Raw genomic sequence first — 57,671 nt, 5'->3', positions numbered from 1 at the left:
AACCTAAAAACAAGATTTTATGGGATAATTATTATAAAACCGGAAAGGCCAATCCTCAAAGTTTATTATATGTTTTAATGCAAAATAAATCGTTACGCTGGGCGTATTACCTTTGTATTTTAGCTGTAATTTTATTTATTTATTTTGAAGGGAAACGGAAGCAACGAGCTATTCCGGTAGTTACTCCTCCAAAAAACCAGTCGTATTTATACACACAAACAATTGCTGAATTATATTTAGAAAACAAAGAAGTTAAAAGCTTAACTGAAAAGAAAATTAAACATTTTCTGGAATACATTCAGCAACAATATAAATTGACTATAGACCAAAACAACAATCAATTTTATACGATTTTAGCAGAAAAATCTGGTAACAAAGTTGAAACAGTAAAAAAGCTATTTCAGCAATTAGAAAATGCTAAAAAAAATGCAGCTGCTTCAAAAGTTTTTATGAATTTAAATACTGCTATTCACCAATTTAAAAATAATCCTGATGGAAAATAATAACGAACCTATAACACCTAACGAAGATTTAAATTTTGATGCAAGAATACCGCTACAAGATTTAAAAAATGCTGTTGATAATCTAAAATCTCAATTATCACAAGTAATTGTTGGGCAAACCGATTTTGTAGAATTACTAATTGTTGGGCTTCTTTCTAACGGACATGTTTTAATAGAAGGTGTGCCCGGTGTTGCTAAAACTGTAACCGCTAAACTATTTGCCAAATGTTTGCAAACAGAATTTAGCCGTATTCAATTTACTCCCGATTTAATGCCAAGTGATGTGTTAGGAACATCGGTATTAAATATGAAAAATTCAGATTTCGAATTTAAAGCCGGTCCTATTTTTTCTAATATCGTTTTGATCGATGAAATTAACCGTGCTCCTGCTAAAACACAAGCTGCTCTATTTGAGGTAATGGAAGAACGCCAAATAACCATCGATGGAAAAACCTATCAATTAGAAGATCCGTTTATGGTACTTGCTACTCAAAACCCAATTGAACAAGAAGGAACCTATGCATTACCAGAAGCGCAATTAGACCGTTTTTTATTTAAAATTGAAGTAGATTATCCAAAACTAGAAGAAGAAATCGAGATTTTAAAAGGCCACAATAATCGAAAAGGTAATTCTCCAGAAACAGGAATTAATCCAATCCTTACTCCTAAACAACTTCAGGAAATACGTACACAAATTTACGATATTAGAATTGAAGAAAAACTTTTGGGATATATTGCAGAATTGGTTTACAAGACCAGATCGCATGCGCATTTATATTTAGGTGCTTCACCTAGAGCTTCTATTGCTATAATGAATTCTTCCAAAGCTTTTGCTGCAATAGAAGGAAGAGATTTTGTTATTCCAGAAGACATCAAAAAATCGCTAAAACCAGTTTTAGGACACCGAATTATTGTAAGTCCTGAACGAGAAATGGAGGGAATGAAGACCAGCGATGTAATTGAAATGATTAGCCAAACAGTAGAAATTCCTAGATAGTGCTTCAATTTATTAAATCTTTATATTTTGGCTTTCGCTTTTTTTATAGCCTAATCGGAGTAATATTGTTATTCTTACTTTCGTATTGGTTACCCTGGTTATATAGTATAACTTGGGTTTTCGTAATGCTATTTATTATTACTGTTTTAATAGATATTGCCTTATTATATAAGAAAAACGGAATAGAAGCAACACGAATTTTACCGGAAAAATTTAGTAATTCAGATCCGAATGATGTAACTATTCAATATCATAATAAATATCCATTTAAAACTTATATTGAAGTTATAGATGAATTACCTGTTCAATTTCAAAAGCGAGATTTTAAATATTCCAGTAAAATTTTGGCTAATGAAAAAGCAATATTCAAGTATCAAGTAACACCATTAGAACGAGGAGAATATAAATTTGGTTATGTAAACATATATTCTCAATCTGTTTTAAAACTTGCTAAAATAAAAAAGGTTTTTAATAACGAACAACTGGTAAAAGTATATCCGTCTTTTATACAAATGAAATCTTTAGACTTCTTGGCAATAGATAATCGAATTTCTGAAATAGGTATCAAAAAAATTCGGCGTATTGGGCATACCATGGAGTTTGAACAAATAAAAGATTATGTTATCGGGGATGATGTTCGAACTGTAAATTGGAAAGCTACAGCTAAACACCGTCAATTAATGGTTAATCAATTTCAAGATGAAAAAGCACAACCTATTTATTCGATTATCGATACAGGCCGTGTTATGAAGATGCCTTTTAGAGGCTTAACTTTATTAGATTATGCTATAAATAGTTGCCTTGCTTTTTCTAATATTAGTTTGCGGAAAAAGGATAAAACAGGAATGCTTACATTTTCAGCAAAAACTGAAAATATTGTAAAAGGATCTTCTAAATTAAGTCAGCTTCGTCGAATTATGGAAGTGCTATATAATATTAAAACCGATTTTTTAGAATCTGATTTTGGTAACTTATACGCAAACTTAAACCGTACGATTACACACCGAAGTTTATTAATGCTATATACTAATTTTGAACATCAATCAGCATTAAAACGCCAACTCTCTTATTTAAAAGCAATTAATAAAAAACACGTATTAGTAGTTATATTTTTTGAAAATACTGAAGTTGAAAAATTAACAACAACAGAACCCGAAAATATTACGCAAAGCGCCCACCAAACTATTGCAGAAGATTTTATTCAGAATAAAATAATAATGGCTAAAGAATTGCAACGTAACGGAATACAAACAATATTAACTAAGCCTGAAGAATTAAGTATAAATGCAATTAATAAGTATTTAGAAATTAAAGCTCGAGGATTAATTTGATCTCTACACAATTTTTCACTAGTAAATTAACCAACAAACGATATATAATAATTATTGCAGTATAAATAAAACTAATATATTTGTACAAATCCTTTGTTTATTATGACGATCACGCAATTGCACTATGTCTTGGCTGTAGCTGAAAATAAAAACTTTACAAAAGCTGCACAAAAAGTATTTGTTACCCAGCCTACTCTTAGTATGCAAATACAAAAATTAGAAGAAGAACTGGATATTCAGATATTCGATCGTAGTAAAAAGCCGATTGAGCTAACAGAAACTGGACAAAAAATTGTCCATCAGGCACGTAACATTGTTAATGAAAGCGATCGAATTCAAGATATTGTAGATCAGCAAAAAGGATATATTGGTGGAGCATTTCGCTTAGGAATTATCCCTACTATTATGCCTACGCTACTACCTATGTTTATTAATACTTTTATAAAGAAATATCCAAAAGTAAAATTACATATAGAAGAATTACATACTAATGCCATTTTAGAGCGTTTAAAAGAAGGACATTTAGATGCCGCAATTGCAGCTACTCCATTAAGTATTGAAGGAATTAAAGAAAGTCCTTTATATTATGAACCTTTTGTCGGGTACATTCCACCTAGCCACCGTCTTTATAAGCAAAGTAAAGTAGCGCCTACTGATTTAGATATTGATGATATATTATTACTACAAGATGGCCACTGCTTTAAAGAAGGTATTATTAATTTATGTAAAGCTTCTAAAAATTATAACGATGAACGCTTTCAACTAAAAAGCGGTAGTTTTGAAACTTTAATTAAATTAGCTAATGAAGGATTAGGAATGACGCTTCTTCCCTATTTACACACATTAGAATTAGGTAGTAAAGAAAAAGAGTGTTTACGAATGTTTACCGATCCTAAACCGGCTAGAGAAGTTAGTTTAATATATAGCAAAAGTGAATTAAAAATGCAGATTATTGATGCGCTAAAAGATGTTATCTCTTCAGTTATTAAAGGAGCTATCACTTTTCAAAATGTAGAAATTATAAGTCCTAAACAGACTATACAAAAACAAGAATTACAATATTAAATAGCATAGAAAAAGGAGAAACAAATTTGTTTCTCCTTTTTTAATTTTAAATTCCTGCAATCGCTTCTTTTATAGAATCATTCCCTTCAGAAATTTCAATTACCTCTTTAATTGATTTTTTATTTCGCAAACTTTCTAAAATCACCTCAGCAACATCAGCTCGTGCAATTTCTTTTTGTAAATTCTCCGGAGATTTTGTTAGCGTAATCAATCCTTTACCATTATCATCAGTAAGTGATACAGGCCGAATAATAGTATAATCTAAATTACTTCTTTTCAATTCCAAATCTGCAAAATGCTTAGCCACATAATAGGGCTTTAATCCGGTAGCTTTCCATTTAGAACGATCGTCTGCATATGCAGCGCTAACCATAACATATCGTTTAATGGCATTTTTTTGTGCTGCTAACATGGTTTTTACGGCACCATCTAAATCTATTTCCAAAGTTTTATCATCCCCTGTTTTACCACCAGAACCAGCTGTAAAAACAATCGTATCAAAACCCTTCAACTTTTCGGCAATTTCTTCAACACTAGCTTCTAAATCACCTACAATACTTTTTACACCTAATTCATTAAAATAACCTTTTTGCTCTTCTTTTCGAATAAAAGCTGTTACATCAAAATCAACTGCTCTTTGCATTTTCTGAGTAACTAATTTCCCTATTTTACCGTGTGCCCCAATTACTAATACTTCCATTTTTCTTTTTTATGTATTATACTGAAAATGCTTTCTAACAATCAATATTTCGTGATAAATCTTCGTTAAAATTAAACTGTATTCAAAACACATTTTATTCTTTTACTAAATACATTAGTATATTAGTATATAAGATTTTTTTATCGAAATTTATTATTGGAAAAAGAATTGAAAAATTAACACTTCTATATAAATCAAATCCTGACTAAATACATAATTTTGTCTAAAATTAGACATATTAATTTTTTTTGTCGAATATGAAATCCAAAGAAGACTTTGTAAGAAAACAAATTATTGATGCTTCTAAAGCAGTATTTAAAAAATATGGTTTTAAAAAAGCAACTATGGATCATATCGCCAAAGCCTCCGGTAAAGGCAGGAGCACTTTGTACTATTACTTTAAAAATAAGAATGAAGTTTTTGAAGCTTTTGTTAAAAATGAATATGAAAGCATCATTATTGAAACCGGAAAAGTGGTTTCTAGAAATCTTCTTATTGAAAAAAATCTATCTAGTTACCGAAAGATTAAATTAGAACACTACATCAAACTTTCAAATACGTATACTTACTTATTAACCGACTTAAAAGAAAATACAACTTTCTTGTTTGAATTATTGCATGAAATTCGTACAGAAGAAATTTCAATTATTGAAAACTGCCTTAGTTGGGCTATCGAAAAGAAAGAAATTACTCCGGTTCCTAAAACCGATTTAAATTTTTTAGCATTAGCTATTGTGACTGCAACCGATAGTCTAGAAAAAGAAATTTTCTTATATCAACGCTATTCAAATGATATGTTCGATCGTTTAGATTGGATTAATCAACTTATTATAAAAGGACTTCAACACTAATACTTTTTAAACTTTAAACTATGCGCACTATTCGTCTCACTTTGCTAACTTTTAGCATTTTTCTGGCCATAAGCTGTGGTGAAGAGAAAAAATCAACTCCTATTAAGCCCATTGAGGTAAAAACCATGACGGTTGGCAACCAAAATTCGGCTCAACAAAATCAGGATATTGGTTTTACCGGTAAAATTATAGCTAACAAAAAAATAAATGTAAGCTTTCAAATTGGCGGAACTATTGAATATTTAAAAGCTGATATGGGCGATTTTGTTCAAAAAGGTGAATTATTAGCCGAAGTTGATGCAACAGCTTATAAAGAACAATACCAAGCAAAAAAAGCTCAAGCTGAATTAGCCAAAGAAAACTACGACCGTATTAATGAAGTGTACAAAAAAGGTAGTATTGCTGAAATTAAAATGATTGAAGCTCGCTCTAAATACCAACAGGCCAAAGCTGCAGCAAATGCAGTATATCAAAACGTAAAACATAGCAAACTATACGCACCTACCAGCGGATATATTGGCGCTAAAATTATGGAAGCCGGAGATTTAGCAAGTCCGGGGCATCCTGTTTTTCAGTTATTAGATATAAACAAAGTAAAAGCAGCTGTTCCTATTCCAGACGAAGAAGTTAATCAGCTAAAAAGTGGCGATAGCGCTAAAGTAAAAATCAACGCGTTAAACAATAAAATAGTTAACGGACAAGTTTCTGAAATTTCTATTCAGTCTACCCAACGAAATCCGGTTTACATAGCACAAATTACTATAGATAATCCAGATCGAAAAATAAAACCCGGCATGTCTTGTGCTGCCATACTAGATTTTAATAAAAATAGAACTTCAAAAAATACTTCAATTGTATTACCGGTTGAAGTGGTTTCGGTTACTGAAAAGGGAGAAAATTTTGTGTACATCGTAAAAGATGGCAAAGCAAAACGAAAAACAGTTACTACCGGAAAACTGTACAATAATGGAATTGCAATCACTTCAGGATTAAAAAATTCAGATGAAGTAATTACTTCCGGCTATCATAAATTAACCGACAACACTCCTATCAAACTAGCTGAATAAGCTAAAAAAGTTCGTGTAGATTATGAAAAAAGATAACAGCTCTATTATAGAATGGGCTATGAAAAACAAATCGTTTCCGCTTGCCGTTGCCGCACTTTTGGTAACTATCGGGCTTATTGGTTTGTTTAAAATGCCACGTAACGAATTTCCAGATTTTACCATTCGCCAAGGTTTGCTAATTGGATATTATCCCGGTGCAAATTCAGAAGAAGTAGAACAGGAACTAACTACTAAAGTAGAAGAATACCTCTTTAGCTTTAACGAAGTTGATAAAACCAAAACCTATTCCTATTCCCAAGACGGGAAAATGTATATGTATGTAGAAGTTGCCAACCGAGTAGATGAAGATGCTACGGAGCAATTTTGGAATAAACTAAAAAACGGCTTGCTGGTTTTTCAGCAACAGCAACTTCCCAAAGGCGTTCGCGGAATTATAGTGAATAGCGAATTTGGAAATACCGCAGCAATGATTTTAGCCGTTCAATCTAATAACCGACCTTATAAAGATTTAAAACGGCACGTAGAAGATATTGAAGACAATCTTCGCCAACTAGAAAATGTTGCAAAAATAAGTCACGATGGTGGTTTAACCGAGCAGATTGCCGTTTATGCTGATCAGAATAAATTAGCAACCTACGGGATTAGTCCGGGAATGCTCATGCAAAGTTTACAAGATCAAGGTTCGATAAATCCTGGAGGGACTTTAGAAGGATCTAAATTTGATCGGCCTATTCACATAGATACGTTTATTAAAAATGAAACCGATGTGGCTAATCAAATTGTACGTACCGGAGACGATGGTAGTATTATTCGGGTAAAAGATGTAGCTGAGGTAAAACGAGAATACGAAGATCCTGATGCTTTCACTACCTCCAATGGAACCAAAGCCATGATTATTACTTTAGAAATGGCTAAAGGAAATAATATTGTTCAATTCGGAAAAGAAATTGAAGAGCGCTTAACTAGCATAGAACAACAATTACCAAAAGATATTGAAATTCATAAAATAGCCGATCAGCCCGATGTAGTCCATAGCGCTATTGGGCATTTTATGAAAGAATTTGGTTTTGCCTTAGTTGGGGTAATTCTGGTGGCACTGTTCTTATTGCCGTTTCGGGTAGCATCGGTAGCTGCTGCAACTATACCGATTACTATTTCAGCAACTTTAGCAGTGATGTATATGTTAGGAATGGAATTAAATACCGTAACCCTAGCTGCGCTTATCATTGTGCTGGGAATTGTGGTAGATGATCCGATTGTAATTATCGATAATCACGTAGAAAAATTAGACGAAGGCGAATCGATTTGGAAGGCAGCCTACCACAGTGCGTTACAATTATTTCCTTCAGTGTTTACGGCTACATTAGCCATTACCGCTACCTTTTTACCGCTTATATTTTTCTTAAGTGGTACGGCAAAAGATTTTTTAAGTACGTTCCCCTTCACCATTATGATTGCGCTATTCTTATCGTTAGCTATTTCGGTATTAATTGTGCCCTTTTTCAATACTATTTTTATTAAAAAGGGACTACGCGACGATAAAAAAGAGAAGAAAAAGGATAAAAAATCGATGTTAGATCGGTTACAAAACTTTTTTAATACAACCATACAAAAAGCAATGAAGCATGCTAAAATCACTTTAGCTATAGGTATTGCTTCTGTGGTTCTTGGGTTTATATTATTCTCTACCTTAACTCAAGAATTATTTCCAGTTATTGAAAGAAACCAGTTTGCAGTTGAAGTTTATTTAGCCAAAGGAAGCAATCTAGACGAAACTGCCAAAGTGGTTAAAAAGTTTGAAAAAGAAGTATTGAAAGATGATGAACGTGTACTAAATTATACCAGTTTTATTGGAGAAAGTTCACCACGTTTCCATATGGTTTATGCGCCTAACTTGCCGGCTAAAAATTATGCTCAGATTTTAATCACCACAGCTTCCGAAGATGCTACAGAAGAAGTTTTAAAAGATTATGATAAGCATTATGCCGATATGTTTCCGAATGCGTATTTACGAATGAAACAGCTTAATATGGTGAATAAACCGGCACCAATAGAAGTTCGTCTTTTTGGAAATAACATTGCGCAATTGCGAAGCTACGGAGATAGTATTATCAATTTAGCCCGAGAAACTCCGCAAACCATCTGGTCTAGAACTAATTTTGGTGAAAAACAGGCCACAATTAATATCAACATTAAAAAAGATGAAGCTGCACAAGTTGGCTTAAGCAAAGAGAATATTGCTAATACAGTTGCAATGTATATGGAAGGTTTAAATGCTACCAAGGTATATGATGAAGATTATGCCATTCAGGTAAAAATCAAAGCCGAAAATAACAAAACTCAAACCGTAGCCGATTTAAGAGAGCTTTCGGTACTCTCTGCTAAGACCCAAAGTATGGTTCCACTTCGCCAAGTGGCTAACGTAGAACCAGGTTGGGAAGAAGAGCAAATTACGCATCGTAACGGAATGCGTTGTTTAACCGTTCGAGTAGATATTACCAAAGGAGCTGTAGCCAATGTGGTATTAGAAAAACTACGTCCAAAAATCAAGAGACTGAATATTCCCGATACCATTCGAGTAGATTATGGTGGTGAATACGAGATGCAACAGGAAAATCTGGTGCCTATGGGAGTTTCATTATCTATAAGTGTACTTGTGATTTTCTTAATTTTAATCTGGCATTTTAAATCGATTAAACATGCTACACTGAGTTTTATTACCATGCCACTAAGTATCTTAGGAGCCGCTTTAGGTTTAATGCTCATGCAATATCCATTTGGGTTTACCTCTTTCCTCGGAATTTTAGCTCTGTGCGGTATTGTAGTAAGAAACGGTATTATTTTAATTGATTTTGCTGATGAACTTCGTTATGAAGAAAATTATAGCGTTAAAGAAGCATCAATAATGGCAGCACAACGTAGAATGCGCCCTATCTTTTTAACCTCTTCAGCAGCAGCGGTAGGTGTTATTCCTATGATTATTAGTAGATCTACCCTCTGGGGACCTTTAGGAACTGTTATAGCCTTCGGACTTATGATTTCTATGGTTCTTACGCTATATGTATTACCGGTTTTATATTGGATGTTCTTCAAAAACGAAGATGAAAACAAAACCGAAAAAGCTTAATATTCAAATTGAAAAGAAATGAAAACTAATTTTTCAAACTACATAAAAAAGCTTGGTATTTTTTTAATACTAACTGTAGCGATTACAGCAAACGCACAAGAAAATTATATCACGCTAGAAAAAGCAAAAAAAGCAGCTTTACAATATAGCCACGATATTAAAAATGGAAATTTACGTATTGAAAAAGCCAATGCACAAAAACAAGAGGCACTTGCCAATTATTTCCCTACGCTTGAAGCTTTAGGAGGAACGGTTTATGCATTTGATAACTTTATAGATCCTATTGCTTTATTAGGAATTCCAGAAATTGATAATGTGTATTTAGCTTCTGCAACTGCCTCTGAAGTTGTTTTTGCAGGTGGAAAAGTAAGAAATGCCAACAAGTTGGCACGAGTGCAAGTAAGTGCCAATCAGATTCGGGCTGAGCAATCTATAGATTCAGTTATTTTAACTACAGAAAAAAAGTACTGGCAATTGGTGCAATTACAAGAACAACAAAAAGTAGTAAATGCGGCGAAATTATATTTGTCAGAATTGCTGGTACAACAAGAGGATTTATTAGAAGCCGGTTTAATTGCTAAAAATCAATTACTACAAGTGAAAGTAAATCGAAGTAAAATTTTACTAACAGAAAGCAAATTAGCCAATATGAGAAAATTAGCTTTGCTTGATTTAGCGCTTTACACTGGTCTAGATTATGATACTACCAGCTTTGCTATAGATACAATGCATCAGATAATTCCACCAGAACTGAAGTATCAACATACAATAAATGTTGCTGAAAATAAAAATTACCAGTTACTTGACGAGCAAATTCAAGCCTCTAAATTACAAACCAAAATGGCACAAGCCAATCAACTTCCACAAATTTCTGTAGGAGTAAATGCCAGCAAGTACGGAACTTTCAATGTAGGTTTAGATTCCGATATTCAGCCTTTAGCTTTTGGACTCGTACGAATTCCAATTTCAGCTTGGTGGGGAAAAGAAAAGCAACAGGTAAAGCAGCGAAAAATTGAAGAAAAAATTGCTATAAATCAATTAAAAAAAGGGCAAGATCAAATTACCGTAGGAATTACAAAAAGCTGGTACGATTTATTAGATGCCTACAAACAAATTGATTATGCTAAAGATAATTTGGCTTATGCCGAAGAAAATTTAGACGTACAGCGTGATAATTATAATAGCGGTTTAAATAATTTATCGGACTTGTTAGATGCGCAACGTTTACAGCAAGAAGCCCAAACAGAATTGGTAACTGCTTTTGCCAATTATGAAGTAAAAGAAACCGTGTATTTATATAGAAATAATAAATTAAACGCACCATCTCCAGAAGAATTATCTGAAGTGAAACATGAATAAGCTTAACCATAAGTTGATATAGATTACAATAGAAGGTGTTATACTCGCAACAAAATTTTCGACATGAAAAATTGGGGTATTATCTTCTATTGTTTATTTATAACCTGTTCCGTATCAGCTCAAAAAAAAACAGCTAAAGTAGCCTTTATTGCTGATATACATCTACTCGATATTTTTGCCGATTATGATGATTTTGAAGGAATTCCTCTTAATAATTTTCAGCAATCGGCTAAAATTAGAAGTATGAATGCTCAATTACATTCGACACGATTATTCAATGAAAATTACTTTGTGCTACAAGCGGTTTTAAAAGATATTGTAAAACGAAATATTAAACTTGTAGCCTTACCCGGCGATTATACCGACGATGGCCAACCTCTAAATTTAGAAGGATTAGCCAGCATCCTAAATTATTATCATAATAAATACGATATACAATTTTTTATTACTACAGGGAATCATGATCCTGTTCAGCCATTTTCTACGGCAAGCGGAAAAAGAAATTTTCTAAAAAAGAATGGCCAAGAAATTGCTATTTATTCTGATAGTAGTTCGGTTCCTAATTCATTTAAAAAAGAAAACAACTTCAGCATAGAACCGAAATTAGCTAATGCTGGATATGAAAAAATAATGTCGATATTAACCAACTTCGGTTTTGATCCACAAGAAAGTAATAGTTATTGGGCCACACCATTTTCAGAATACCGAGTAGACAATTATAGCTATAAAAAGGCAAAAAAAGCAGCTAAAATTGAGAATCGACTTTATAAAATTGATGACCATTTATCGATTCCTGATGCTAGTTATGTAGTAGAACCTACTCCGGGTTTATGGCTATTAGCAATCGATGGAAATGCTTATATCCCTGAAGGAAACGGAAAATACTCTGGCACTTCGAAAGGTTATAATACGAGTTTCTATCATAAAAAATACTTATTTAGTTGGATAAAAAAGATAGCTCGTTCAGCAAAAAAAAATCATAAAAATTTAATTGCTTTTAGCCATTATCCCGCTATCGATTTTAATGATGATGCTAGCCCTATTTTAGAAAAACTGTTAGGCACTGGAAAATGGCAACTGGAAAGAGTTCCAAAAGAAGAAATAGCCAAAAAACTTGCTGAATCAGGGATCAAAATTCATGTAGCCGGCCATATGCATATTAACGATACCGGAAAACGACAATACGGGGACAAATTTATAATAAACATTCAAACACCGTCTTTAGCGGCTTACGTACCTGGCTATAAAATTTTGGAAGTAACCGACTCTAACGTTACCGTAAATACCATTTCTATTGACAATGTTGCTGATTTTAATACACTTTTCCCTGCTTACGAAATAGAATTAAATTATCGCAAACAAAATGGACTACCAAACTGGGATGCAAGTATTTTAAAAAGTAAAAGTTATCGAAAATTCACCGAATTTCACTTACAACAATTAGTTGAATTACGCTTCTTGCCTAATGATTGGCCAGTTGATTTTTTACATTTCTTTCAGGAGCTAACTGGTGAAGAAATTTTATTATTAACCGCTTATAAAGGCTCAGAAATAGCAAATGAATTTTTAGCAAATTCAATATTACGGAAAAAAGTTATCAAAAAATTGCCAAATTCAATTAATTGGAAAGAATTTAGAAAATGGACTGGAAAAGATATGATAATAGATTTCTACAAACTTAGAAATGCCGATAAATTAGCATTAACTGATATTGATAGGAAACGAGTTAAAAATTATAAATTAATTTTTAATTATAAAAACACTTCTATAAAAACAACTACTGAGAATAGACAAAAAATAGCGCTATTTCTTAAAATATTTGATCATTTTCTACATGGTTTGCCTGACCGTAATTTTAAAATTGATTTACAAAATGGGCATATTCAAAATATCAAAAAATAACACATATTATTAATTATAGGCTTATACTGTTTACTTTTGATAAAAAACGAATCTTAATTTTATAATTTTATTAATATATTTAAATTTTTAAACGGTTCTATCTTTTTTATTTTTGAAAAAAAATGAAGATTTATGGACTTGCAAAAATTTAAATTGAAGCATGTATTATTTATCACCACTTTTCTTTTAGGATTTACTCTAAATGCCCAAGAAGAAAAAATACTAAACATTGGAGATATAGTTAAAATTAAGGCACCTCAAAACAGAAATTACCAAGGTTTAAATGTACCCAAGCGCCATTTTTTAGTAAAACAAGGAGAGCGTCCTAATTATAAAAAAATTAATGGGGTTTCAGCAAAAGTAGTAGCCAGTATTAAAAAAAATGGACAGCAAATAGTTACACTTGAGCGAGTAGATAACAAAAAATTTTTTATCCATAGGCGACTGTTAACTGCCAATTTTCGAAAAGCTTTGCAATTTAATGAATTGGAAGTAATTGAGTAATTATTTTCGTATAATAGCTTAAATATTTACAAAAATAGGGCTATACAATTATAGCCCTATTTTTAAATATACATACCTTATTTTTTAAAGGTTTTGCTTTAAACATGTATATTTATAGAACCAAACATATAGTTTTCATGACAATAAGCCTAAAAGAATTACTAGAAAAAACTTCTTCATATCATTACGAAATCTATTTAGCCAGTATATCTATAGATTGCGTTATCTTCAGTTTTGATACTAACTCACTAAAAGTACTCTTAGTTAGATTAAAAGGTTCTAAAGAGTGGGCTTTACCAGGTGGATATTTAAAAAAAGAAGAAGATTTGAATGAAGGTGCTGAACGAGTATTAAAAGAACGAACTAGTGTAAGTAATGTTTACCTGCATCAGTTTGAAACTTTTGGTGAAAAGAACAGATCGCAACACTTTTTTGAAGGATATCCAGATGATTTATGGCAAAAACAACGCTATATTTCCATTAGCTATTATGCTTTAACTAACTATGCTAAAGTAATTCCTAAAATTGATGATATTTCCGATGCTTGTAAATGGATATCTATAGATGAACTCCCAGCACTTATGATGGACCATTCTAAAATTTTGGAGAAAGCACTTAAAGCACTTCGGCGAGGCTTAAACTATCGCCCTATTGGGCTTAAGCTATTGCCAGAAAAATTTACCATGCCAGAGCTTCAAAAATTATATGAAATTATACTTGATAAGAAATTAAACCGTGGAAATTTTTATCGAAAAATGATTAAATATGGTATTCTAACAAAACTAAAAGAAACTAGAAAAGGAGGTGCACATAAAGCTCCCAATTTATACACTTTTGATAAAGAAGCCTATACTGATGCTTTAGAAAATGGTTTTAAAGAAGCTTGGTAAAATTTATTTGGTAATATTCGATAATTTTTCATAATTTTTATATCTAGAAGTTAGTTTAATTAAGCCTATTTTTAAAATGAAAAAAAGTAATATAACATGTATTATTGATGATGATCCAATTTTTGTTTTTACCGCAAAAAAAATAATGGAACTGGCAGACTTTTCTGATAGTTTTTTAGTGTTTAAAAATGGAAAAGAAGCAATAAATCATTTTACGGCATTACTAACTACAGAAAATACATTACCAGATGTAATTCTATTAGATATAAATATGCCCGTGATGAATGGCTGGGAATTTTTAGATGAATTTACAAAGATTGAAAGTCTAAAATCAGTTGTAATTTACGTTGTAAGTTCTTCTATAGACCCAGAAGATAAAGAAAGAGCAAAATCCTATGAAGAAGTAAGTAATTATGTAGTAAAACCTATTACTATTGATAGTTTAAAAACAATAATAGAAAATCATAAATAAAATTATTTTTCTATTAAAGTATATAAAATAAAAAAACCTCCTTTAAAAGGAGGTTTTTAAGTATTAAATATCAGGACTTCTTATTTTCCTTCCATTTTATCTTTAAGAGCTTGTAAATCTGCATTTACGTCACCAATAGTAGTTTTCTCATTACTATTAGCAGCTTTTTTAGCAGCTTGTTTTACTATTTTTTGCTCTTCTTCACGGTGAATAGCAGCATGAGAAGCTACCACTCGTTTAAATTCTTTGTTGAATTCAATGATTTGGAATTCTGCAGTTTCACCTTTCTTAAGTTTACTTCCGTCTTCTTTTTCAAGGTGTCTTGATGGAACAAATGCAGTAATATCATCATTAAAATCGATAGTCGCTCCTTTGTCTACGATTTCAGAAATTGCAGCAGTATGTTTAGTACCTACAGCAAATTCAGTTTCGTATTGATCCCAAGGGTTAGATTCGATTTGTTTGTGTCCTAAACTTAGTTTACGACCTTCAACATCTAATTCTAATACAACAACTTCTAATTTATCTCCAACATTACAGAATTCTGATGGATGTTTGATTTTCTTAGTCCAAGAAAGATCCGAGATATAGATAAGTCCGTCAATTCCTTCTTCTAACTCTACGAATACACCAAAGTTAGTAAAGTTACGAACTACACCAGTATGCTTAGATCCTACAGGATATTTAGAAGTAATATCTGTCCATGGGTCTGGAGTTAATTGCTTAATTCCAAGAGACATTTTACGATCGTCACGATCTAAAGTTAAAATTTGTGCTTCAACTTCATCTCCTACGCTTACAAAATCTTGAGCTGAACGTAAGTGTGTACTCCAAGACATTTCAGAAACGTGAATTAATCCTTCAACACCTTCTGCAACTTCGATAAATGCACCGTAATCTGCGATTACAACTACTTTACCTTTTACTTTATCACCAACTTTAAGATTTTCATCTAAAGCTTCCCAAGGATGTTTCTGTAATTGTTTAAGACCTAATTGGATTCTAGTCTTAGCCTCATCAAAGTCTAAGATTACAACGTTCAATTTCTGATCTAATTCAACAATCTCGTTTGGATGGTTAATTCGAGACCAGCTAAGATCGGTAATATGGATAAGTCCATCTACACCTCCAAGGTCAACAAACACACCGTAAGAAGTAATATTCTTAACAGTACCTTCTAATACTTGACCTTTTTCTAACTGACCAATAATTTCTTTTTTCTGCTCTTCGATATCTGCTTCGATAAGCGCTTTGTGTGATACCACAACGTTTTTGAATTCATGGTTAATTTTAACCACTTTGAATTCCATTGTTTTACCTACGTAAGCATCGTAATCTCTAATAGGCTTCACATCGATTTGAGAACCTGGTAAGAAAGCTTCAATACCAAATACATCTACGATCATACCACCTTTAGTACGACATTTAATGAAACCATTAACGATAAGACTTTCGTCGTGTGCTTTATTCACACGATCCCATGCCATAATAACTCGAGCCTTACGGTGAGAAAGTACTAACTGACCAGTAGCATCTTCTCTAACGTCGATTAATACTTCAACTTCATCACCAACTTTAAGATCTGGATTGTAACGGAACTCGTTAAGAGAAATTACACCTTCACTTTTTGCGTTGATGTCGATAATTGCATCACGGTCAGTAATATTGATTACTTTTCCTTTTACAACTTCATCATCAAGCGTGTCTACGAAGTTTTCTTCAACTAATTTTTCAAATTCTTCTAGCTTTTCATCATCGATAGGATCAATTCCTTCTTCGTAGTTGTGCCAGTTAAATTCTTTAAGGAATTTCTCAGGATTAGCCTGTTGCTCAGTTACCTCTGGTTGAGAAGCTGTAGCCATTCCTGCTACTTCCTTAACTTCTTGTTCTTTTTTTTCTTCAGCCATATTGGATGCTGATTAATATTTGTATTCTGTGTTCTCCGGAAAATTTAACGCAAAACAAAACACAGAAGCTGTTTACATTTTGATTTTCAAGCCTTTTTGATTTTCCGATTTTCTGCCAAAAAGGTGTGCAAAAATACAATTATTTTTGATATTTTCAAACTCCTTTATTTCAAATTTTTAGGCTAGCGATTTTTTGAATACTAAATGAAAAATCAGAATTAAAATAGTATAAAATACACCTAAGCTTGCTACCCCTTGCCAATGGAATATTTGCCAGGCATAAGCTCCGGTTGTGGTACCAATAGCCCCACCTATAAAATAGCCGACCATATAAATGGTATTAATTCGGTTACGAGCGTCCGGATTTTTAGAAAAAATAATATTTTGATTACTAATATGTAATGACTGAAGTGCCATATCTACCAAAATAACTCCGATCACTAAACCGATTATTGAGTGTCCTGAAAACTCAAAAACACACCAAGCAACTAACATTACTAGAGTAGCTATAGTAATCAGTTTATTTTTATTCATTTTATCGCTTAGTTTTCCCACATAACTAGCTGCCAAAGCACCTCCAATACCTAGAACTCCAAAAGTTCCGGCTACTCCACTTCCGTAATTAAAATTATCTTCCATTAAAAATACGAGTGTAGTCCAGAAAGCACTAAAACCGGCAAAACCCAAACCGCCACGAACTGCTGCCAAGCGTACAGAAGGTTCTGATTTAAAATATCCCCATAACGATTGCATTAATGCTTTATAACTTCCTTTAAAATCAGGCTGTAATTCGGGTAATTTCAATTTTAATAATACCCAGAAAATAAGCATAATTCCTGCTGCGATAAAATACATGCTCCGCCAACCAAAATATTCGCCTATAAAACCACTTATAAAACGGCTTCCTAATATCCCTATTAGCAGACCACTCATTACAACACCAATCGCACGTCCTCGTTTTTCAGGTTTAGCTAATTGTGCAGCCATAGGTACAAACACCTGTGGTACCACACAGCTAAAACCTACAAAGAAACCAGAAATAATGAGTACTAATAAATTTGGAGCTAACGCCATAATTAGTAAACTGGCAATAATGAATACAAAATCGATCATCACCATTTTTTTTCGCGGATATTTATCGCCTAGTGGAATAATAAATAATAAGCCAAAAGCATAGCCTAATTGTGTTAGTAACGGAAGATTACTTACTGCCGATTCAGAAACGCCAAAATCCGTAGCTATTAAATTTAAAAGTGGCTGATTGTAATAATTATTAGCAACTACAAGACCTGCTCCTGCAGACATTAAATATAAAACAGACTTACTTATACCTTCTCCTGAGTTTTTTACCATAAATTATTTTACAGCAGTTTTTTCAGATATTAAAGCCATTATTTTATCGAATTGGTCTTCTCTAGTTAAGTTTGTATTATCTATTTCTATAGCATCATCTGCTTTTACTAATGGTGAAGTTTCTCGGGTAGAATCTAAATGGTCTCTATCTTCTACATTTTTTAGTACTTCTTCATAAGTAACTTCGTTGCCTTTTTCTTTTAATTCAGTATACCTTCTTTCTGCTCTTTTTTCAGCAGAAGCAGTCATAAATAATTTTAGTTCAGCATTCGGAAAAACAACTGTTCCAATATCACGCCCATCCATAACTACTTCCCCATTCTCTCCCATTTTTTGCTGCTGTGCCACTAACATTTCTCTCACTTTAGGAATAGCGGCTACTTTACTAACATTATTAGACACATCCATTAAACGGATTTCTTTCTCTACATTTTCATTATTTAGGTGAATAACTCCATATCCCAAATCTTCATCGAATTTGAAATTTACATTAATAAATGGAAGGTGGCGTAGTAAAGCTTCTTCAGATAATCTATCGTCTGTTACCATTACTTTGCGCATTGCATATAAGGTTACTGCCCGATACATTGCTCCGGTATCTACATAAATATATCCTAATTGCTTAGCTATTTGCTTAGCAACAGTACTCTTACCAGTAGATGAATATCCGTCTATAGCTATCGTAATTTTTTTGCTCATAAAGTTGAAGTTTTCACAAAAATAAAGATTAGATATGGTCAAAATACAAAAAGCCCCGAATTTCTTCGAGGCTTTTCTTAGGATTAAGAATCTTTATAATTCTTTATGATTTTTAACTTTTTCATCGGTTATCGCAATATCGATTACCTCACTCATATCAGAAACATAATGAAATGTAAGACCTTTTAAATACTCTTCTTTAATTTCATTTATATCGCGTTCATTTTCTTTACAAAGTATCAATTCTTTAATTCTAGCTCGTTTAGCTGCTAAAATCTTTTCTTTAATTCCACCTACAGGAAGTACTTTTCCTCTTAGAGTAATCTCTCCTGTCATAGCAATATTCTTCTTCACTTTTTTCTGAGTGAATAAAGAAACTAAAGACGTAAGCATTGTAATACCAGCACTTGGTCCATCTTTTGGTGTTGCCCCTTCCGGTACGTGAATATGAACATTATATTTTTCGAAAATTCCAGAATCAACTCCTAAACTATCAGCATTGGCTTTCATATACTCCATCGCGATAGTAGCCGACTCTTTCATTACTTTACCTAGGTTTCCGGTAATGTTTAAATTACCTTTTCCTTTTGATAAAATAGATTCTATAAATAGAATATCTCCACCTACTTGCGTCCAAGCTAAACCAGTTACTACTCCGGCTATTTCATTATTCTCATATTTATCTCTCTCTAAACGTGGGCTTCCGAGAATTTCGATGATATCATCGTTAGAAACTTTCTTATTATACTCTTCTTCCAAAGCAATACTTTTGGCTCCGTAACGAACTACTTTAGCAATTTGTTTTTCTAAAGCCCGAACACCAGATTCTCTAGTATAGCCTTCAACAATTTTCTCTAACTGAGATTTGCCAATTTTTAAATCACCTTTAGTTAAACCATGCTCTTTTAATTGCTTAGGAAGTAAATGGCGTTTTGCTATTTCTACTTTTTCCTCTATAGTATAACCATTAACATTAATCACCTCCATACGATCACGTAAAGCAGGCTGAATAGTGTTTAGATTATTACAAGTTGCAATAAACATTACTTTAGAAAGATCGAAACCTAACTCTAAAAAGTTATCATGAAATTCGCTATTTTGCTCAGGATCCAACACTTCTAATAATGCAGAAGAAGGATCTCCGGCATTACCCATGCTTAATTTATCAATCTCATCTAAAACAAATACCGGATTACTGGTTCCTGCTTTTTTTAAACTTTGAATGATTCTACCCGGCATAGCCCCGATATAGGTTTTACGGTGTCCACGAATTTCTGCTTCATCACGCAATCCTCCTAACGATATCCGAACATATTCTCTACCTAAAGCTTCTGCTACTGATTTTCCTAAACTTGTTTTACCAACTCCCGGAGGTCCGTATAAACAAAGTATTGGAGACTTCATGTCATTCCGAAGTTTTAAAACAGCAAGATATTCTATAATTCGTCGTTTTACATCGTCTAAACCATAGTGATCGCGATCTAGAACTTTTTTGGCACGTTTTAAATCAAATTTGTCTTTACTGAATTCATTCCATGGTAAATCAAGAAATAAGTCTAAGTAATTACGCTGAATAGAATATTCGGCTACTTGCGGATTCATCCGCTGCATTTTAGACAACTCTTTTTCAAAATGGTTCTGAACATCTTCTCCCCATTTTTTATCTTTAGCCCGCAATCTTAGTTCATCAATCTCATCTTCATGAGAAACGCCTCCTAACTCTTCCTGAATAGTTTTCATTTGCTGATGCAGAAAATACTCACGCTGTTGTTGGCTCATATCGCGCTGTACTTTAGACTGAATGTCGTTTTTTAAAGCCATTTTTTGGCTTTCCACATTCATATACTTTAACGTATCTAAAGCACGCTCTTTTAAATCGTTATTTGCCAATAAAGTTTGCTTCTCTGAAACTGAGAGGTTCATGTTGGAAGACACAAAATTGACTAAAAATGAAGAACTCTCTATATTTTTAATAGCAAAAGAAGCTTCTGAAGGAATGTTAGGGCTTCCTTTAATAATTTGTAAGGCTAATTCTTTAATACCTTCAACTATTGCGGCAAATTCTTCATTATCTCTTTGAGGTTTTTCTTCAGAAATCCCTTCAATTCTGGCACGTAAATACGGCTCTTCTTGAGTTATTTCTGAAATTTCAAAACGCTTTTTCCCTTGAATAATTACCGTGGTATTACCATCAGGCATTTTCAATACTCTAAGAATACGAGCTACAACTCCTATTTTGTTGATATCATTTGGACCCGGATTTTCTACTGTCTCATCTTTTTGAGCAACTACACCAATTATTTTATCTCCGCTATTCGCTTCATTAATCAATTTAATAGAGGCATCTCTACCGGCTGTAATTGGAATTACAACTCCTGGGAATAATACCGTATTACGCAAAGGCAAAATTGGTAAACTATCCGGCAATTCTTCTTTATTTATTTCTTCTTCATCCTCAGGCGTCATTAACGGTATCAACTCCGCATCTTCATTTAAACTTTCTAATGACAAACTGTCAATATCCGTGAATTTTGTTTTGGCCATAGTATTTTTTAAAAGTCAAACTGTCATTACAGTTTGTGATTTTCTATTTGTTTTGGAACACAAAAGCCTATAAACCTTATTTTATAGGCTTTTAAAATTGTCTCCGAATAAAGCATTCAATTCCTATGCCAGCCTAATTTTCAATAAAAAATTATCAAACTGTAACATTTTAAAACTCTAGCTATCTTTATAACAGTAATAAGATATTTTTTTGCAACCAACCATCAACAACATAAACGATCTTATAGAAGGCTGTCGTAAAGGAAACCAGCGTGCTCAGCGCGAAATTTATAACCGGTATTATAAAGCAATGTATAATACTGCAGTTAGAATTGTTAACCATAGTGCTGAGGCGGAAGATATTATGCAGGAATCTTTTTTACGAGCTTTCGAAAAAATAGATCAATACAAAGCTGAAGCTACTTTTGGAGCTTGGTTAAAGCGAATTGTCGTTAATAATAGTATTAACGCACAACAAAAAAGAACCAAGCACGAAGAAGTTAGTTATAAAGATTATTTAAAAAATGAGGTAAGCGAAAATGAAGGAATTACTAGCGAGAATACTCAAAACAAAAAAGTGAAATTAGTTTTGAAAACCTTACAAGAATTAAAGGAAAGCTACCGAATTTGCCTCACATTACATTTAATTGAAGGGTATGATTATGAAGAAATAGGAGAAATTTTAAATATGTCCTATGCTAATTGCAGAACAACAATTTCAAGGGCTAAAGAAAGTTTACGAAAAAAAATGATGAATGATGAAAAATGATAAATTCTTTGAAGATTTAAAAGAATTGAATTTTGATATTGCCGAGCCAAACTCCAATCACCAAAAACGATTCTTAGATAAACTAAATAAAAAAAATACAGCTGTTAAAAAAAGAAAAATAAGGACCTTATGGGTTTCCTTAAGCGGAGTGGCTGCAGCTTTACTAATTACATTTTCAGCTTTTAGTGGTGTATTTAATTCAGGTTCTTTAGCTAAAGAAACAGATCTGGCTACAGTTTCTCCTGAAATGAGACAAACACAAGATTTTTATAGTACTGTTATAGAACAAGAATTAAAATCTTTAAAAAAAGAACGCTCTGAAGCTACCAGTGCAATTATTGATGATGCATTAGAACAACTACAAAAATTAGAAACAGAATACCAAAAACTAAAAAAAGACCTTTCTGAAAGCGGAAAAGATAAACGCGTTATTTATGCTATGATTAGCAATTTTCAAAAAAGAATAGATCTGCTAAATCATGTATTGGAACAAATTCAAACGATTAAACAGCTTAAAAAAGAAAACAATGAAACTAATATTATATAAATTCTTATTGCTTGGTATTTTAATACCAACACTAAGTTTCGGCAATACAAATTTGAATAATCGCCACACTAGAGAGAAAAAAATAACTAAAGAATTTAATGTAGATAACTTTGGCTATTTAGATATCGATAATAGTTACGGAAATGTCGATATCTCTACATGGGACGAAAACCGAATTGTAATTCAAGTACTTATAAAAGTAAGTGGAAATAATCTGGACAATGTGCTAGATAAACTCGATAATATTGAAATAAATTTCAACCAAGATGGAAATCGGGTAACAGCACATACCAATTTTGAAAAACAAAACAAAGGTTGGTGGAACTCTTTATTTAGTAGTTCTAGTAATGCTAATAGAGAAGTAAATTACATTATAAAAATGCCAGTAAAACATAATCTTGTTATCGATAACGATTATGGAGCTATTTATATCGACAGAATTGAAGGAAGTACAGATATATCCTGCGATTATGGAAAAATTGATATTGGCGAATTACGAGGGAAAAAAAATATACTTAATTTCGATTATACGCGAAACTCCCATTTTGGTTATATTGAAAATGCTGAAATTGATGCTGATTATTCTGAATTTTCAATAGAGGAAGCTAAAACCCTTTCTATTAAAGCAGATTATTCTAACTCTGAAGTACTTAAAGTAGTTAATCTAAATTTCTCATGTGATTACGGAAGTTTTTACGTAGAAAAAGTTAAAAATCTGGAAGCAAATGGCGACTATTTAACCACAAAAATAGGACGAGTTTTCACTACACTAAATTTAAGCCAAGATTACGGTTCCATTAGAATCGATAAACTAATTAAAGGCACCACACGTGTAAAAATAGATAGCGATTATGCCGGAATTCGATTAGGTTACGACTCCGAAATGGATTTTAAATTCAACATAAAAACTTCTTACGGAAATATATCAGGAACAGAAGACTTAACTTCACTTAAAAACCATCAAGAAAATACCAGTAAGGAAATATCAGGCTATTACGGAAAAAAAGAGAGTTCTAATTTAATTAACATTTCTACAAGCTATGGAAATGTAAGTTTCAGAAAAACTCCATAACTTTATATAGAAAAACCATCTTTATTTATATAATTTCAATAAAAAATCAATCAAAATTATGAAAAAATTACTTCTAACAACAGTCATTATCTGTTTAGCCATTACCACAGTAAATGCCCAATGGTGGAGCAGTGAAGAAAAAATTAAAGGAAACGGAGAGGTTGTAACCAAAAGCCGAAAAACATCCGATTACGACAAAGTTTCGCTAACTGGTTTTATGGATGTTATTCTGATAAAAGGAAAAGAGGGAAATCTCGAAATTGAAGCCGAAAGCAACTTACAAAAATATATTATTACTGAAGTTAAAGGAGGACAATTAAAAATTAAAGTTCAAAAAGGAGTTAATTTAATACCTTCTCGGAATAATTCTGTTAAAATAAAAGTTCCTTTTGAAGATCTAGAAGAAGTATCTATTACCGGAAGTGGCGATATTTGGAATGAGGATAAAATTACAGCAAATAACTTTGAATTATCGATTACCGGAAGCGGTGATATTGTTTTAGATATTGAAGCTGATAAAATTAAAGGGAATGTTACCGGAAGTGGTGATGTTGTTCTAAAAGGAATGGCTAGTTATTTAGACTGTAAAGTAACTGGATCCGGAGATTTTGATGCTTTTAAACTTAAAACAAATACTGTAGATGCACAAGTATCGGGCTCTGGAGATATTAATGTTTTTGCTGAAGAAGAATTGAATGCGAAAGTTTTAGGTTCCGGAGACGTTACCTATAAAGGAAATCCAACTAAAGAAAATTTTAAAACATTTGGTTCTGGAGATATTTCTAAATATTAAATAAAACCTATTAACTATAAAAAAATCCCTTCAAAATGAAGGGATTTTTTTTATTCTCTATTTTCGATTTAAAATTAATTTTCTTTAGAAGCTGGAATTTTATTTTTTGGCACTCTTAAAAGTAAAAGTATTCCACCAATAAAAAACAAAATTAGAAATAGAATAGCATTTCGAATACTTCCGGTGATTTGCGCCACAGCACCATACATAAACATGCCAATTACAATTCCAATTTTTTCAGAAACATCGTAAAAACTAAAATAGCTAGCGGTATCGATAGTATTTTCTGGAAGCATTTTAGAATAGGTAGAACGAGATAACGATTGGATACCTCCCATTACCAAACCAACACTTGCCGCTGCAACGTAAAATTGAATAGGAGTGTTTAAAAAATAAGCATACACACAAATAAGTACCCAAATACAATTAATTAATATAAGCGTTTTAATATTCCCTATTTTACCAACTAATTTGGATGTCAACGTAGCTCCTAAAATAGCGACTAACTGAATTAATAATACACTTACAATTAGACCAGTGGTAGGATCTTGGTTTCCCCATTCTAATTCTTCTATTCCAAAATAAGTCGCAATAATCATAATAGTTTGTACGGCCATACTATACACAAAAAAAGCTATAAGGTATCTTTTAAGCTGAAGATCGTGTTGTAATGCTCTCCATATTTTATGCAATTCTTTAAAACCATCAAATAATACATTCTTGGTTAATTTTGCTTTTTTAGTTCCTTTTGGTAAATAATAATACGTGTATTGGCTAAAACCAATCCACCATATACCTGTTAATACAAATGATAAACGAGTTGGAACATCTTTACTTTCGAATCCGAAATAATCGAATTTCATAATCATAAATAAGCATAAAACCAATAAAATTACACTACCAAAATAACCTAACGAATAGCCTTTTGCGCTTATTTTATCTTGCTGATTGGGATAAGCAATATCAGGCAGATAGCTGTTGTAAAATACGATACTTGCCCAAAAACCAATTAGAGCTAAAAAATAACATAGTAGTCCTAACCACAAATATTCCATAGTAAACCAATAAAGACCAATACAGGAAGCACCTCCCAGATAACAGAAAAATTTCAGAAAATTTTTCTTATTACCAACATAATCAGCAATACCACTTAAAAACGGACTTAAAACTGAAACCGCTAAAAAAGCCAAAGCTGTTACGTACGAAATTAAGGTATCGTTATTAATACCTTCTATCCCGAGAAAACTTACCGTATCATTTATAATAACCCCATCTTTATCTTTAACAATCGTTAGTGCAGCATAAAAAATAGGAAATATAGCAGATGATATTACTAAACTATACACGGAGTTAGCCCAATCGTAAAAAGCCCAGGCATTTAGTAATTTTTTATTACCCTTTGGAAGTTGTTTCATGCTCTAAAATTAGAAAAGCTACGAAAAAACGTAGCTTTAATTCAATTTTATTTTAAAATAATAACTATTTAAAATTAGTTACTCCGTATTTTCGTGCTTCTGCTTTTGCTTGTGGAGCCCATGCTTCAAGATTATTAATACGTGTTTCGTTAGAAGGGTGCGTACTCATAAACTCCGGGGTAGAACCTCCACCACTACGCTGTTGCATTCTTCGCCACAAATCGGCTGCTTCATCCGGATTGTAACCCGCAATTGCTATTAACGTCAACCCAATTCTGTCGGCTTCAGCTTCTTGAGATCTGCTAAATGGCAGCATAACTCCAACCTGAGATCCAATACCATATGCCTGTGCAAAAATTTGCTGGGTTTGTTCGCTTTTTCCGCTCAAAGCCACACTACCTGCCACAGCACCTAGTTGCTGAATTTGGGCTCTACTCATTCGTTGTGCCCCATGATCGGCCAATGCGTGAGCTACCTCATGACCCATAACAACAGCCAAACCTGTTTCGTCTTGAGTAATAGGCAAAATTCCGGTATAAACCACGGTTTTGCCACCAGGCATTGCAAAAGCATTAACTTGGTCGTCTTTCACTAAATTATATTCAAATTTAAAATCATTTAAAAATCCTTGATAACCGTTTGCATTCAAATATCGCTCAGCAGCCGTTTTAATTTTTTGTCCTACGCGTTTTACCATTTTCGATTCAGCGGTATTATGTACAACGTTACTACTATCTAAAAATGCTTCGTATTGTTGAAAAGAAGATGGAAATAATTGATCGTTACTTACAAAATTCAGTTCTTTTTTTCCGGTAAAAGGGTTTACTTTGCAAGCTATTATGGTTAAAATTACTCCACAAGTAATGAATATTGATTTTTTAAATTTCATAGTTATTTGGTTTAGTGGTGTTAAAATTACAAAAGCCATACATCCAATCATGGACTTTAAGTTCTATTTAACAGTGTTTCTCAAAAAAAATTCAACAAAATTATCAAAAATAAATGGCTAAAACGGTAAAAAATAAAAAACCTATTCAACAAATTTTATTGCCTTGGTATATTTTATACGGAGGTAAGGTACTAAATTATATTTCGCCTCGCTTGGCTACTAAATTTGCTGGAAAACTTTATTTAACCCCATTTAAAGGGAAAATGCCAAAACGAGAATTATATATGGACAAACATTCTGAACAAGAATGGTTGATTTTACCTAACAGTGGCAAAAAAATTAGAGTTTACAAATTTGGTAATCCTGAAAACCCTAAAGTACTTTTAGTACATGGTTGGAGCGGTCGTGGTACACAACTCTCTAAAATAGCCGAAACGCTAGTTGATAAAGGATTTTCAATAATCAGTTTTGATGCGCCCGGACATGGTAAAACACCTGGAAAAACTAGCATGATGCCTTATTTTGTAGAATCTATACAGGCTCTTTATAAGAAATTTGGTGTTTTTAATACCATAATTGGTCATTCTCTGGGCGGAATGTCTACACTTAAAGCGGTTAAGGAAGGTGTTAAAACTAAAAAAATTGTAATAATAGGGGCGGCCGATAAAATAAGCGATCTAACAATTGAGTTTGTATCAAACTTAAATATGGATGAAAAAGTAGCCCACCTATTAAAAGCCGAATTTGACGAAAAATTTGGTACAGATGTTAATAATTTCTCTTCTTCAGTTTCAGCAAAAAAGGTAGATTGTCCTTGCCTTATTATTCATGATAAAGATGATGTAGATGTACCGGTTAGCTGTGCTTTCAATATTCAGAAAGAACTAAAAAACAGTGAAATTTTTATTACTAAACACTTAGGGCATCGTAAAATATTGGGCGATAAAAAAGTGATTAACAAAATCGCAACATTTATGACGGCATAATCTTTGTAACTTTCTTTTATAAAAAAGCTATGAAGAATGTATTAATATTAATTATTGCCATTTGTTGCCTTAGTTGCAAAGGGAATGCTCAAAAAAATGATGATCAGAAAAAGTTTGAGGTTTCTAAAACTGATGCGGAATGGAAAAAAGAATTATCGGACGCACAATTTAAAGTGTTACGAAAAGCAGGCACAGAACGCGCTTTTACTAGCGAATTATTAGCCATAAAAGAACCGGGAACTTTTGTTTGCGCTGCCTGCGGCAATGAAATTTACAGAACCAAAAACAAATTTAAAAGTGGTTCTGGATGGCCTAGTTTTGATCGTGCTATTGAAGGTGGTGTAGCTTACGGCTCAGGGTATCAAAGTAACGAAATTCATTGCGCACGTTGCGGAAGTCATCTTGGTCACATGTTTAACGATGGCCCTGCTAAAACAACCGGAAAAAGACATTGCATTAATGGCATAGCAATGGATTTTATTCCAAAAGAAAAATAAACCTATGAAAAAGTATCCTATAGAAAAATCGGAAGCTGAATGGAAAGAACAGCTTTCAGACGAGCAATATCGAGTTTTACGAAAAAAAGGTACAGAAGCACCCCATACCGGAAAATACAATCTAAATTTTGAGGATGGAGAATATCGCTGCGCCGCTTGCAACGAAAAATTATTCGAAAGTGATAGTAAATTTGAAAGTGGTTGTGGCTGGCCAAGTTTTGATAAAGCCATTGAAGGAAAAATTGAGTATGTACAAGATCGAACTTTTGGTATGATTAGAACCGAAATTTTGTGTGCTAACTGTGGCAGCCATTTAGGGCATGTTTTTGACGATGGCCCGACTGAAACCGGACAACGCTACTGCGTAAACTCAGCCAGTATAGATTTTAAAAACCAATAACAATACATAAACTTAAATAACATGAAAAAGATATTCACTTTACTATTTGTAACAACGTTTTTACTAACAGCTTGTGATGGCGATACTGGTCCACAAGGACCTCCTGGAGAGGATGGTTATGATAATCTAGGCTTCACTTTTGAACGCACATTTAATTTTGATTATTTTTCTGACGGAAATGGTTTTTACTCACATATTATACAAATCCCAGAAGAAGCAAATACAATTAACCCAGATGCAGATGCGGTTCTTGTTTATCGACTAGAAAGAAATGAAAATTCTGAAGGTAATATTATTGATACGTGGAGTTTAATTCCTAAAAGCTTATTTACAGATCAAGGAAATACTGTTCAATATAGCTATAACCACACGCCTCTTGATGTTGAAATCATAATTGATGGTAATTTTGACCTAAATACTCTAGATTCAGGTTTTATTAATGACCAAACTTTCAGAGTGATTATTATACCATCCGACTTTTTAGCAAGTAGCAATATAGATGTAACTAATTATGAAGCTGTTTCTAAAGCGTTTAATATTACTGATAGTACAATTCAAAATATCAAATTTCAACAATAATTATTGCTGAAGTTAATAGAAATTAAAGGCTTTATCGCAAAACGATAAAGCCTTTTCTAATTCAAAAAAACAACAATTTTATTTTTGAGAATCCTATAACTTCAAAACTTTTTGGTTAGCCTAATATTCCGTAAATTTGCAGCAATTATTTTTTGTTAAAAAATTCCAACTATGAGTAAATACGATATCATTGTTTTAGGGAGTGGTCCAGGCGGATATGTAACCGCAATTCGAGCTTCTCAATTAGGTTTTAAAACCGCTATAGTCGAAAAAGAAAACCTAGGAGGAGTTTGTTTAAACTGGGGATGTATTCCAACAAAAGCATTGTTGAAAAGTGCAGAGGTGTTTAATTATTTACAACACGCTGAAGATTACGGATTGTCTCTAGAAAATGCAGATAAAGATTTTAATGCGGTAATCAAAAGAAGCCGTAGCGTTGCGAATGGCATGAGTAAAGGAGTACAGTTCTTAATGAAAAAGAACAAAATTGAAGTTATCGAAGGCTACGGTAAACTAAAAGCTGGTAAAAAAGTTGAAGTTACCGACGCTAACGATAAAAAAACAGAATATAGTGCCGACAATATCATTGTTGCTACAGGAGCTCGATCTAGAGTATTGCCTAACTTAAAGCAAGATGGTAAAAAAGTTATCGGATATCGTGAAGCCATGTCTTTGGAAAAACAACCAAAGAAAATGATCGTGGTAGGAAGTGGTGCTATTGGTGTTGAGTTTGCTCATTTTTATAACACAATGGGAACTGAAGTTACTATTGTAGAGTTTTTACCAAACCTTGTTCCTTTAGAAGATGAAGATGTATCTAAACAATTTGAACGTAGCGTTAAAAAAGCCGGAATTAAAGTAATGACGAACTCTTCTGTAGAGAGCGTAGATACTTCTGGTGAAGGCGTTAAAGCTAAAGTAAAAACTAAAAAAGGAGAAAAAACTCTAGAAGCAGACATCGTTCTTTCAGCTGTTGGAATTAAAACAAACATTGAAAATATTGGTCTTGAAGAATTAGGTATCAAAACCGATAGAGATAAAATTGTTGTTGACGATTTCTACAAAACCAACAAAGAGGGCATTTATGCTATTGGAGATGTAGTTCACGGTCCGGCATTAGCTCACGTTGCTTCTGCAGAAGGTATTCTTTGTGTAGAAAAAATTAAAGGAATGAATGTACAACCGTTAGATTATGGTAATATACCAGGTTGTACGTATGCATCTCCTGAAATTGCTTCTGTTGGATTTACTGAAAAACAAGCAAAAGAAGCGGGTTATGAAATTAAAGTAGGTAAATTCCCATTCTCTGCTTCTGGTAAAGCAAAAGCTGCTGGAAAATCTGATGGTTTTGTAAAAGTAATTTTCGATGCAAAATACGGTGAATGGTTAGGTTGCCATATGATTGGAGCTGGTGTTACCGATATGATTGCTGAAGCTGTACTAGGTAGAAAATTAGAAACTACAGGACACGAAGTGCTAAAAACAGTTCACCCTCACCCAACTATGAGTGAAGCTGTTATGGAAGCTGTTGCTGCTGCTTACGATGAAGTAATTCATATTTAAGAAATAAAAAAATTAAAATTATATTTCTTTGAAATAAAAAAACCTGAAGTAATTACTTCAGGTTTTTTTATAAAAATTACTTTTTTATGCTTCTTATAAAGAAGGATCTAACTTAGCATCAAACTCCATGTTTAATTTTACCTCTAAATTATTAGCATCATCAGTACTTTCAAATTTTACTACTAATTTTAAAGATTCTGATTTTGCGTATTCATCTACATAATCTTCAGTAGTTTCTAGTTCTATACTTGTTTGGCCTTCCGGTACTTCGTCTAAATGAGCAATTTCTTTGTACTCTAAATCATCAGTCCGAACACCTAGGGTAACAGAATTAACAAAATCGAAATTTTCCTGTTCATCTGCACTTACTAACTCGATAGAAAGATCATCTAATTCGATATCTTCAACCTGATCGATTGTTTCATCAGTTCCGGTTTTATCTTCTAATGCATCTCGTAAATTTACATCTGTTTCAATAGGAATCTCTAATGGATTAATCGGCAAATAATCGATACTGGCATTCGCACTAACTGGGATATCATCTATAGTCCGAATTCGATCTACCACATCATCTACATTATCATCATCACTACAGGCGGTGAATAGTATTCCTAATAATAATACAGGTAAAAATAATAACTTCTTGTTCATATTAAATGATTTTTTTGGTTTATGCAAATGAAAAAAATCACCACCAAGACAGTTATTATAATAAGGTTAAAAACACTTAATATTATGATAACATTTACCGATAATTGTTAATAACAAGAATTATAAAAAACTCTGAATCGCTAAATCGTAACTTTTAAGTCCAAATCCTAAAATAACACCTTTTACTACCGGCGATAAATACGATTTATGCCGAAAGGCTTCTCTGGAATGAGTATTGGAAATATGAACTTCTATTACCGGAATTTCTATCGCTTTAATAGCATCGGCAATAGCAACTGAAGTATGTGTATAGGCAGCTGCGTTTAAAATTACGCCATCAAAATTAGTTCGTGCTTCGTGAAGTTTATCTATTAATGCTCCTTCAATATTACTTTGATAATAGGAAAGTGCTACAGTATCGAATTTTTGTTGTAAATCATCAAAATATTCTTGAAAGGTTTGGCTTCCATAAATTTCAGGCTCTCGAGTTCCTAATAAATTTAAGTTGGGGCCATTAATAATAAGTAAGTTCATAATTTATAGTTCAAAATATCGAATATCGCTCCGTAAAGGTACTAATTTTGAATATAAAAAAAGCGGAAGATTTTTCTTCCGCTTTTTTTATATTCAATTAAAATTAGGTAATTAAAACATATAACCTACTGAAAGTTGGAAGACACTATTGGGACTATCAGCATCATTAAAACTATACTCATCTTCAAATACATTGGTAAGACCTCTATTATAACGCGCTTGGAAAAATAAACCTGAATCTAATTTATAAGAAGCACCAAAAGCTGCTGAAAAATCAAAAGTGTTTGTATAGTCATCATTATCTACACTAACATTATCTTGTTTAACTTCAGAATTAACTTTAAATCCAAATTGGGGCCCAACTTCTAAGCTAAACCCATCTGCTACTAAAAATTTAGCTAGCACAGGAACATTTATATAATCAATTTGCAATTCCACGCCATCAAAATCGGCACCTTGGCCTGAATACATGATCTCTGGCTGAATAGCAAAAAAATCATTTAAACCAATTTCTGCTAAACCACCAATATGCACACTAGTTACCCCATCTGCTTCACTAGCATCACCAGCCATTGTTGCAAAATTTAAGCCTCCTTTAACCCCAAAATCAACGTTTTGAGCTGATACACTTACTCCTACAATCATCAGTAGGGCAATTACATAATTCTTAAACATGTTTATAATTTTAAATTTTGACAAATTTAAGTTTTTTGTCAAATATTTTATACCTAAACGTAAAAAAAGCAGAAGAAAAATCTTCCGCTTTTAATTATTTTTATTAGTATTTTAAAATTTATAGCCTATCCCAAAATTCAAAGAATTTAGTCTAGATTTCGCATCAAAATTATACGATTCATAAGAATACGGATCATAATAATAAACTCCATCTGAAGTTCTGTTGGTAACTTCTAAAGCATATCGACCAAAAACAAAAAAGTGCTCAGTAATATCATACCCTAATCCAAAAGTAAAATCAAGTCCAAAATTATCATATAATCCATATGAATTTTCCAAAACAATTGTCATTTGTGGACCTACCTGTAAATTGAAATCTGATTCCGAAATATAATATTTCAACAATATAGGAATTTGAAGATAGTTAGTATCTTCATTATTCATATAATTTACATCACCTTCTAATTCAAATCCATTTGATAATTCGTAAAATGAATTTAATCCCAGAAAAAAACCAGATCCATCAGTAGATGCCGAAATGTTATCTACTTTAGATTTAAAATTTAAATTATTATAGCCAGCATTAAGTCCAAAGCTAAATTGCGCAGACATACTTATTCCTAAAAACAGCATGATCGCTAAAAGAAATACTTGTTTTTTCATTATTTTGATTGATTAAATTAAAATACAAAAGTAATTTTTTATATTATTTTTAATAAAAATTTTATTCTTAAACGTAAAAAAAGCGAAAGAAAAATCTTCCGCTTTTTTTATTTTATGGTTAGCTAGTCTAATTGGTTTATAATAGGTTTTAGAACATAAAACCTACACCAAATTGCCATACTGAGTTGTGGATATCTCTATCTTCAAAAGTATCAGTAAAACCATAGTTATAACGTCCTTGTATGAAAAGTCCGTTATTAAATTTATATTCTAAACCTGCAGCTCCACCAAATTCAAAATCTTTAGCTTCTGCAACACCATCAGTAATGTCGATATCTCCGCCATCATCAGTAGGCTTGTAATCGATCTCTTCATTCACTTTAAAGTTGAAAGATGGTCCTGCTTGTACACTTAATCCATCTACTAAATAAATTTTGGCTAGAACAGGTACATTAATATAATCTAACTGAAATTCAACATTTTCGTCAGTATCAACAAAATTATCCTGATCGATTTCAGCAATATCATATCCTTGTCCAGAATACATTACCTCGGGTTGTAAAGAGAATTTATCGGCTAGCGGAATTTCTGCTAATAAACCTACGTTAAAGCTAGTTCTTGAATTATCAGAAGAAAAATCGTCTCCAGTAAAATCAGCGATATTTACACCACCTTTTACACCAAAATTCCATGCTTCTTGCGCATTCATACTTAGGGCGCCACCTAATACTAAAACAAATAATAAAATTGACTTTTTCATAATAATCTTTCTTTTTTTTTGATTACTGAGGCAAATGTAGGGTACGCTTTCTTAAATAAATGTTAGCTAAGATTAAAGTATTACTAACATTGAATAACTATTTTTAGTATTTTTAACAGATGAAATGGAACCTGATTTTAAAGGATTATATTAACTATTTGAAGCTAGAACGCGGACTATCAGAAAATTCGATTTCTAGCTATAAACAAGATATAGATAAACTAATTGGTTTTTTAAAAGTTAAATCTATTACTGCATCTCCAAGCGATATTAAGCAAGAAACATTACAATTTTTTCTCTATAGCTTATCCGAAGATTTAAATGCTCGATCTAGAGCTCGACTACTTTCAGGATTAAAGAGTTTTTTTGATTTCTTGATTTTTGAAAATTACCGAGAAGATAATCCTACTCATTTAATAGAAGCTCCTAAAATAGGCCGTAAATTACCCGATACTATTTCCACTGAAGAAATAGACCAATTAATTGCCGCAATAGATCTCAGTAAGCCTGAAGGAGAACGTAACCGAGCTATTATTGAAACTTTGTATGCTTGTGGATTACGCGTTTCAGAACTTACCAATTTAAAAATATCCGATCTTTTTTTTGAGGAAGGTTTTATAAAAGTTAACGGAAAAGGAAGCCGAGAACGCTTTGTACCAATTGCTGATATAACGATTAAGTACATTACTATTTATAAAGACCAAGTCCGTTGCCATTTACCAATTAAAAAAGAAGCTTCCGATACACTTTTTTTAAATCGAAGAGGCAACCAATTAACCCGAGCTATGATTTTTACAATTGTAAAACAATTAGCGAAAAAAGCCGAAATCAATAAAAAAATAAGTCCGCATACTTTTCGACATTCTTTTGCCAGCCATTTATTAGAGAATGGTGCCGATCTTCGCTCTATTCAACAACTATTAGGGCACGAAAGTATAACCACTACCGAAGTTTATATGCATGTAGACCGAAGTTTTCTACGAGAAGTGCTACAAAAATACCATCCAAAATCAAATTAGTATTTATTAAATCTTCCTATTAAAGTTCTGCTAAAACTAAACTCTAATTTTTAAATTCTCTAGACTGATTTATGGAAATAAAAAAAGACAGGTAAAGCTTTTAATAAAGTATTTTGAAGATACTATGAAAAGAGAAGATATAAAAAAGCTTTGCCTAATCTGCAATTGCAATGTTTAGATCCATACTTAATCTAAGGGCTGGCAGAATTTAAAACCGATGTAAGTTCCACAAAAACAGATAGCAACTTTCTATCGTTAGAAGAGATTTCTATTATAGAAACAATCTAATCAGTAAAATCAATCATAAACCCGAAGCACTTCGGGTAAAAGTAGATCTATATTTAAAACAAATGAACTTTTAAAATTTTGTTGTACAAATAAAATAAATATAACGGCCTAATCTCAATTAGGAAGCAGATATCACTCGGAAGTAATAAAGGCAAAACACGAACCTAATTAAATAAACATTTTCGATATATTAATGATAGCTTTTTGTAACTGAAGGCAACTCCTACAAAAATATATTCAACGAATAAACATTCAGAATTATAATATATAAAAAAACGCCAAAAGTCAGTTTCTTTCTACAACAAACTGTTTCTTTTACTAGGTCACTTGTAAAAATTACAGATTAGCAGTATTTTTCAGCTTTAACCCTAAACAAATTAATCCAAAATGAAGAAAATTTATTTCCTCTTTTTCTCACTTATGGCTTCGATTGCTTTTGCGCAGCAAGTAAAAGTCCCTGTAGATACTACAGTGGTAACCAATCACTCCGTAACCATTAAAGGAAAAAATATCAATTATTCTGCTCAAACAGGTATGCAACCAGTTTGGGACGATCAGGGCAATCCTATTGCCAGCCTTTACTACACGTATTATAAAAGAAGTGATATCAAAAATACCGAAAACCGGCCTTTGGTGATTTCTTTTAATGGAGGTCCCGGTTCTGCATCAGTCTGGATGCATATTGCTTATACGGGTCCAAGAATTTTAAAAATCGATGACGAAGGTTATCCTGTACAACCTTACGGAATTAAAGAAAATCCATATTCAATTTTAGACGTAGCCGATATTATTTATGTAAATCCTGTAAATACAGGCTATTCAAGACCAATTCCTGATGAAAATGGAAAAGTAGATAAAAGTAAATTCTTTGGTGTGAATCAGGATATTAGCTATTTGGCAGAATGGTTAAATACTTTTGTAACCCGTGAAAATCGATGGCTATCACCTAAATATTTAATTGGAGAAAGCTACGGAACGACCAGAGTTAGCGGTTTAGCTTTAGAACTTCAGAATAGCCAATGGATGTATTTAAATGGTATTATCCTTGTTTCCCCAACCGAACTGGGAATTGATCGCGAAGGGCCTGTTGAAATCGCAAACCGTTTACCATATTTCGCAGCTACAGCTTGGTATCACAAATTACTTCCGGAAGAATTACAAAGTAAATCGCTTTTAGATCTATTAGAAGAAGTTGAGGAATACAGTATTAATGAAGTACTACCTGTATTGGTAAAAGGTGGTTATGCTCCCGAAGGTACCAGAAATGCTATTGCTGAAAAAATGGCGTATTATTCTGGTGTCGACAAAGACGTTTTTATTCAAAATAATTTAGAACTACCTATTAGTGCTTTCTGGAAGGAACTTAAACGTGAAGATGGCTTTACCGTGGGCCGATTAGATTCCAGATATTTAGGAATCGACCGTAAAGATGCCGGAGATTATCCTGACTATAATGCGGAATTAACTTCCTGGTTACATTCTTTTACGCCGGCTATTAATTACTATTTACGTGAAGATCTTAATTTTAAAACCGATCTTAAATATTTTATGTTCGGTCCGGTACATCCTTGGGATCGTACGCGAAATAATACCGGTGAAAATTTAAGACAGGCGATGGCGCAAAATCCTAATCTGGATGTGATGATACAATCAGGATACTTTGATGGAGCTTGTACTTATTTTAATGCTAAATACTCGATGTGGCAATTAGACCCTAGCGGAAAAATGAAAGACCGTCTCTCTTTTAAAGGTTATGAAAGCGGGCATATGATGTATTTAAGAAAAGCTGATCTGGAAACTGCCAACGAAGATATTCGTGAGTTTATTAAAAATAGTTTACCTGCTAAAGGTGCTTCAGCAAAGTACTAAATAATAACATTTGGTTGAAAAAGAAAGCCTTTCCAGTTTTAGGAAAGGCTTTTTTATGATGTGCATAATTAAATTACTTATGAACTTAACAAAAATGATTTTAAATCAGCGTAATCCTTAATCGAAATCGCTTTCTTTTCCTTATCTAAAACTTCTTTTATAGAATCTGGAATTTCAATTTCTTTACCGATAGCTTCCTGAACAGTTTCTCTAAACTTACAAGGATGCGCCGTTTCTAAAAAAGCGCCAACTTCATCAGGATGTGTTTTAAAATACTCTTGTAGCCCAAGATACCCTACCGCTCCATGAGGATCCATTACATATCCTGTTTCTTTATATACAGATTGCATGGCTTGTTTAGTCACTTCATCATCGTAACTAAAGCTGGTCAAGTTTTCTTTTACATTTCCGTATTCATTTTGGAATAATTGCAAAATCCGAACAAAATTACTCGGATTACCAATATCCATCGCGTTAGAAATTGTCGAAACACTTGGTTTTGGCTGGTAATTCCCTGTTTCTAGATAATCGGTTACTGTTCTATTGGCATTATTCGAAGCTATAAAATGTTTTATAGGAAGCCCTAATTCTTTAGCGACCATACCCGCACAAATATTCCCGAAATTACCACTGGGTACAGAGAAAACAATATCTTTCCCTTCGGAGACTAACTGCCGATAGGCTAAAAAGTAATAAAACATCTGCGGAAGCCAACGCGCCACATTAATAGAATTTGCTGAAGTTAACTGGCGTTTCGACTGAATTTCATCATCTAAAAATGCCTGCTTCACCATATCCTGACACTTATCGAAAGCACCATCAATTTCTAAAGCAGTTACATTTTGTCCAAGCGTGGTTAATTGCTTTTCCTGAATTTTACTTACTTTTCCTTTCGGGTATAGTATTACCACATCGATTCCTTCTACTCCTAAAAAGCCATTAGCTACTGCGCCACCGGTATCCCCAGATGTTGCTACCAGCACAGTTACTTTACCAACTTCATTTTTGGTAATAAAATAACCTAAACTTCCCGCCATAAAGCGAGCGCCTACATCTTTAAAAGCTAAAGTTGGTCCATGAAAAAGTTCCAAAGTATATACATTGTCCTTCACATGTACTACCGGAAATTCAAAATCTAAAGTTGTTGCGATAATTTCTTTTAGGTCTTTTTCAGGAATTTCATCACCCACAAATTGTTTAATGGCCTGATATGCCACTTCAGTTTGTGGTAAATCCGGAAGTTTTTCAAAAAAAGAATCGGGTAATTTTTCAATATGTTCAGGAAAATATAATCCTTTATCTGGAGCCAGACCTCTAATTACTGCATTCTCGAAACTGGAAGAATGACTTCGATTATTCAGACTAAAATAGTTCATTGTTTTATAAGATTTTAACTCCTTCAGGATTAATTTTTGATAAATGAAGATCGTAAGTTATACTTTGTTTTTCCATAAATTGAGCAATCTTTACTTTTACTTTTTCAGCCTGCTCACGGCCGCGACACATGGCGTAAACCGATGGTCCTGAGCCTGAAATTCCGAATCCGAGTGCACCACTTTCTAAAGCAAGTGCTTTAATTTCATCAAAATACGGTATTAAAATAGAACGAATAGGTTCCACAATTTCGTCTTTTAAGCTTCTTCCCAGCAAATCGTAGTCGTTTGTATATAAAGCACTAACCAATGCTCCCAAATTCCCCCACTGGCTAACAGCTTTATCCAGACTAATATTACGCTTAATAATGGCACGAGAATCTTTAGTCTTCACCTCGATTTGCGGATGAAGAATTACTACATTCAATTCTTCTGGAGAAGGTAAGGACAAAACTTCTAAAGGATGATAACTTTTTACCAAAGTAAAACCACCCAGCAAGGCCGGCGCCACATTATCGGCATGGGCATTTCCGCTGGCTAATCGTTCACCTTCCATAGCAAAAGGCAATAATTCAGCATTTTTCAAGGGAGAACCTAAAAGCTTATTTACGGCAAAAACAGCACCGGCAGAACTGGCAGCACTACTGCCAATTCCACTCCCTGCTTTTATTTTTTTATAAATTTCGATATCAAAACCTTCGCTAGACTGTAAATTTTCAAGCATAGCTTTTACCGCTACACCTGCTACGTTTTGATCAACTTCCATAGGTAGATCCTGTCCTTCGAGTTTAGTGATTCGTAGTTCGTTTAGATCATTCTTTTTAATGATCATCTCGTCCCCAACATTATCCAGGCAGCAGCCCAACACATCGAAACCACAAGAAAGATTAGCTACCGTTGCCGGAGCAAAAACTTTTATTTCTTTCATCTTTATTTTTTACCTATTCGTATAACATCAGCAAAGATTCCAGAGGCTGTAACATCAGCTCCGGCACCTGCTCCTTTTACGATTAATGGTTGTACACTATAACGATCTGTAAAAAACAATACGATATTATCACTACCGCTAAGATTATAAAAAGGGTGCTCTGCTCCTACTTTTTGTAATCCTACGGAAGCTTTACCATCTTCCAACTGAGCTACATATTTTAGTTGAGCATTGTCTTTAGCAGCATCTTCATAGATCTCCTTAAATTTACTTTCGTCTTCCTGAAGTAATTTGAAGAAATCTTCATTATTCTCTGTATTCAGACTTTCTTCAGAAAGGAAACTTTTGTTTTCGATATCGCTAAGCTCCATTTTTAATCCGCTTTCACGAGCAAGGATCAATATCTTACGTGCTACGTCTACTCCGCTTAAATCGATTTTAGGGTCTGGTTCAGTATACCCTTCTTCCATGGCCTGTTCTACGGTTTTGTAAAATGGTTCGGTTCCGTTATACGTATTGAACACAAAATTTAAACTACCCGAAAGTACTGCCTGGATTTTATGAATTCGGTCTCCTGAAGCGATTAAGTTTTTAAGAGTATCTATAATTGGTAATCCTGCCCCTACATTAGTTTCATAAAGGAAAGATGCACCATACTCTCTGGAAAGTTCCTGCAAATGCTGATAGTTTACCAAATCATCGGCAGCAGCAATTTTATTACAGGTTACCACAGCAATCGAATTTGAAAGATATTCTTTATACCATTTCGAAATTTCAGCACTCGCTGTGTTATCCACAAAAATACTATTACGTAAATTGAATTCTTTTACTTTATTAAAAAAGTTATGTTTACTGGCTTCTTCGCCGGCATCTAATAATTCCTGCCAGTTATCTAGATCCAATCCATTTTCATCAAAAGCCATTTTTCTGGAATTTGATAAACCAAGAACACGAACTTTCAGCCTTAAATTTTCAAGTAAGTATTTTTCCTGCTTCTTTAATTGCGCTAACAATTTACTACCCACATTTCCTACTCCGGTTATAAACAGGTTTAGTTCTTTAGAAGGCACTTCGAAAAATTGCTCATGAAGCGTATTTAGCGCTTTATTGATATCTTTTTTAGCAATGATTGCAGATATATTACGCTCTGAAGATCCTTGCGCTATGGCTCTAATATTAATATTATTATTGCCTAGTGCACTAAACATTTTACCGCTTAAGCCATGATGGCTCTTCATACGATCCCCTACTAAAGCAATGATTGCCACATTTCCTTCAATTTCTACCGGTTTGATCTTTTGATAGTCGATTTCTACCGCAAAAGCTTCGTCTAAAGCTTCTTTTGCTGCCTGAGCTTCATCATCTTTTACCGCCACACAAATACTATGTTCCGAAGATGCCTGGGTGATAAGTACTACATTGATATTTTCCTGATACAAGGTTTCAAAAAATCGTTTTGAAAAACCAGGTATTCCAACCATTCCGCTACCTTCTATATTCAATAATTTAATATCGTCAATATGCGTTATTCCGGTAACCCATCTAAAGTTTTCTTTACTGGATTTTGAAATTAATGTACCGGCATCATCCGGTGCAAATGTATTTTTTATATGAATTTGAATTCCTTTATCCAATAATGGCTGAAGTGTTGGTGGATATAAAACTTTCGCCCCAAAATGCGATAATTCCATCGCTTCTTGATACGATATTTTTTCCAACGGATAAGCCTGATGCACTACATTTGGATTAGCAGTGTACATTCCGTTTACATCGGTATAAATAATCACTTTGGCAACATCTAAAGCACCACCAAAAATAGCCGCAGTAAAATCGCTACCTCCTCTTCCTAAAGTACTAGGAACACCCTGTTCATTTTTAGCAACAAATCCCGGAACCACAAAAAGACTGGCATCATTTTCTTTAAAATACTGAACTACATTTTTATTCGTCAGTTCATAATTCAGTTGAATCTTTTCGTTATTATTCTTACAAACAATCAACTCTCTAGAATCAATTAAGAGTGCATCGGTAGCCAAACTTTTAAAATATTCAGCAATAATTAAAGAGGATAAAATTTCTCCAAAACTCGAAACCACATGCTTGGTTTTATTGGACAACTCATTCAATAAATATACCCCTTCATACAATGTTTCTAAGCGATTAAACTCCGTTTTCACTTTACTTAATACCCCGCTTTGATTTTGTACCGGAATTAATTCTTTTACCGCATCTAAATGTCTTTTTTCATTTTTTGCCAGAATTTCTTTATAAGCTAAATCTTCTTCAGCGGCAAGATCTGCCATTTTTAAAAGATCGTTGGTAACACCTCCAAATGCTGAAAATACAGCTAAGGTTTTATCTTGTTGCACATGCTTTTTTACAGTTTCAGCTACAAGTTTGATTCGCTCCGGAGAGGCTAAAGAAGATCCTCCGAATTTTAGGATATTCATAAGAATAATTTAAAGTTTGAAAATTGGTTTTGAATTTCGTTGATAAACGAATAAAAGTGTGGACGGAAAATTATATACAAATTACCCCAAAGGGGTAATAATAGTGCGAGTAATAATAGTAGCAACAACTATAGTAGCTGGTGTTTTAAAACTATTATGTGGTTTAATACTCTTCATTTTTTCCTTAAATATGAGTTAAAAATATACAATTCCGATTGTAAAAAAAACTAAATAGTGTTTTTTACTAAAAAAATATGAGATTTTCATAATTTATAAAAAACAAAAGCCCGATTTTTAGTGAAATCAGGCTTTTACTCATTTTATTTCAATAGCAATTTTACAATCCGCTAATATAACTTCCATAAAGATCATTAAACTGAATACCTTTAGTATATCGTTGCTTGCTTAATTTCTTGAACTCTACCAGTCCCCAAAGCAAAAATTCTTTGAGAAAATAGGTATCGATTTTATCCATTTCCAGCTGATATTTTTTGATTAATTCATTTAATGGTTTCACCTCATCCAGCTTTTTCTTGTATTCCTCATCAGTAAGATCATCTGGAAGCTCAAAACCGGTTTGTTCAAAAAACCACTCTATCAAATCATCATATGGTGTTTTGTCATCTGGACGTTGTAATTTTTCGATCTTAGGGAAGTAATTTGGGAATAAAGTTTTTACTGCATCTCCTATTAATTGCGTTGCCACGGCAGCAGCTCCTTCTTGTTCCCCTTCGTAAACTAATTCAACTTTACCAGTTACTGATGGGATTACTCCCATAAAATCACCGAATCGCAATAATGTTTTATATTCTCCATTTTTAAGGGTTCTACGTTCTGCAGCACTTAGAAGATTTTCGTAAGCAGTAATGCTCATTCTGGCACTAATCCCACTTTTCTCATCTATAAATTCACTTTCTCGAGCTTCAAAACCAATTTGCTCCAATAGGTCTTTAGCTAACTCTGGGACATAAACCATATCAGCTTGTCTGGAATCTAATCTAGCTTCCTGCTGTGTGATAGTCTTAGCAATCTCTATAGTTTCGGGATAATGGGTTAAAATCTGAGAACCAATCCTATCTTTAAGCGGAGTTACAATACTACCGCGATTGGTATAATCTTCAGGGTTAGCAGTAAATACAAATTGCATATCCAAAGGCAGTCTTAATTTGAAACCTCGAATTTGAATATCGCCCTCCTGAAGTATATTGAACAATGCTACCTGAATTCTAGCCTGTAAATCGGGTAATTCATTAATTACAAAAATACTACGATTCGCACGTGGAATCATCCCAAAATGAATCACACGATCATCAGCATAGCTCAATTTTAAGTTAGCAGCTTTAATAGGATCTACATCACCAATTAAATCGGCAACTGTAACATCTGGTGTGGCTAGCTTTTCAAAAAAGCGCTCACTACGATGAATCCATATAATTGGCGTTTTATCACCTTTTTCAGTAATTAATTCTTTTGCGTATCGCGAAATTGGATGTAATGGATCATCATTAATTTCTGAACCTTCAACTGCAGGAATATATTCATCCAAAAGATTCAGCATTAAACGAGCTAGCCTTGTTTTAGCCTGCCCACGTAAGCCTAATAAATTAATATTATGTTTCGATAATATCGCACGTTCTAATTCAGGTATCACAGTATCATCATACCCATGAATCCCAGTAAATGATGGTTCTTTATTTTTAATTTTTTCAATTAAATTATCGCGCAGCTCATCTTTTATACCTTTGCTTTTATACCCTGAAGCCTTTAAATCTCCAAGGGTTTTTAATTTTTCAATATTCATATCTTCTTTTTCTTTTAGCCTCTAATTCTTTTTTTTCTGTTTGTTTCGTAATCTTCAAAAATCATTTCACCTAAACCTTGTAGCCCGGTATAAAATGCTTTTCCTTGATTAGCTTCTGTAAATTCTCGAATAAACTGCATCAAATACGGATCTTGTGCAATCATAAACGTAGTTATGGGGATTTGCAATTTTCTGGCTTGCTGTGCCATGTTATAGCACTTATCAACTATATAAGGATCTAGTCCCATACTGTTTTTATAATAACTCCCATCACGTTCTCTTATACAACTGGGTTTACCATCGGTAATCATAAAAATTTGCTTGTTGGTATTTCGCTTTCTTCGTAAAATATCCATCGCTAATTTTAATCCGTCAACCGTATTAGTATGATAAGGACCAACCTTTAAATATGGTAAATCTGCAATAGAAACCGGCCAGGCATCATTTCCAAAAACAATAATATCTAAGGTATCTTTTGGGTAACGTGTCGTTATTAATTCAGCCAGTGCCATGGCTACTTTTTTAGCCGGGGTAATTCGATCTTCTCCGTACAAAATCATGCTATGGCTAAGATCAATCATCAAAACCGTACTCATTTGAGATTTGTAGTGTGTCTCTTCAACTACCAAATCATCATGCGTCATATTAAAATCACCGATACCATGATTGATCTGTGCATTTCTTAAGCTTTCAGTCATCGAAATTCGATCTAATGAATCTCCAAACTGATATTCCCTAAAATCACCCGTATGTTCATCGCCACGTCCAACATGACTTGTGCGGTGATTCCCGGAATTTCCTTTTCGCATCTTTCCAAAAATCTGATCTAAAGCCTGCTGGCGGATAGCTCTTTCAGTTTTGGCAGTGATCTTTAAACTCCCGGAACCATCACCTTCTCCATCTCCATCAGGATCAATTTCTTCTTTAATGTACCCTTTTTGTTTTAGGTCTTCAATAAAATCATCTATGGTATATTCACTGGTAGTAAGTTTATATTCTTCGTCTAACTGGCGTAACCAGTCTAGCGCTTCATCTAAATCTCCCGAAGTGTGGGTGATTAATTCTTTAAAAATTTCAAAGAGTTTTTCAAAAGGAGTTGTGCTTTCTTCTTCGTATTTTTTGAAAACAAATCCCTTTTCCTTCATTTTATCTTTCTTCTTCATATTCTAAAAGTACGTTTTTTTCCATAGAAATGAAATTGAAGAATCCGGGAATACTAGATTTAGAAAAACCTTATGATTTTAATCAAAATCGATTATTTTTTCGTTATTGTTTTCTTAAATACTTTTAAATATCACTTAATAATCAGAAATTTGAGCGGTTAATTTAAACGCTAACCCCAATAAAATAGATCCTTAATGGATACTTTTGAAATTATAGCACTTTGCCTAAATATATTATTTTTAATCCCCACTATAGCTTCTATTACACGTTTTGACCAATGGTGGATTAGAGCATTTGATTTCCCGAGAATCCAAATTTCAGTAGGTATCATTATAACTTGTATTATTTGCTGTTTTGCCTATACATTTACTTCAGCTTGGCAATTTACAGCTCTTACCTTATTATTTTTAAGCTTAATTTATCAGGGAATAAAAATTTACCCGTATACCTACCTTTCTAAAAAACAAGTAAAAAAATACCATGGCAATGATACTGATGCTATGGTTAGCATTTTAATAAGTAATGTATTAACTCCAAATAAACATCCTGAACGCTTAGTTGCCTTGGTAAAAAAAAGACAACCGGATATTTTACTAACACTAGAAACTGATAAACGCTGGGAGAAAGAATTGGAGGTTTTAGAATTAGAAGATGGTTATAAATATACTGTAAAAATTCCTTTAGATAATTTGTATGGTATGCATCTATATTCTAAACTAAAGCTTTTAGATGCTGAAGTACATTATATAATGCAGAAAGACATTCCTTCTATACATGGAATGGTAGAGTTACGAAACGGAGAAAAAATAAGTTTCCATTGTTTACATCCAATGCCTCCAAGTCCTACTGAAAGTTACACTTCTACAAACCGAGATGCAGAAATTTTAATGCTAGGTAGGGATTTAGAAAAAAAAGATGAAAAAATATTAGTTTTTGGTGATTTAAACGATGTTGCGTGGTCTAGAACTACAAAACTCTTTCAAGAAATGAGCGGCCTTATGGATCCTCGAATTGGACGTGGCTTTTTTAATACTTTCCACACTGGTTATCGATTATTAAGATGGCCGTTAGATCATGCTTTTCATTCTAGAGACTTCAACTTGGTTGAAATTGCTAGAGAAAAAAGCATAGGATCTGATCATTTTCCTATGTATATAAGACTTCATTACGATCCTAAAGCGATGAACACACAAGAGGAACTTGAACTTGACAAAGAAGAAGAAATCTGGGCTAGAGAAAAAATTATCGATGCACAACCATTAGAAAAAAATATTAAGATTCCGAGAAGTATGAATTAATGGGTTCTAAATTTTTAATAGCATAACAATTATTTAAAGTAACCGGTTTCTCAATATAGCCTATAATTTTATCATAAGTATTTGCTTTGTTTCGATCTTTTAAATCAATACTTGAAGTAACCATAATAACATGAATATTATCTTTAAAGGGATGATTAAAAAATTTATCCATTACATCCCAACCTGAAAGGCCAGGCATATTAATATCTAAAAGAATTAAATAGCTTTTATCATCTTCTATTTTTTGTTCTTCAAAATATTTGAAAAGTTCAGATCCACTTTTAAAAATAAGAGGAGAAGTATGTATGCCGCAACGTACAACTACTCGCTTTTGCATTAATAGCACTATAGGATCATCATCAACTAAAATGACTTCCAACATATAAAATAAGAGGATTTAGGGTTATAAATAATTGGTTTTAGCCGTAATATTTTTTACTACTTGATCCAATTCTTTTGCTGAATTTACTATATTTTTTATTATTTCTTTAGTACTCTCTTCATTTTTTTGCTCATTTTGCCACATTTCTACTAAACCAATTATTTTAGCTAAAGGAGCTCGAACTATATGAGATTGTTCCCAAGCAATCTCTTCTAATTTTTTATTTCTTGTTTCAATTTGGTCAATATACTCTTTTTGCTGTGTAATGTCTTGTATTGAAGAAATTAAGCGTTCAGGCTTAGAAGCATCATCGACTACCAAATAACAACGCTCTAACAAATTTCTATATTCTCCATTAGCTGTTTTAATACGATATTCAAATTTAGAATGATTATTTTCTAAATCAAATAATGCATTAAAACATTGACTAACTTTTTTTATATCTTCTGGATGAATTTTATTTAACCACCAGCTCCAAGGAGAATCTTCTGGAAAATCTTTTGGTTTATACCCACTAATTTTTTGAACAGATTTTGAAACAAAAAAACTGTTTTTTTCAAAATTAACCTCCATAATTACGTCACTAGTAGCTTCAGAAACAATTTCAAAACGCTCTAAATTTTTTACAAGTTCATTACGTTGTTCAACAAAATCAGTCACATCTTTACTATTAATCACAATACCATTGACAGCTTCATTATTTAATAAATTGCTAACCGTCGTTTCCATATAACGCCAATAATTATTCTTATCCTTTAGCCTAAAAAATGGTAATTGCAACTTCTCACCGTAAAGAGGTTTAATTCCATTGATTAGATCTAACACATAATCTTTATCCTCAGGATGTATAGAATCTTTAATACTTGTATTTAAAATATCTTTGGTTTCTAATTGTAAAAAAGATTCTATAATAGGACTAACATAGGTATATTCTAAATTTTCATTAAGTACTGCAATAAAGTCTGAGCTTTCTTGTAATAAAGCTTTAAAGCGCTCTTTCCCTTTTTGTAATTCACTAAAAGCGTAAATTTTATCGGTTACATTATTGATAATTATAAGGATTGCGTTTTTTCCAAAAAAACAAATTGAAGTACACTGTATTTGAACTTGTACAATTTTACCAGATTTCAATTTATGCTTAGCTAATTTATTTGAAAAATTAACTGATAATTGTTTAAATATCGTTTTTAAACACTCTTTATCGTTTTCCAAATAAAGATCACAGATATCTAACTCTAAAAATTCTTTTTTTGTATACCCATATAGTTTAAAAGCGGAATCATTTACATTCAAAAAACTTAAATCATCTCTATCTAAAATCCAGATCGGTAATGGAGAGTTATTATAAATTGTTCTATAATTTCTTCTTGAATCCCTTAATTGTTTTAAACCCTCATAGCGCTCTATACCATAAGTAATACTTCTAGAAAGTAAAGCTGGAGTTATTTCTCTAAAGTGTATATAATCGCTAACTCCATATTTAAAAGCATTGGCTTCAGAGGCACTTTTACAATTGTTTGTTATTGCAATTACAGGGAATTTAGAAGTTAGATTAGGGAAATTAATAAATATTATATTTAGCTCTTTTTGAGGTTCTTTTAAATGTAAGACTAATATATCACAGCTATTTTGCTCCTCTACTATTTTTCCTAATGAAGCTAATGAGTTACACTGTGAAACAATAATATTATCTAAAAAATCAAAAGCATTCAATATGCATTCGCTCTCTTTAATATAACCATAATTAACTACATGTATTTTTTTTAAATCTAACTTCATTATAAATTACAGATTTGCCTAAATAAGACATTTCTTCAAAATAGTTAAAACTATTGAAAAAAATCTTTTCAAGAGCTAATAATAAGTAAATTAATTGGGATCTTATGATTGTTTTATTAAAACATAAGCTTTACTTTACGGAAAAAAGCAATGTTTTCATTTTTTAGCAAAAAATATTACTTCGTAGATTATTTAGCTGACTTTACCGATTTTCATAATCATATTTTACCTGGAATAGACGATGGATCTCCTGATGTTGAAACTTCTCTGGAGTTGCTTGAAAGATTCGAAAAATATGGGATCAAAAACTTTGTACATACCCCACATATAATGAATGATTATTACCCTAATACCCCCGAAACAATAGGAAATGCTTTAAAAAAATTACAAGATTCTCAGCCCAAAGAAGTTAAAAATCATGCAGCGGCAGAATATATGATGGATCAAAGTCTATTAGATAAACTAGATAATGAAGAGTTACTAAAAATATCCGGAAATTTTGCATTGGTAGAAATGTCCTTTTTACAACCTCCAATCAATTTAAATGAAATACTTTTTACACTGCAAAATCATGGCAATGTACTAATGCTGGCACACCCAGAAAGATATGGCTTTTTTCATAAAAATGATTTATCAAAATATAATGATTTAAAAAGAAGGAACTGCTATTTTCAGCTAAACATGCTTTCTTTAAGTGACCATTACGGGAAAAGTATTCAAAAAATGGCTTATAAATTGTTAGAAAACCAGATGATTGATTTTATAAGTAGTGATACACACAGAATGCAACATCTAGATAAACTAGAAACTATACAATTGAAGAAAAAGCATATCGATTTTTTAGAACCTGTTATTGAACGTAGTAAAGCTTTATTTAATTAAATTTCTAATAATCGATTTAAAAAATTGAAATGTTCTTCTTCTGAACATTTATTTTCCATGAAATTTAAAATTTCAGTTTCTAATTTATTCCTAAATTGTTGTTTAGGCTGTAAAACCAAATAAGTAGATTTCTTCTGAAGAATTTTTTCTTCGGAAGAAATTAATAGTTCTTGTAGCTTTTCTCCAGGTTTTAAATCGATATTCTGAAAATTAAACGATGATTTTTTTAGAGATAAAAATAAATTGGCTAATCTTTTTATAGTAATTTGCTCAGTAGGTAATACCGAAAATACAACTCCCTTTTCTGAAGCTTTTAAACACTTCAAAAGAAGCTCGGATACTTCATTAAGAGTATAAAAATAACGAGAAGCTTTTGGGTTGGTCAGTAGTAATTGGCTGTTCCAAGAAAACTGCTTTTCAAATAATGGCAATACAGACCCGGTACTTCCTAATACATTCCCAAAACGAAGACTATTAAAATTTGTAGTTTCACTTTTTACGGCAAAACTACTAACTAACTTTTCGGCTATTGCTTTTGTTTTGCCCATAACCGATATAGGTTCAACTGCTTTATCGGTAGAAATTAGCAAAAAATCTCTCGTATTATAATTTTCAGCTAATTTTAGTAAAAAATAAGTACCTATTACATTATTCTTTATGGCTCCTGAAATTTGATTTTCTAAAAATGCTACATGTTTAAAAGCTGCAGCATGAATAACAATTGTTGGTGTAAATTGCTGAAAAATAGCTTCTATTTTTGTAGTATCACAAATATCATTTAGAAAATAATTTACTTCTGCATTAGGAAAAATTGCATTTAGTTCTTGTTGTAAATAAAACAATTCAGTTTCTGAATTATCTATCAAAACCAAACAAGCATTTTTTTCAGCAAAACGTCTGGTAATTCCTTTCCCTATAAAACCTGCTGCTCCGGTAATTAAAACCGTTTCTGCTTTGTATTCTGAAGATGTTGCTCGGAAAAAATTATCAATATATAAATCGGATAACTTAAAATCTTCAAGAGTTGGATATTCTTTTTTAAAATTTAATAATAAGAAAGAAAAAATCGGAACTTGATATTCTAAAGCCTGCTCTACAATTCCTATTTTTTCTGAAAAATTACGCTTATAAATTTCTTCTAAATAAATTAACTTATCCGCTTTTTGTAAAATTCGCTCAAAATTTAAAATATCTTGATAATCGACATTTAACTCTTTTATAGATGAAGCTATTTCTGCATCTTGTAAAAATATAAGCTTAAATGCTTCTTTTTTTTCTTTAAAATAAGAATATAAAGAAGCTAGCAATGTTGGTTCTCCAAAAGCTAAAATTAGCTTATATTCTTTTTCATGTTTCATTCGCTAAAAATATCTAAAAACACAGATTTTATTCGTTCCAAATCAGATGCAATCATATTAGTTCCTGATGGTAAACATAAAGCTTTTTTAAAAACTGCTGTAGCTATACCTTTATCGTAACTTTGATATTCTTTCAAAAAACATTGTGTATGTAAAGGTTTCCAAACCGGTCGACTTTCAATATTATTCTCAGCTAATTTTTTCTGAATGTCTGTATTCGAAATTCCCGTAATTTCAGCATCAATTTCAACTACATTAAGCCAATAATTCGACTGATAATCGGAAGAAGGTGATGTAAATAACTTAACTCCTTTTACATCTTTAAAAAATTTTTGGTAAAACTTATGAATTTTAATTTTCTGCTCTACCCGTTGTTGTAAAACTTCTAACTGCCCCAAACCAATACCTGCCAAAACATTACTCATTCTATAATTATACCCCATCTCTGAATGCTGAAAATGAAAATTTGGTATTCCAGATTGTGTGGCTAAAGAAATAGCTTTTTCTTTTTCGGTTTTAGTCTTACAAACTAAAGCACCACCTGCAGAAGTTGTTATAATTTTGTTTCCGTTGAATGAAAATACTCCAAAATCACCAAAAGTTCCACACCTTTTATTCTTATAAGTGCTACCCAATGCTTCGGCAGCATCTTCAATTATAGGGATTTTAAATTCTTCTGAAATTTGCTGAATAGCGTTGCAATTATAAGGCATACCAAAGCTATGTACCGCAATTATAGCTTTTATAGATTGTTTTTTTTTGTTTGCATCTAAAATTGCCTGGCGTACTAATGCTGGATCTATATTATAGGTTTCAGGCTCACTATCTATAAAAATAGGGGTAGCACCTTGATATAAAATGGGGTTAACCGTTGCCACAAAACTAAATGTTTGGCACAATACATAATCATTTTTCCCGACTCCTAACATTTTCAATGCTAAATGAATAGCAGCAGTACCACTATTTAAAGCAGCTATTTGAAAACTATTTTCAGAATCTAATTCTGCAGCTAATCGATTTTCGAATTCATCAATTTGGTGCCCTACTGGAGCAATCCAGTTTTCCTGAAAAACTTGTTTTATATTTTCTAATTCACCTCCACTCATATGTGGAGCAGAAAGCCAAATTTTTTTCATTCTAGAAAATTGAATTACAAATCATTCTTTTCAGGTTTAGAAATTGCATGCTCAAAATTTAAAGCATCGTAACCTTTGCTACTCAAAATGGTTTTTATAAAGATCCTTATATCAATTAAAAAAGATAATTTTTCAATATAAAGATTGTCTAATTTAAACTTTTCAGGCCAACTTAGTGAATTTCCACCGGTAATTTGCGCTAAACCAGTAATTCCCGGTAATACTCGATGTCTTTGTTTTTGTATAGGGTCATTAACATCTATATACCAAACGGGTAATGGTCTAGGCCCAATAAAACTCATTTCTAATTTAAGAATATTAACCAATTGTGGTAATTCATCTAAACCAGTACGACGTAAAAAAGATCCTAGCTTAGTTACTCGTTCCGACTCGTTTAGCAATTTTCCTTTGCTATCTCGTTGGTTATTCATGGTTCTAAACTTATAAATAGGAAAGCTTTTTAAGTGCTTACCTACCCGATTTTGAATAAATAAAGGGGATAAACGATCACAACATAAAATCAGTAAATATATAATTATAAAAACTGGAAGCATTAAAACCAAACAAAATATAGCGAAAACAATATCCAGTATATGTTTAATATATTTTGAATACATAGCTCGCTAATAACTTTTAAAGGTTTATGAATAATGCTTTTTATAATAGGCCATATATTCTCCGTTTATAATATTTTCTAACCATACTGTATTTTGTAAATACCAATCTACCGTTTCCTCTAGCCCTTCTTCAAAAGTAACTGAGGGTTTCCAACCCAATTTGGTATTGATTTTAGTGGCATCTATTGCATAACGTTTATCATGGCCAGGCCTATCTTTTACTTGAGTGATAAGCGCTGCTGTAGTTCCTTTTTCTCGCTCTAATTTTCGATCCATAATCTCGCATAGCAAATGAATTAAATCGATATTTTGCCATTCATTAAATCCACCAATATTATAGGTTTCTTTTTGCTTTGCCTCATGAAAAATTAAATCTATAGCTGCAGCATGATCTTTTACATATAACCAATCTCTAGTATATTTACCATCTCCATAAACAGGTAATGGTTTTTGATGAATACTGTTATTTATAAAAAGTGGAATTAATTTTTCCGGAAATTGATTAGGACCATAATTATTAGAACAATTCGAAATAATATAAGGCAAACCATATGTCTCCCCGTATGCACGTACAAAATGATCTGAACTTGCTTTTGAAGCTGAATAAGGCGAGTTTGGTTGATAAGGATGTTCTTCAGTAAACAATCCATCTTGCCCCAATGTTCCATAAACTTCATCGGTACTAATATGATAAAATAGTTTATCTGAAAGATTATCTTTCCAATATCTCAAACAAACATTCATCAAATTCATGGTGCCAATTACATTTGTTTTCACAAAAGCTAAAGGATCTGAAATAGACCGATCCACATGAGATTCTGCGGCTAAATGTATAACAGCATCAAAATTATATTTATGAAATAAATCATCAAGAATATTTTCATGAACTAAATCTGCTCTTAAAAATGTATAATTTTCAGCCTTTTCAATATCTTTAATATTTTCAAGATTACCAGCGTATGAAAGTACATCAAGATTAAAAATATGATATTCCGGATACTTATTTACAAATAACCGGACAACATGCGAACCAATGAAACCGGCACCTCCAGTTATTAAAATGTTCTTTTTTTTCATAAAACTTTATCTGCTTTTGTTCCTAAAAAACCTTTAATATCATATACTACTGAAATATCATTTTTGAGACTATCTAAATCTAACAATTCAAAATTAGAATGAGATACCGCTAACACAATAGCATCAAATTTTTCGCTTGGTTGATCTTGGCTAGTTATAATTCCGTATTCTCGCTTTACTTCATCGGGTTTTGCTAAAGGATCGAAAACCGATACATTACTACCATAATCTATTAGGTTATGATAAACATCAACAACTCTTGTATTACGAACATCAGGACAATTTTCTTTGAAGGTAAAACCGAGAATTAAAATTTTAGAATTATTCACTCGGATATCTTTTTTTAGCATCAACTTTACAACTTCTGAAGCCACATATTGCCCCATACTATCGTTCATCCTTCTACCTGCCAGAATAATTTCAGGATGGTATCCTACAGATTGTGCTTTTTGTGCTAAATAATAGGGATCAACCCCTATACAATGTCCACCTACTAAACCAGGAGAGAAAGAAATAAAATTCCATTTAGTTGCTGCAGCTGCTAAAACAGCTTTAGTATCGATATCTAAAATATTAAAGATCTTAGCCAATTCATTTACAAAAGCAATATTGATATCACGTTGAGAATTCTCTATCACCTTAGCTGCTTCTGCCACTTTAATTGATGGTGCAAGATGTGTCCCTGCAGTAATTACCGAAGCATATAATGAGTTAACTTCCTCTGCAGCTTTTGGTGTAGAACCTGAAGTGACCTTTAAGATTTTATCTACAGTATGTTTTTTATCACCCGGATTTATTCGTTCCGGAGAATAACCTACAAAAAAATCGATATTAAATTTTAAACCGCTATATTTCTCTAAAATGGGAACACATTCTTCTTCTGTAGCTCCGGGAAACACAGTCGATTCGTAAATTACAATATCCTCTTTTTTTAATAGTTTGGCTATTGTTTTACTACTCTTATAAAGAGGATTTAAATCTGGATTATTATTTTTATCTACCGGAGTAGGAACTGTTATAATATAAAAATTACAGTCTTTTAAATAGGCTGAGTCTGAAACACAGAATAGCCCATTATCATCAGAATCTTCTTCTTTTAGAACTTTTTGTAAAGCTTCGGAGCTAATTTCATGAGTGAAATCAACTCCTTGTTTTAATTCTTGAACTCTAGCTTCATTTATATCGAAGCCTACTACGCTATATTTGGTAGCAAATAGTCTAGCTAATGGCAAACCCACATAGCCTAAACCAACAACAGCAATCTTCTTATCCATTTAATTTAAATTATTCCAATACCAAGAAATAGCCTTCTTTAATCCTTTTTTTACAGTAAACTGAGGATTGTACTGAAGTAAATTTTTGGCTTTTGCTATATTTGCATTAGAATGTGGTATGTCGCCCATACGCGTCGGTCCGTAAGTTGGAGTAACTTCTGATATAGAACTATCAAAAGCAGCCAATTTTTCTTTTAAAATGCTTATCAATTGATTCAATGTTGTACGTTCTCCACAAGCTACATTATAAACTTGATTTAAAGCTGCTGGATTTTCAACTAAAATCGCTAAAATATTAATCTGTACAACATTATCTATATAGGTAAAATCTCTTGAAAAACTACCATCTCCGTTAATTACAGGGGATTCTTTATGAATAAGCTGCTGTATAAATTTTGGAATCACCGCAGCATAAGCTCCATTTGGATTTTGATGTTTCCCAAAAACATTGAAATAGCGTAAACCTATTGTATTTATTTGGTATGTTTTATGAAAAACTTCTGCATACAATTCATTTACATATTTAGTAACAGCATATGGGGAGAGCGGCTTACCTATCTTGTCTTCTGTTTTAGGTAATTCAGTTGAGTCCCCATAGGTAGACGAACTAGCTGCATATATAAATCGGTTTACTTTTGAATTTTTAACTGCTACTAGCATGTTTAAAAAACCATCTATATTTACCTTATTGGTGGTTATTGGATTTTCTATAGATCTTGGCACAGAGCCTAATGCAGCTTCATGCAATACAAAATCTACATTTTTACAAGCTTCTTGGCAAACTTTTAAATCTCGAATATCTCCTTCTATTAAAGTAAAAAGAGGGTTACCTAAAAAACCATATATATTTTCTTTTCTCCCTGTAGAAAAATTGTCTAAACAAATAACCTCAGCTCCTAACTTAAGCAAAGCTTCACAAAGATTAGAACCAATGAAACCAGCTCCACCGGTAACTAAAATCTTATATTCTTTTAGTTTTTCTAAATTAGGATGCATTATCGAAACGGTTATTTTTAATTAAAGTTCAAAGTTAGTAGACTCTAGATCTATCAATTTAGTTTTTACAATTTTTTCTCGGTATTTATTTAACTCTGCTTCTCCTGTTAGTCGTTTATGTAGTAGCTTCATGGCTCCTTTCCCTATTTTCTGAGGATTTTGTTCAATATAACTAAGTGAAGGCGTCATATAAGGAGCAATATCATCATTCAAAAATCCAATAATTTTTAAATCTTGAGGAATTCTAATATTGTGTTCGTATGCGTACCGGTAAACTCGTAATGTACTTTCAAAATCAGTACATAATACAGCTTCCACTTCTTCTTTTATAAGAACTTGATATATGCAATCATCTAAATAATCTCTACGAGTAGATGCTGCAATATGCTCTTCCATACTTGGTAGTAATGCTTCTTTATAACCTCGTATTCTTTCTTTACCTGTTACTAGGTGAAGTATTGTAGAAACAAGACCAATACGCTTTACTCCTTTTTTTATTAATTTCGTTGTTACTTTTTTAAAACTTTCCGCATCATTCACACCAATTTTATCAACTGGCATATCGTAATTTATTCTATCGTAAAGTACTACAGGAATATCATAATCAATTAAACTGTAAATGTGATCAAAAGAACGTTTACGTTGACTTTCCTCTGCTATAGAAAGTAATACACCATCTACAAAACCTGCAGTTAAATGTTCTACAATTTGTACCTCACGTTCGTAAGATTCATCTGATATATACGTCATTACTTGCAATCCAACTTCTTGCGCCTGTGCCTCGATACCCGATAATACTTTTGCAAAAAAAGTATTAGCTATATTAGGAACGATAACTCCTATTGTTCCACTTCTACTACTTTTTAAATTTACAGCCACAGGATTAGGCCGGTAGTTATGCAATGCTGCAAGTTCTTTTACTCGTTCTATCGTTTTTTGGCTTATCTCTGGACTATCATTTAACGCTTTTGATACGGTAGAAACAGAAACATTCAGTAATTTAGAAAGCTCTTTTAGAGTGATTTTATTTTTCATAACTTTTCGACCATATTTTTTATAATCTGTCTTTTTTACCTCAAAGAAAAGCAATTTTAAGATTGTTAAAAAATAAAATCTAACTATTCTATGGGAATATGATGTATTACTTTATTTTGAAGTGTTTTTTAAACGCAGAAAAAGTAAATAAATTATGATTATTTTTATTTTCTACTTCACTTAAAAAGTTTTTATGGGGAAAACTATAATTGTTACTTTCTACATTTAAATATATCAATTTATTTTTAGATAATTATCACGAAACAACTATTTAATTTAAACGAAATTACATTCATTACACATGAATTTCCTCAAATATTATTGGTTTTATATTCTTGCCGCAGTTATAACTATTATTGGATTTCTTACAGGTTGGTATTTTTTCTTTTTAATAGTACTTCCTATAGGTTTATTTTCTAAAAATAAAAAAGAGAAATAACAGATTCAAAAATTTAGCTAATAGCGAGTTAAACTTATACTAAACCAAAAGTATTGTTTGGTATATACCACTTTCTCATTGTAATTTAACATTCGACAAAAAGAAAAACAATACATAATGAAAGATTACGGAACACTTTCACAAGCAATTAATAAATTGAAACTCGAAGAAGGTTATGAACACGATTTTAATCTTCGAGATGAAGAGATTGAATTAAAATCTAGTGAAACAACTTTTGCTGCTCATGAATTTGAAGTAGATAAAGTATTGCGTTTTGAAGGAATGAGCAATCCCGATGATAATGCTATACTTTATGCTATAACTACTGCAGATGGTAAAAAAGGAACTTTAGTTGACGGTTACGGCATTAGTAGTGGGCAACTTTCAAAATCTATGCAAGAAAAATTAGATTTAAAACAAAACCGACCTATAAATTAAATCA

At 32.4% G+C, this 57,671-nt stretch carries 52 protein-coding genes (1 of these 52 only partly in view); 26 read left to right on the top strand and 26 right to left on the bottom strand.

Going from position 1 to position 57,671, the window contains the following annotated elements:
* The 4 genes from ACN0WI_RS08325 to ACN0WI_RS08310 form a co-directional block, all read left to right on the top strand.
* On the top strand, positions 1–503 hold the 3' end of the coding sequence (locus tag ACN0WI_RS08325; RefSeq protein ID WP_417886223.1) for a DUF4350 domain-containing protein. Its footprint begins 724 nt before the window's first position; 503 of the gene's 1,227 nt are visible here — the last part of the coding sequence; its start codon lies beyond the left edge, outside the window; the stop codon is at positions 501–503.
* A complete protein-coding gene (locus ACN0WI_RS08320; RefSeq protein ID WP_417886222.1) occupies positions 493–1,500 on the top strand; it encodes an AAA family ATPase in 1,008 nt (335 codons plus the stop codon). The genes ACN0WI_RS08325 and ACN0WI_RS08320 overlap by 11 nt, the downstream gene beginning before the upstream one ends.
* Positions 1,500–2,831: a DUF58 domain-containing protein gene (locus tag ACN0WI_RS08315; protein ID WP_417886220.1), complete on the top strand. Its 1,332-nt coding sequence runs from the start codon at positions 1,500–1,502 to the stop codon at positions 2,829–2,831. Before ACN0WI_RS08320 ends, ACN0WI_RS08315 begins: the two co-directional genes overlap by 1 nt.
* A gap of 102 nt (positions 2,832–2,933) precedes the next feature.
* Positions 2,934–3,896: a LysR family transcriptional regulator gene (locus tag ACN0WI_RS08310; protein WP_417886219.1), complete on the top strand. Its 963-nt coding sequence runs from the start codon at positions 2,934–2,936 to the stop codon at positions 3,894–3,896.
* Between the two features lie 46 nt (positions 3,897–3,942).
* On the opposite strand, the gene ACN0WI_RS08305 is transcribed toward ACN0WI_RS08310, so the two are convergent.
* Positions 3,943–4,596, bottom strand: a complete 654-nt coding sequence (locus ACN0WI_RS08305; protein WP_417886218.1) for an SDR family oxidoreductase — start codon at positions 4,594–4,596, stop codon at positions 3,943–3,945.
* Between the two features lie 257 nt (positions 4,597–4,853).
* Here ACN0WI_RS08305 and ACN0WI_RS08300 point away from each other — a divergent pair, with 257 nt between their 5' ends.
* The 8 genes from ACN0WI_RS08300 to ACN0WI_RS08265 all read left to right on the top strand — a co-directional run bounded on the left by ACN0WI_RS08300 (position 4,854) and on the right by ACN0WI_RS08265 (position 14,768).
* The gene (locus tag ACN0WI_RS08300; RefSeq protein ID WP_417886217.1) at positions 4,854–5,447 is read left to right on the top strand and encodes a TetR/AcrR family transcriptional regulator; all 594 of its coding nucleotides are present in this window, start codon (positions 4,854–4,856) and stop codon (positions 5,445–5,447) included.
* A 20-nt stretch (positions 5,448–5,467) separates the two neighbouring features.
* Complete coding sequence (locus ACN0WI_RS08295) at positions 5,468–6,514, top strand: efflux RND transporter periplasmic adaptor subunit (protein WP_417886216.1); 1,047 nt, start codon at positions 5,468–5,470, stop codon at positions 6,512–6,514.
* Positions 6,515–6,536: 22 nt separating this feature from the next.
* A complete protein-coding gene (locus ACN0WI_RS08290; protein WP_417886215.1) occupies positions 6,537–9,641 on the top strand; it encodes an efflux RND transporter permease subunit in 3,105 nt (1,034 codons plus the stop codon).
* An 18-nt stretch (positions 9,642–9,659) separates the two neighbouring features.
* Entirely contained in the window at positions 9,660–11,000 is a 1,341-nt protein-coding gene (locus ACN0WI_RS08285) for a TolC family protein (RefSeq protein WP_417886214.1), read from the top strand.
* 63 nt (positions 11,001–11,063) lie between these two features.
* Complete coding sequence (locus ACN0WI_RS08280) at positions 11,064–12,902, top strand: metallophosphoesterase family protein (RefSeq protein WP_417886213.1); 1,839 nt, start codon at positions 11,064–11,066, stop codon at positions 12,900–12,902.
* A gap of 132 nt (positions 12,903–13,034) precedes the next feature.
* Positions 13,035–13,406 (top strand): hypothetical protein, encoded by a 372-nt coding sequence (locus tag ACN0WI_RS08275; protein ID WP_417886212.1) that lies wholly within the window; start codon positions 13,035–13,037, stop codon positions 13,404–13,406.
* Between the two features lie 137 nt (positions 13,407–13,543).
* On the top strand, positions 13,544–14,296 hold the full coding sequence (locus ACN0WI_RS08270) for an NUDIX hydrolase (protein WP_417886211.1): 753 nt from the start codon (positions 13,544–13,546) through the stop codon (positions 14,294–14,296).
* A 76-nt stretch (positions 14,297–14,372) separates the two neighbouring features.
* Positions 14,373–14,768, top strand: a complete 396-nt coding sequence (locus ACN0WI_RS08265; RefSeq protein WP_417886210.1) for a response regulator — start codon at positions 14,373–14,375, stop codon at positions 14,766–14,768.
* Positions 14,769–14,848: 80 nt separating this feature from the next.
* Here the strand turns inward: ACN0WI_RS08265 and rpsA are convergent, their stop codons facing one another.
* The 4 genes from rpsA to lon form a co-directional block, all read right to left on the bottom strand.
* Positions 14,849–16,675, bottom strand: a complete 1,827-nt coding sequence (gene rpsA / locus ACN0WI_RS08260; RefSeq protein ID WP_417886208.1) for a 30S ribosomal protein S1 — start codon at positions 16,673–16,675, stop codon at positions 14,849–14,851.
* Positions 16,676–16,852: 177 nt separating this feature from the next.
* Entirely contained in the window at positions 16,853–18,028 is a 1,176-nt protein-coding gene (locus tag ACN0WI_RS08255) for an MFS transporter (protein ID WP_417886207.1), read from the bottom strand.
* Positions 18,029–18,031: 3 nt separating this feature from the next.
* Positions 18,032–18,727: a (d)CMP kinase gene (cmk, locus tag ACN0WI_RS08250; protein ID WP_417886206.1), complete on the bottom strand. Its 696-nt coding sequence runs from the start codon at positions 18,725–18,727 to the stop codon at positions 18,032–18,034.
* A gap of 93 nt (positions 18,728–18,820) precedes the next feature.
* A complete protein-coding gene (gene lon, locus ACN0WI_RS08245) occupies positions 18,821–21,271 on the bottom strand; it encodes an endopeptidase La (protein WP_417886205.1) in 2,451 nt (816 codons plus the stop codon).
* Between the two features lie 211 nt (positions 21,272–21,482).
* Here lon and ACN0WI_RS08240 point away from each other — a divergent pair, with 211 nt between their 5' ends.
* Genes ACN0WI_RS08240 through ACN0WI_RS08225 form a run of 4 tightly spaced genes read left to right on the top strand, consistent with a single transcriptional unit; the run spans position 21,483 to position 24,452 of the window.
* On the top strand, positions 21,483–22,040 hold the full coding sequence (locus ACN0WI_RS08240; protein ID WP_417886204.1) for an RNA polymerase sigma factor: 558 nt from the start codon (positions 21,483–21,485) through the stop codon (positions 22,038–22,040).
* Entirely contained in the window at positions 22,027–22,587 is a 561-nt protein-coding gene (locus ACN0WI_RS08235) for a DUF4179 domain-containing protein (protein ID WP_417886203.1), read from the top strand. The genes ACN0WI_RS08240 and ACN0WI_RS08235 overlap by 14 nt, the downstream gene beginning before the upstream one ends.
* The gene (locus ACN0WI_RS08230) at positions 22,568–23,659 is read left to right on the top strand and encodes a hypothetical protein (protein ID WP_417886202.1); all 1,092 of its coding nucleotides are present in this window, start codon (positions 22,568–22,570) and stop codon (positions 23,657–23,659) included. The genes ACN0WI_RS08235 and ACN0WI_RS08230 overlap by 20 nt, the downstream gene beginning before the upstream one ends.
* A 58-nt stretch (positions 23,660–23,717) precedes the next feature.
* Positions 23,718–24,452, top strand: coding sequence for a head GIN domain-containing protein (locus ACN0WI_RS08225; RefSeq protein ID WP_417886201.1), 735 nt, complete (start codon positions 23,718–23,720; stop codon positions 24,450–24,452).
* Positions 24,453–24,526: 74 nt separating this feature from the next.
* On the opposite strand, the gene ACN0WI_RS08220 is transcribed toward ACN0WI_RS08225, so the two are convergent.
* Both ACN0WI_RS08220 and ACN0WI_RS08215 read right to left on the bottom strand, forming a co-directional pair.
* Complete coding sequence (locus ACN0WI_RS08220) at positions 24,527–25,867, bottom strand: MFS transporter (protein WP_417886200.1); 1,341 nt, start codon at positions 25,865–25,867, stop codon at positions 24,527–24,529.
* Between the two features lie 64 nt (positions 25,868–25,931).
* Positions 25,932–26,756: a M48 family metallopeptidase gene (locus tag ACN0WI_RS08215; RefSeq protein ID WP_417886199.1), complete on the bottom strand. Its 825-nt coding sequence runs from the start codon at positions 26,754–26,756 to the stop codon at positions 25,932–25,934.
* A 113-nt stretch (positions 26,757–26,869) separates the two neighbouring features.
* Between ACN0WI_RS08215 and ACN0WI_RS08210 the strand changes: the two genes are divergently transcribed.
* From ACN0WI_RS08210 to lpdA, 5 genes are all read left to right on the top strand, one after another.
* A complete protein-coding gene (locus tag ACN0WI_RS08210) occupies positions 26,870–27,742 on the top strand; it encodes an alpha/beta fold hydrolase (RefSeq protein ID WP_417886198.1) in 873 nt (290 codons plus the stop codon).
* A gap of 29 nt (positions 27,743–27,771) precedes the next feature.
* Positions 27,772–28,239: a peptide-methionine (R)-S-oxide reductase MsrB gene (msrB, locus tag ACN0WI_RS08205; protein ID WP_417886197.1), complete on the top strand. Its 468-nt coding sequence runs from the start codon at positions 27,772–27,774 to the stop codon at positions 28,237–28,239.
* A 4-nt stretch (positions 28,240–28,243) separates the two neighbouring features.
* Positions 28,244–28,639, top strand: a complete 396-nt coding sequence (gene msrB / locus ACN0WI_RS08200; RefSeq protein WP_417886196.1) for a peptide-methionine (R)-S-oxide reductase MsrB — start codon at positions 28,244–28,246, stop codon at positions 28,637–28,639.
* A gap of 21 nt (positions 28,640–28,660) precedes the next feature.
* The gene (locus ACN0WI_RS08195) at positions 28,661–29,218 is read left to right on the top strand and encodes a hypothetical protein (RefSeq protein WP_417886195.1); all 558 of its coding nucleotides are present in this window, start codon (positions 28,661–28,663) and stop codon (positions 29,216–29,218) included.
* Positions 29,219–29,389: 171 nt separating this feature from the next.
* Positions 29,390–30,781 (top strand): dihydrolipoyl dehydrogenase, encoded by a 1,392-nt coding sequence (gene lpdA / locus ACN0WI_RS08190; protein WP_417886194.1) that lies wholly within the window; start codon positions 29,390–29,392, stop codon positions 30,779–30,781.
* 93 nt (positions 30,782–30,874) lie between these two features.
* On the opposite strand, the gene ACN0WI_RS08185 is transcribed toward lpdA, so the two are convergent.
* The 5 genes from ACN0WI_RS08185 to ACN0WI_RS08165 all read right to left on the bottom strand — a co-directional run bounded on the left by ACN0WI_RS08185 (position 30,875) and on the right by ACN0WI_RS08165 (position 34,064).
* Positions 30,875–31,432, bottom strand: a complete 558-nt coding sequence (locus ACN0WI_RS08185) for a hypothetical protein (RefSeq protein WP_417886193.1) — start codon at positions 31,430–31,432, stop codon at positions 30,875–30,877.
* 120 nt (positions 31,433–31,552) lie between these two features.
* Positions 31,553–31,966, bottom strand: a complete 414-nt coding sequence (gene aroQ / locus ACN0WI_RS08180; protein WP_417886192.1) for a type II 3-dehydroquinate dehydratase — start codon at positions 31,964–31,966, stop codon at positions 31,553–31,555.
* Positions 31,967–32,077: 111 nt separating this feature from the next.
* Entirely contained in the window at positions 32,078–32,641 is a 564-nt protein-coding gene (locus ACN0WI_RS08175) for a porin family protein (RefSeq protein ID WP_417886191.1), read from the bottom strand.
* Positions 32,642–32,752: 111 nt separating this feature from the next.
* Entirely contained in the window at positions 32,753–33,304 is a 552-nt protein-coding gene (locus ACN0WI_RS08170) for an outer membrane beta-barrel protein (protein ID WP_417886190.1), read from the bottom strand.
* Between the two features lie 148 nt (positions 33,305–33,452).
* Entirely contained in the window at positions 33,453–34,064 is a 612-nt protein-coding gene (locus ACN0WI_RS08165) for a porin family protein (RefSeq protein ID WP_417886189.1), read from the bottom strand.
* A 119-nt stretch (positions 34,065–34,183) separates the two neighbouring features.
* Between ACN0WI_RS08165 and xerD the strand changes: the two genes are divergently transcribed.
* Together xerD and ACN0WI_RS08155 are read left to right on the top strand one after the other, a co-directional pair.
* Entirely contained in the window at positions 34,184–35,083 is a 900-nt protein-coding gene (gene xerD, locus ACN0WI_RS08160) for a site-specific tyrosine recombinase XerD (protein ID WP_417886188.1), read from the top strand.
* Positions 35,084–35,758: 675 nt separating this feature from the next.
* On the top strand, positions 35,759–37,240 hold the full coding sequence (locus ACN0WI_RS08155; protein ID WP_417886187.1) for a S10 family peptidase: 1,482 nt from the start codon (positions 35,759–35,761) through the stop codon (positions 37,238–37,240).
* Between the two features lie 77 nt (positions 37,241–37,317).
* On the opposite strand, the gene thrC is transcribed toward ACN0WI_RS08155, so the two are convergent.
* The 5 genes from thrC to ACN0WI_RS08130 form a co-directional block, all read right to left on the bottom strand.
* Entirely contained in the window at positions 37,318–38,616 is a 1,299-nt protein-coding gene (gene thrC / locus ACN0WI_RS08150) for a threonine synthase (RefSeq protein WP_417886186.1), read from the bottom strand.
* Between the two features lie 4 nt (positions 38,617–38,620).
* Positions 38,621–39,541, bottom strand: a complete 921-nt coding sequence (locus ACN0WI_RS08145) for a homoserine kinase (RefSeq protein ID WP_417886185.1) — start codon at positions 39,539–39,541, stop codon at positions 38,621–38,623.
* 2 nt (positions 39,542–39,543) lie between these two features.
* Positions 39,544–41,991, bottom strand: coding sequence for a bifunctional aspartate kinase/homoserine dehydrogenase I (gene thrA / locus ACN0WI_RS08140; protein WP_417886184.1), 2,448 nt, complete (start codon positions 41,989–41,991; stop codon positions 39,544–39,546).
* Positions 41,992–42,328: 337 nt separating this feature from the next.
* Positions 42,329–43,792, bottom strand: a complete 1,464-nt coding sequence (locus ACN0WI_RS08135; protein ID WP_417886183.1) for a magnesium chelatase — start codon at positions 43,790–43,792, stop codon at positions 42,329–42,331.
* 14 nt (positions 43,793–43,806) lie between these two features.
* Positions 43,807–44,955, bottom strand: coding sequence for a vWA domain-containing protein (locus ACN0WI_RS08130; RefSeq protein ID WP_417886182.1), 1,149 nt, complete (start codon positions 44,953–44,955; stop codon positions 43,807–43,809).
* A 195-nt stretch (positions 44,956–45,150) separates the two neighbouring features.
* On the opposite strand from ACN0WI_RS08130, the gene ACN0WI_RS08125 reads away from it, so the two are divergent.
* On the top strand, positions 45,151–46,254 hold the full coding sequence (locus ACN0WI_RS08125; RefSeq protein WP_417886181.1) for an endonuclease/exonuclease/phosphatase family protein: 1,104 nt from the start codon (positions 45,151–45,153) through the stop codon (positions 46,252–46,254).
* On the opposite strand, the gene ACN0WI_RS08120 is transcribed toward ACN0WI_RS08125, so the two are convergent.
* Positions 46,229–46,636 carry a response regulator gene (locus tag ACN0WI_RS08120; protein ID WP_417886180.1) on the bottom strand — a complete coding sequence of 136 codons (408 nt, stop codon included), beginning with the start codon at positions 46,634–46,636 and terminating at the stop codon, positions 46,229–46,231. The two genes, ACN0WI_RS08125 and ACN0WI_RS08120, sit on opposite strands and share 26 nt — an antisense overlap.
* 21 nt (positions 46,637–46,657) lie before the next feature.
* Entirely contained in the window at positions 46,658–48,415 is a 1,758-nt protein-coding gene (locus tag ACN0WI_RS08115; RefSeq protein ID WP_417886178.1) for a PAS domain S-box protein, read from the bottom strand.
* 150 nt (positions 48,416–48,565) lie between these two features.
* Here ACN0WI_RS08115 and ACN0WI_RS08110 point away from each other — a divergent pair, with 150 nt between their 5' ends.
* Entirely contained in the window at positions 48,566–49,297 is a 732-nt protein-coding gene (locus ACN0WI_RS08110) for a tyrosine-protein phosphatase (protein WP_417886177.1), read from the top strand.
* Here the strand turns inward: ACN0WI_RS08110 and ACN0WI_RS08105 are convergent.
* Genes ACN0WI_RS08105 through ACN0WI_RS08075 form a run of 7 tightly spaced genes read right to left on the bottom strand, consistent with a single transcriptional unit; the run spans position 49,294 to position 56,790 of the window.
* Positions 49,294–50,655: an SDR family NAD(P)-dependent oxidoreductase gene (locus ACN0WI_RS08105; RefSeq protein WP_417886176.1), complete on the bottom strand. Its 1,362-nt coding sequence runs from the start codon at positions 50,653–50,655 to the stop codon at positions 49,294–49,296. The two genes, ACN0WI_RS08110 and ACN0WI_RS08105, sit on opposite strands and share 4 nt — an antisense overlap.
* Positions 50,652–51,791 (bottom strand): DegT/DnrJ/EryC1/StrS family aminotransferase, encoded by a 1,140-nt coding sequence (locus ACN0WI_RS08100; protein WP_417886175.1) that lies wholly within the window; start codon positions 51,789–51,791, stop codon positions 50,652–50,654. Before ACN0WI_RS08100 ends, ACN0WI_RS08105 begins: the two co-directional genes overlap by 4 nt.
* A gap of 14 nt (positions 51,792–51,805) precedes the next feature.
* Positions 51,806–52,408 carry a sugar transferase gene (locus ACN0WI_RS08095; protein ID WP_417886173.1) on the bottom strand — a complete coding sequence of 201 codons (603 nt, stop codon included), beginning with the start codon at positions 52,406–52,408 and terminating at the stop codon, positions 51,806–51,808.
* Between the two features lie 24 nt (positions 52,409–52,432).
* Positions 52,433–53,485, bottom strand: coding sequence for a dTDP-glucose 4,6-dehydratase (gene rfbB / locus ACN0WI_RS08090; RefSeq protein ID WP_417886172.1), 1,053 nt, complete (start codon positions 53,483–53,485; stop codon positions 52,433–52,435).
* Entirely contained in the window at positions 53,482–54,759 is a 1,278-nt protein-coding gene (locus ACN0WI_RS08085; RefSeq protein WP_417886171.1) for a nucleotide sugar dehydrogenase, read from the bottom strand. The genes rfbB and ACN0WI_RS08085 overlap by 4 nt, the downstream gene beginning before the upstream one ends.
* Positions 54,760–55,755 carry an SDR family oxidoreductase gene (locus ACN0WI_RS08080; protein WP_417886170.1) on the bottom strand — a complete coding sequence of 332 codons (996 nt, stop codon included), beginning with the start codon at positions 55,753–55,755 and terminating at the stop codon, positions 54,760–54,762.
* Positions 55,756–55,776: 21 nt separating this feature from the next.
* Positions 55,777–56,790, bottom strand: a complete 1,014-nt coding sequence (locus ACN0WI_RS08075; RefSeq protein WP_417886169.1) for a LacI family DNA-binding transcriptional regulator — start codon at positions 56,788–56,790, stop codon at positions 55,777–55,779.
* A gap of 556 nt (positions 56,791–57,346) precedes the next feature.
* Here ACN0WI_RS08075 and ACN0WI_RS08070 point away from each other — a divergent pair.
* A complete protein-coding gene (locus ACN0WI_RS08070) occupies positions 57,347–57,667 on the top strand; it encodes a phosphoribosylpyrophosphate synthetase (protein ID WP_417886168.1) in 321 nt (106 codons plus the stop codon).
* The last annotated feature ends 4 nt before the right edge of the window (positions 57,668–57,671 follow it).

It is taken from the genome of Zunongwangia sp. (genome assembly GCF_048269745.1).
Lineage (GTDB): Bacteria > Bacteroidota > Bacteroidia > Flavobacteriales > Flavobacteriaceae > Zunongwangia.
The sequence above is the reverse complement of the archived record's forward strand: the minus strand, read 5'-3'. Positions and strand labels throughout refer to the sequence as shown.

Coding starts and splice junctions, on each gene's coding strand:
- rpsA (WP_417886208.1), bottom strand. CDS start 16,675: ATGGCTGAAGAAAAAAAAGAACAAGAAGTTAAGGAAGTAGCAGGAATG.
- ACN0WI_RS08225 (WP_417886201.1), top strand. CDS start 23,718: ATGAAAAAATTACTTCTAACAACAGTCATTATCTGTTTAGCCATTACC.
- rfbB (WP_417886172.1), bottom strand. CDS start 53,485: ATGAAAAAAAAGAACATTTTAATAACTGGAGGTGCCGGTTTCATTGGT.
- ACN0WI_RS08130 (WP_417886182.1), bottom strand. CDS start 44,955: ATGAAGAAGAAAGATAAAATGAAGGAAAAGGGATTTGTTTTCAAAAAA.
- ACN0WI_RS08270 (WP_417886211.1), top strand. CDS start 13,544: ATGACAATAAGCCTAAAAGAATTACTAGAAAAAACTTCTTCATATCAT.
- ACN0WI_RS08175 (WP_417886191.1), bottom strand. CDS start 32,641: ATGTTTAAGAATTATGTAATTGCCCTACTGATGATTGTAGGAGTAAGT.
- ACN0WI_RS08265 (WP_417886210.1), top strand. CDS start 14,373: ATGAAAAAAAGTAATATAACATGTATTATTGATGATGATCCAATTTTT.
- ACN0WI_RS08275 (WP_417886212.1), top strand. CDS start 13,035: ATGGACTTGCAAAAATTTAAATTGAAGCATGTATTATTTATCACCACT.
- ACN0WI_RS08320 (WP_417886222.1), top strand. CDS start 493: ATGGAAAATAATAACGAACCTATAACACCTAACGAAGATTTAAATTTT.
- ACN0WI_RS08095 (WP_417886173.1), bottom strand. CDS start 52,408: ATGTATTCAAAATATATTAAACATATACTGGATATTGTTTTCGCTATA.
- ACN0WI_RS08290 (WP_417886215.1), top strand. CDS start 6,537: ATGAAAAAAGATAACAGCTCTATTATAGAATGGGCTATGAAAAACAAA.
- ACN0WI_RS08080 (WP_417886170.1), bottom strand. CDS start 55,755: ATGCATCCTAATTTAGAAAAACTAAAAGAATATAAGATTTTAGTTACC.
- ACN0WI_RS08310 (WP_417886219.1), top strand. CDS start 2,934: ATGACGATCACGCAATTGCACTATGTCTTGGCTGTAGCTGAAAATAAA.
- ACN0WI_RS08220 (WP_417886200.1), bottom strand. CDS start 25,867: ATGAAACAACTTCCAAAGGGTAATAAAAAATTACTAAATGCCTGGGCT.
- ACN0WI_RS08255 (WP_417886207.1), bottom strand. CDS start 18,028: ATGGTAAAAAACTCAGGAGAAGGTATAAGTAAGTCTGTTTTATATTTA.
- ACN0WI_RS08230 (WP_417886202.1), top strand. CDS start 22,568: ATGAAACTAATATTATATAAATTCTTATTGCTTGGTATTTTAATACCA.
- ACN0WI_RS08215 (WP_417886199.1), bottom strand. CDS start 26,756: ATGAAATTTAAAAAATCAATATTCATTACTTGTGGAGTAATTTTAACC.
- msrB (WP_417886197.1), top strand. CDS start 27,772: ATGAAGAATGTATTAATATTAATTATTGCCATTTGTTGCCTTAGTTGC.
- ACN0WI_RS08125 (WP_417886181.1), top strand. CDS start 45,151: ATGGATACTTTTGAAATTATAGCACTTTGCCTAAATATATTATTTTTA.
- xerD (WP_417886188.1), top strand. CDS start 34,184: ATGAAATGGAACCTGATTTTAAAGGATTATATTAACTATTTGAAGCTA.
- thrA (WP_417886184.1), bottom strand. CDS start 41,991: ATGAATATCCTAAAATTCGGAGGATCTTCTTTAGCCTCTCCGGAGCGA.
- ACN0WI_RS08145 (WP_417886185.1), bottom strand. CDS start 39,541: ATGAAAGAAATAAAAGTTTTTGCTCCGGCAACGGTAGCTAATCTTTCT.
- ACN0WI_RS08070 (WP_417886168.1), top strand. CDS start 57,347: ATGAAAGATTACGGAACACTTTCACAAGCAATTAATAAATTGAAACTC.
- ACN0WI_RS08165 (WP_417886189.1), bottom strand. CDS start 34,064: ATGAAAAAGTCAATTTTATTATTTGTTTTAGTATTAGGTGGCGCCCTA.
- ACN0WI_RS08120 (WP_417886180.1), bottom strand. CDS start 46,636: ATGTTGGAAGTCATTTTAGTTGATGATGATCCTATAGTGCTATTAATG.
- ACN0WI_RS08100 (WP_417886175.1), bottom strand. CDS start 51,791: ATGAAAAAAATTTGGCTTTCTGCTCCACATATGAGTGGAGGTGAATTA.
- ACN0WI_RS08110 (WP_417886177.1), top strand. CDS start 48,566: ATGTTTTCATTTTTTAGCAAAAAATATTACTTCGTAGATTATTTAGCT.
- ACN0WI_RS08280 (WP_417886213.1), top strand. CDS start 11,064: ATGAAAAATTGGGGTATTATCTTCTATTGTTTATTTATAACCTGTTCC.
- ACN0WI_RS08285 (WP_417886214.1), top strand. CDS start 9,660: ATGAAAACTAATTTTTCAAACTACATAAAAAAGCTTGGTATTTTTTTA.
- ACN0WI_RS08075 (WP_417886169.1), bottom strand. CDS start 56,790: ATGAAAAATAAAATCACTCTAAAAGAGCTTTCTAAATTACTGAATGTT.
- ACN0WI_RS08305 (WP_417886218.1), bottom strand. CDS start 4,596: ATGGAAGTATTAGTAATTGGGGCACACGGTAAAATAGGGAAATTAGTT.
- lpdA (WP_417886194.1), top strand. CDS start 29,390: ATGAGTAAATACGATATCATTGTTTTAGGGAGTGGTCCAGGCGGATAT.
- ACN0WI_RS08115 (WP_417886178.1), bottom strand. CDS start 48,415: ATGAAGTTAGATTTAAAAAAAATACATGTAGTTAATTATGGTTATATT.
- ACN0WI_RS08105 (WP_417886176.1), bottom strand. CDS start 50,655: ATGAAACATGAAAAAGAATATAAGCTAATTTTAGCTTTTGGAGAACCA.
- msrB (WP_417886196.1), top strand. CDS start 28,244: ATGAAAAAGTATCCTATAGAAAAATCGGAAGCTGAATGGAAAGAACAG.
- ACN0WI_RS08135 (WP_417886183.1), bottom strand. CDS start 43,792: ATGAATATTGAAAAATTAAAAACCCTTGGAGATTTAAAGGCTTCAGGG.
- cmk (WP_417886206.1), bottom strand. CDS start 18,727: ATGAGCAAAAAAATTACGATAGCTATAGACGGATATTCATCTACTGGT.
- ACN0WI_RS08235 (WP_417886203.1), top strand. CDS start 22,027: ATGATGAAAAATGATAAATTCTTTGAAGATTTAAAAGAATTGAATTTT.
- ACN0WI_RS08155 (WP_417886187.1), top strand. CDS start 35,759: ATGAAGAAAATTTATTTCCTCTTTTTCTCACTTATGGCTTCGATTGCT.
- ACN0WI_RS08170 (WP_417886190.1), bottom strand. CDS start 33,304: ATGAAAAAACAAGTATTTCTTTTAGCGATCATGCTGTTTTTAGGAATA.
- ACN0WI_RS08195 (WP_417886195.1), top strand. CDS start 28,661: ATGAAAAAGATATTCACTTTACTATTTGTAACAACGTTTTTACTAACA.
- ACN0WI_RS08300 (WP_417886217.1), top strand. CDS start 4,854: ATGAAATCCAAAGAAGACTTTGTAAGAAAACAAATTATTGATGCTTCT.
- aroQ (WP_417886192.1), bottom strand. CDS start 31,966: ATGAACTTACTTATTATTAATGGCCCCAACTTAAATTTATTAGGAACT.
- ACN0WI_RS08295 (WP_417886216.1), top strand. CDS start 5,468: ATGCGCACTATTCGTCTCACTTTGCTAACTTTTAGCATTTTTCTGGCC.
- ACN0WI_RS08085 (WP_417886171.1), bottom strand. CDS start 54,759: ATGGATAAGAAGATTGCTGTTGTTGGTTTAGGCTATGTGGGTTTGCCA.
- ACN0WI_RS08185 (WP_417886193.1), bottom strand. CDS start 31,432: ATGAACAAGAAGTTATTATTTTTACCTGTATTATTATTAGGAATACTA.
- ACN0WI_RS08210 (WP_417886198.1), top strand. CDS start 26,870: ATGGCTAAAACGGTAAAAAATAAAAAACCTATTCAACAAATTTTATTG.
- thrC (WP_417886186.1), bottom strand. CDS start 38,616: ATGAACTATTTTAGTCTGAATAATCGAAGTCATTCTTCCAGTTTCGAG.
- lon (WP_417886205.1), bottom strand. CDS start 21,271: ATGGCCAAAACAAAATTCACGGATATTGACAGTTTGTCATTAGAAAGT.